Annotated in this window: 20 protein-coding genes and 2 pseudogenes (1 of these 22 running past the window's edge); 4 read left to right on the forward strand and 18 right to left on the reverse strand. The window is 72.3% G+C overall.

The window, feature by feature from the left end:
- Nucleotides 1–213: 213 nt before the first annotated feature.
- Together AC069T_RS26110 and AC069T_RS26115 are read left to right on the forward strand one after the other, a co-directional pair.
- Nucleotides 214–1,716: an FAD-dependent monooxygenase gene (locus tag AC069T_RS26110; protein ID WP_478785046.1), complete on the forward strand. Its 1,503-nt coding sequence runs from the start codon at nucleotides 214–216 to the stop codon at nucleotides 1,714–1,716.
- An 83-nt stretch (nucleotides 1,717–1,799) separates the two neighbouring features.
- The gene (locus AC069T_RS26115; protein ID WP_478785047.1) at nucleotides 1,800–2,561 is read left to right on the forward strand and encodes a thioesterase II family protein; all 762 of its coding nucleotides are present in this window, start codon (nucleotides 1,800–1,802) and stop codon (nucleotides 2,559–2,561) included.
- 182 nt (nucleotides 2,562–2,743) lie between these two features.
- Here the strand turns inward: AC069T_RS26115 and AC069T_RS26120 are convergent, their stop codons facing one another.
- The 11 genes and pseudogenes from AC069T_RS26120 to AC069T_RS26170 form a co-directional block, all read right to left on the reverse strand.
- Nucleotides 2,744–3,628 (reverse strand): 3-hydroxybutyryl-CoA dehydrogenase, encoded by an 885-nt coding sequence (locus tag AC069T_RS26120; protein WP_478785048.1) that lies wholly within the window; start codon nucleotides 3,626–3,628, stop codon nucleotides 2,744–2,746.
- Nucleotides 3,625–4,614 carry a 3-oxoacyl-ACP synthase III family protein gene (locus tag AC069T_RS26125; RefSeq protein ID WP_478785049.1) on the reverse strand — a complete coding sequence of 330 codons (990 nt, stop codon included), beginning with the start codon at nucleotides 4,612–4,614 and terminating at the stop codon, nucleotides 3,625–3,627. Before AC069T_RS26125 ends, AC069T_RS26120 begins: the two co-directional genes overlap by 4 nt.
- Before the next feature lies 1 nt (nucleotide 4,615).
- Nucleotides 4,616–5,974, reverse strand: a complete 1,359-nt coding sequence (ccrA, locus tag AC069T_RS26130) for a crotonyl-CoA carboxylase/reductase (RefSeq protein WP_478785050.1) — start codon at nucleotides 5,972–5,974, stop codon at nucleotides 4,616–4,618.
- A 40-nt stretch (nucleotides 5,975–6,014) separates the two neighbouring features.
- A complete protein-coding gene (locus AC069T_RS26135; RefSeq protein WP_478785051.1) occupies nucleotides 6,015–9,311 on the reverse strand; it encodes a non-ribosomal peptide synthetase in 3,297 nt (1,098 codons plus the stop codon).
- A gap of 136 nt (nucleotides 9,312–9,447) precedes the next feature.
- Nucleotides 9,448–12,567, reverse strand: a complete 3,120-nt coding sequence (locus tag AC069T_RS26140) for a type I polyketide synthase (protein WP_478785052.1) — start codon at nucleotides 12,565–12,567, stop codon at nucleotides 9,448–9,450.
- 5 nt (nucleotides 12,568–12,572) lie between these two features.
- Nucleotides 12,573–19,046: pseudogene (locus AC069T_RS26145) on the reverse strand (type I polyketide synthase); the annotation flags it as partial.
- Between the two features lie 108 nt (nucleotides 19,047–19,154).
- A pseudogene (locus AC069T_RS26150) lies at nucleotides 19,155–24,767 on the reverse strand (type I polyketide synthase); the annotation flags it as partial.
- 57 nt (nucleotides 24,768–24,824) lie between these two features.
- Nucleotides 24,825–27,908 (reverse strand): type I polyketide synthase, encoded by a 3,084-nt coding sequence (locus AC069T_RS26155; RefSeq protein WP_478785053.1) that lies wholly within the window; start codon nucleotides 27,906–27,908, stop codon nucleotides 24,825–24,827.
- Between the two features lie 52 nt (nucleotides 27,909–27,960).
- The gene (locus AC069T_RS26160) at nucleotides 27,961–28,698 is read right to left on the reverse strand and encodes a thioesterase II family protein (RefSeq protein ID WP_478785054.1); all 738 of its coding nucleotides are present in this window, start codon (nucleotides 28,696–28,698) and stop codon (nucleotides 27,961–27,963) included.
- Nucleotides 28,695–29,945: a cytochrome P450 gene (locus tag AC069T_RS26165; RefSeq protein ID WP_478785055.1), complete on the reverse strand. Its 1,251-nt coding sequence runs from the start codon at nucleotides 29,943–29,945 to the stop codon at nucleotides 28,695–28,697. Before AC069T_RS26165 ends, AC069T_RS26160 begins: the two co-directional genes overlap by 4 nt.
- Nucleotides 29,942–30,256 (reverse strand): acyl carrier protein, encoded by a 315-nt coding sequence (locus tag AC069T_RS26170; RefSeq protein WP_478785056.1) that lies wholly within the window; start codon nucleotides 30,254–30,256, stop codon nucleotides 29,942–29,944. The genes AC069T_RS26165 and AC069T_RS26170 overlap by 4 nt, the downstream gene beginning before the upstream one ends.
- 674 nt (nucleotides 30,257–30,930) lie before the next feature.
- Between AC069T_RS26170 and AC069T_RS26175 the strand changes: the two genes are divergently transcribed.
- Nucleotides 30,931–31,767, forward strand: a complete 837-nt coding sequence (locus AC069T_RS26175; protein ID WP_478785057.1) for a putative nonproteinogenic amino acid hydroxylase — start codon at nucleotides 30,931–30,933, stop codon at nucleotides 31,765–31,767.
- 618 nt (nucleotides 31,768–32,385) lie between these two features.
- Here the strand turns inward: AC069T_RS26175 and AC069T_RS26180 are convergent.
- Nucleotides 32,386–33,312 (reverse strand): phytanoyl-CoA dioxygenase family protein, encoded by a 927-nt coding sequence (locus AC069T_RS26180; RefSeq protein ID WP_478785058.1) that lies wholly within the window; start codon nucleotides 33,310–33,312, stop codon nucleotides 32,386–32,388.
- Nucleotides 33,313–34,152: 840 nt separating this feature from the next.
- On the opposite strand from AC069T_RS26180, the gene AC069T_RS26185 reads away from it, so the two are divergent.
- Nucleotides 34,153–35,502: an aminotransferase-like domain-containing protein gene (locus AC069T_RS26185; RefSeq protein ID WP_478785059.1), complete on the forward strand. Its 1,350-nt coding sequence runs from the start codon at nucleotides 34,153–34,155 to the stop codon at nucleotides 35,500–35,502.
- 151 nt (nucleotides 35,503–35,653) lie between these two features.
- Here AC069T_RS26185 and AC069T_RS26190 read toward each other — a convergent pair whose 3' ends face one another.
- The 6 genes from AC069T_RS26190 to AC069T_RS26215 form a co-directional block, all read right to left on the reverse strand.
- Complete coding sequence (locus tag AC069T_RS26190; protein WP_478785060.1) at nucleotides 35,654–36,415, reverse strand: ABC transporter permease; 762 nt, start codon at nucleotides 36,413–36,415, stop codon at nucleotides 35,654–35,656.
- The gene (locus AC069T_RS26195; RefSeq protein ID WP_478785061.1) at nucleotides 36,412–37,356 is read right to left on the reverse strand and encodes an ATP-binding cassette domain-containing protein; all 945 of its coding nucleotides are present in this window, start codon (nucleotides 37,354–37,356) and stop codon (nucleotides 36,412–36,414) included. Before AC069T_RS26195 ends, AC069T_RS26190 begins: the two co-directional genes overlap by 4 nt.
- A gap of 172 nt (nucleotides 37,357–37,528) precedes the next feature.
- Nucleotides 37,529–38,260 (reverse strand): thioesterase II family protein, encoded by a 732-nt coding sequence (locus tag AC069T_RS26200; protein ID WP_478785062.1) that lies wholly within the window; start codon nucleotides 38,258–38,260, stop codon nucleotides 37,529–37,531.
- A 55-nt stretch (nucleotides 38,261–38,315) separates the two neighbouring features.
- The gene (locus AC069T_RS26205; protein WP_478785063.1) at nucleotides 38,316–43,298 is read right to left on the reverse strand and encodes a non-ribosomal peptide synthetase; all 4,983 of its coding nucleotides are present in this window, start codon (nucleotides 43,296–43,298) and stop codon (nucleotides 38,316–38,318) included.
- Nucleotides 43,295–51,079 carry an amino acid adenylation domain-containing protein gene (locus AC069T_RS26210; protein WP_478785064.1) on the reverse strand — a complete coding sequence of 2,595 codons (7,785 nt, stop codon included), beginning with the start codon at nucleotides 51,077–51,079 and terminating at the stop codon, nucleotides 43,295–43,297. Before AC069T_RS26210 ends, AC069T_RS26205 begins: the two co-directional genes overlap by 4 nt.
- Nucleotides 51,080–51,089: 10 nt before the next feature.
- Nucleotides 51,090–57,671 carry the 3' portion of an amino acid adenylation domain-containing protein gene (locus AC069T_RS26215; RefSeq protein ID WP_478785065.1) on the reverse strand. 1,182 nt of this gene lie beyond the right edge of the window, so the window shows 6,582 of its 7,764 coding nt (coding positions 1,183–7,764); the start codon falls outside the window, past its right edge — the gene reads right to left on this strand; its stop codon occupies nucleotides 51,090–51,092.

Consider the following 57,671-nt stretch of genomic DNA (forward strand, 5'->3'; position numbering starts at 1 on the left):
CCCCCCCCCCCCCCCCCCCCCCCCCCCCCCCCCCCCCCCCCCCCCCCCCCCCCCTTCCCCCCCCCCCCCCACCCCCCCCCCCCCCCCCCCCCCCTCCGCGGGTCCTCCGGCATCGAGGTGTCTTGAACTGCCGGTCCACGTGCGTGAACGTGGAGGTGATCTGACGACGCGGCAGGCGCGGCAACCGAGGGGGACGACGTGGGACACGCCGGCATGGACACGGATGTGGTGATCGCGGGCGCCGGGCCCACGGGCCTGATGCTCGCCTGCGAACTGCGGCTCGCGGGCGTCGACGTGGTGGTGGTCGAGCGGCTCGCGCAGCGCTCGGGCGAGTCACGGGCCGGCGGGATCCACTCCCGCACCCTGGAGGTGCTGGACCAGCGCGGAATCCTGGACCGCTTCCTGGCGGAAGGCACCCTGCAGCCGGTGGGCCACTTCTCCGGCCTGTATCTCGACTTCGACGAGTCCGAGTCCCGGCACCCCTACCCGCTGATGATCCTTCAGTCCGCCATCGAGCGGCTCCTGGAGGAATGGGCCACCGGGCTCGGCGTGCGGGTGCGCCGCTCGTGCGAGGTGAGCGGGATCCACCAGGACGAGACCGGCGTGACGGTCGAGCTGACCGCACCGCAGGAGGCACCCGCGACGCTGCGCGGCCGCTACCTCGTGGGCTGCGACGGCGGGCGCAGCACGGTGCGCAAGCTGGCGGGCATCGACTTCCCCGGCACCGAGGCGACGATGACCGCGCTGATCGGCGACGTCGAACTGCCCGACCTGCCCGAGGACTACGTCTGGGTACGGCGTACCGCGGGCGGCGACTACTCGGCGATCGCCTTCGAACCGGGCTGGTACCGGGTGATCACCTCCGAGTTCGACCGCGTCGCGGGCCGCGACGAGCCGGTGACGTTCGAGCAGCTGCGGGAGTCGCTGGTCAGGGTCGCGGGCACCGACTTCGGGATGCGCAGCCCCCGGTGGGTCTCCCGGTTCAGCGACGCGGCGCGGCAGGCCGCCCGGTACCGGCAGGGACGGGTGCTGCTCGCGGGCGACGCGGCGCACATCCACTTCCCGGCCGGCGGGCAGGGGCTGAACATGGGGGTGCAGGACGCGGTCAACCTCGGCTGGAAGCTCGCCTCGGTGGTGCGCGGCCAGGCGCCGGAGGACCTGCTGGACACCTACCACGAGGAGCGCCACCCCGTCGGGGAGCGCGTGCTGCACAACACCCGGGCGCAGTCGGCGCTGGTGCGCCCCGGCCCCCAGACGGACGCGCTGCGTGAGGTGTTCAGCTCGCTGATGGTCTTCGACGACGTCAACCAGTACCTGCGCCACCTGCTGACGGCGCTGGACATCCGCTACCCGGCCGACGGCGACCACCCGCTGGTGGGCCGCCGGGTCCCGGACGCCGACCTGGAGGCGTCCGGCGGCGCGAGCCGGGTCTACGAGCTGCTGCACGCCGCCCGCCCCGTCCTGCTGGACCTGCGGGGCAGCGCCGAGGTGGCGGCGGCCGTCAAGGGCTGGGCCGACCGCGTCGACCTGGTCGAGGCGCGCAGCGGGGACGGGCACTGGCCCGTCCCGGCCGTCGGCGAGCTGCCCGCTCCCGACGCGCTGCTCATCCGGCCCGACGGCCATGTCGCCTGGGCGGCCGCCGGCGGCGGCGCGCCCGACACCTCCGCGCTGCGGACCGCTCTCGCCACCTGGTTCGGGCCGGCCCTGCGGGGGTGAGACACCGCACGAGACGAACGGGCCCACCGGTCCAGGCCGTGCGGCAGCCGGTGCTCCGACCCAGACGAAGGGACACATCGACAGTGAACAGCACGTGGTTCCGACGCTTCACCACGGCCGCGGGAGACGGGCCGCGGCTCGTGTGCTTCCCGCACGCCGGGGGTTCCGCGACGGCATTCAAGGATCTGGCGCACGCGCTGCCCGCGCACTTCGACGTGGTGTCCGTGCAGTATCCGGGACGCCAGGACCGCTACCGCGAGGAGCCGTTCACGGCGCTGGCGCCGCTCGTCGAGGCGGTGGCGCGGGAGCTGGCGCGCGAGCTGGCCGCGGACCGCGGACGGCCCTACGCCCTGTTCGGCCACAGCATGGGCTCGCTCGTCGCGTTCGAGACGGCCCGTCTCCTCGCCCGGCAGCAACTGCCGGGCCCGCAAAGGCTGTTCGTCTCGGGCCGGGGTGCGCCGGACGCCCACGGCCACATCCCCTACCACCTCTACGACGACGCCGATGTGCTGGCCGACGTGCGCAGGCTGGGCGGCACCGACCAGTCCATGCTGGAGGACCCCGACGTCCTGGAGCTGGTGCTGCCGGCGCTGCGGGCCGACTACGGGGCCCTTGGCACGTACAGCTGGCGGCCGGGTGAGCCGCTCGCCGCTCCGGTGACCGCGCTGATCGGGGACAGCGACCCGATGGTGACGGCTCAGGAGGCCAGGACCTGGGAGAGGCACACCACCGGCGACTTCAGCCTGAAGGTGTTTCCCGGGGGCCACTTCTACCTCTTCGACCAGCTCGACCGGGTCGCCGCGGCCCTCACCGAGGGGCTGCTCACCGAGGCCGCCGCCGCCTGACCGGCCGACAGCCTGCCGCGGCAGGTGGGTGCCGGGCGGTGAGCGGGACGAAGACCTCCGGTGCGGGGAAGGACCGACGCCTTCACCGCACCGGAGGTCTTCTTGTCCCCGGCCCCGGGGGGCGGGGTGGCCGCTGGGTCCGGGCGGCGGCGGCCGGTGGTGCTCCGCGGCGCCGCCCGGGGTCAGGTGTAGGGGTAGAAGCCGCGGCCGGACTTCTTGCCCAGCAGGCCGCTCTCGACCATGCGCAGCAGCAGCGGCGGCGGGGCGTACAGCGGTTCCTTGAACTCCTCGTACATGGCCCGGGCGATGGCCACGGTGGTGTCCAGGCCGATGAGGTCGGCCAGGCGCAGCGGGCCCATCGGATGCGCGCAGCCTGCGGTCATGCCCTGGTCGAGGGTCTCGGCGCTCGCCAGGCCCGACTCGACCATGCGGATGGCGGACAGCAGGTAGGGGAACAGCAGCGCGTTGACGAGGAAGCCGGCCCGGTCGGGTGAGGCGATCGGTTTCTTGCCCAGGACGTCGCGGGTGAAGGTCAGCGCCCGGGTGGCGACCGTCTCGTCCGTCAGCACCGAGGCGACGATCTCGACGAGCGGCAGCACCGGGACCGGGTTGAAGAAGTGCATGCCGAGGACGTGGCCCGGGCGCCGCGTCGCGGCGGCGAGGCGGGCGACCGGGATCGAGGAGGTGTTGGTCGCCAGGATCGCGTCCGGGTCCTCGACGATCTTGTCGAGGGTGGCGAACAGGTCCAGCTTGAGCTGCTCGTCCTCCTTGACCGCCTCGATCACCAGGTGGCGGTCCGCGAGGTCGGCGAGGTCGCGGGTGAACGTCACCCGCTCCCGTGCCGCGTCGCGCTCGGGCGCGGTGAGTCTGCCCTTGGTCACGGCCCGGTCGAGGGAGGCGGTCAGCCGCTGCGGTGCCGTCACCAGTGATGCCTCGGAGAACACCGCGACCTTCACGTTCAGTCCGGCTCTGGCGCACAGTTCGGCGATGCCGGTGCCCATGATGCCGCTGCCGGCGACACCCACCCGGTCGATGCCGGTACCGGCGCTGTGTGTGGACGTGGTCATGTGTGGGCCCCCCAGGTCAGAAGTGATGCTCCGATGGACATGCCGCCGCCGAACCCGGCGAGCAGCACCAGTTCCCCCGGCGCCAGCGCGCCGGTGCGGTGGGCCTCGTCGAGTGCGACCGGCACCGAGGCGCTGCCGACGTTCCCGTACCTGATCAGGGTGCGGTGGGTGTGTGCGGCCTGCAGTCCCGCGCGTTCGACGACCTCGCCGAGCATCACGCCGTTGGCCTGGTGCGGGACGAAGTGGTCGACCGCGCCGATGTCCACGCCGGCCCGGCGGGCCAGGGCGAGGAGCGCGGGCGGCACGTGTTCGGCGACGAAGTCGCGTACCCCGCGGCCGTCCATCCTGAAGTAGTGGCCGCCTTCGGCGACGGTCGCCGCCGACGCGGGCGTGCGGCTGCCGCCGGCCTCGACCCGGATCAGGTGGTGGGCGTCGCCGCGGCTGGACAGGTCGCTGGCGATGATCCCGTAGGGCTGCGGCACCGCGCCGACGACGGCTGCCCCGGCTCCGTCGGCGAACAGGATCGCCGTCCTGCGGTCGGTGAAGTCCAGGATCCGCGAGTACACGTCCGCGCCGATCACCAGGACCCGGGCGTCCGGTCGCACGGTCACCAGGCTGTGGGCCAGTGACAGGGCGTAGACGAAGCCGCTGCACACGACGTTGACGTCGAAGCAGGCCGCGCCGTAGGCGCCCAGGCCGTGCTGCACCAGGTAGGAGGTGGGGGGCTGGGGGAAGTCGCCGGTGGAGGTCGAGACGATGATGTAGTCGATCTGCTGCGCGGTCAGTCCGGCCTGGTCCAGCGCCCGTTCGGCGGCCTTGACCGCCAGGTCGGACGTCGCCTCGTGCGGGGCGGCGTAGCGGCGTGAGCGGATCTGGGTCTTGCGTTCGATCCATTCCGCGGTGACGCCGACGCGTTCGGCGACCTCCTCGTTGCCCACCTCGTGCTTGGGCAGGTAGGAGCCGGTGGACAGTATGCCGATCCCCATGTCAGGACACCTCTGCGACGGCGGGCGCGGCGGGTGCGCGCAGCGGGTTCAGGCGTGCCGGGCCGATCTTGTCCCGCAGTGCGGGGTCGGTGACGCCGAGTCCTTCCTCGGGGGCGAGGCAGAGCACGCCGACCTTTCCGGTGTGCCGGTTCAGCTGGACCAGCCGTGCGGCCTCGCCGACGTCCTTGAGTGCGAACACCTCGGAGAGGACGGGGGAAAGGTGCCCGAGGCGGACCAGGCGGTTGCACTCCGCCTGCTCCTGGAGGTTGGCCGCGTGGCTGCCGATGATGCGCTTGAGGTTCATCCAGAGGTAGCGGTTGTCGAAGTGGTGGTCGTAGCCGGTGCTCGATCCGCAGGTGACGACCGTTCCGCCCTTGCGCACGACGAACACCGAGATCCCGAACGTGGCCCGCCCGACGTAGTCGAACACGACGTGCGGGTCCTCGCCGACGTGGCGCCGGATCTCCCGGCCGAGCCGTTTGCCGAGTTCGATGGTCCGCTCCGGGGTGGGCGCGCTGTCCCCGCCCATGCCGATGTCGTTGCGGTTGATCACCACGTCGCAGCCGAGGCGGCGCAGCGCCTTCGCCTTGCGTTCGGAGCTGACCACGCCGACGGCGATCCCGCCGGCGTTCTTCACCATCTGCACCGCGAACGCGCCCAGGCCGCCGGTGGCACCCCAGATGAGGACGATGTCGCCCTGTTTGATCCGTGCGCCGTTGGCGCCGACCAGCATCCGGTACGACGTCGTGGCGGTCAGCAGGACCCCCGCCGACTCCTCCCACGTGAGGTGGGCCGGTTTGGGCAGCAGCTGGCTGGCGCGCACCACCGCGTAGTGGGCGAGGCCGCCGAAGTTGGTCTCGTAGCCCCAGATCCGCTGGCCCGTGCCGAGCATCGCGTCGGCGTGGGTCGCCGGTTCCTGCTCGTCGACCTGGACGCAGCTGGCGACCACGTGGTCGCCGGTCTTCCAGTGCCGCACTCCCGCTCCGGTGCGTACGACGATGCCGGCCGCGTCCGAGCCCAGCACGTGATGCGGCTGGTCGTGGCGGGCCGCGTAGCCGCCCTGGCGGGCCTGGCGCTTGAGGAACTCGAAGGTGGGCACCGGCTCGAACGTCGCCGACCACACGGTGTTGTAGTTGATGGAACTCGCCATGACGGCGACGACCACCTCGTCCGGCGCGATCTGCGGCATGGGGACCTGACCGACGTGCAGCGACTTGCGGACGTCCTTGTCCTGCACGCCGTCGAACATGCCGACGTCGCGGGCCAGCAGGTGGGCGGCCTCGTAGGAGGGGGGGAGTTCGTGTCGCCCGAGCTCCTGCGGGCCGGCCCCGGACAGCAGGGCTTCTGTCAAAGAATCCATGATTCCCTTTCTCCGTCGCCAGCGAGCGGCCGGGCGGTGCTCACAGGACGGCGCCTTCCTTCGTGCGCCGGCGCAGGCTCGGCCTGCTGGACTGGCCGAGGTCCTTCCACATGTCCGACAGGCCGATGACGGTGCGTGCGGCGAACAGCCTGCGGATGGACACCTCCTGCTTGAGCTCCGCCCGGATCAGGCCGACCAGCCGGATCGCCCGCAGCGAGTTGCCGCCGAGGTCGAAGAAGTCCTCGTCGATGCCCACCCGGTCCAGTTCCAGCACGTCGGCGAACGCCGCGGCCAGCACCCGCTCGGTGTCGTTGCGCGGTGCGCGGTAGGTGCCCTCCTCGGACGCGGGCTCGGGAAGTGCCGCCCGGTCCACCCTTCCGTCGGCCGTCACCGGCAGGCGGTCCAGCACCGTGAACACCGACGGCACCAGCGACTCCGGCAGCCAGCCCGCGGCGAAGCGGCGCAGCTCGTCGACGGAGACGCTGCGCCCGCCCGCCGGGACGACGTAGGCGGCCAGGCGCTGCTGCCCGGTGCCGTCCTTGCGGACGGCGACGACGGCGTGCGCGAGGGCGGTGTGCTCGCACAGCACCTCTTCGACCTCGGGCAGCTCGACGCGGACGCCGCGGACGTCGGCCTGTTCACCGGCCCGGGCCACGTACTCCAGGCGGCCGCCGGTGCCCCAGCGCACCAGGTCCCCGGTCCGGTGCATGAGCCCTCCGGGCGGGCCGAACGGGCAGGGCACGAAGCGCTCCGCGGTCGGTGCGGGCCGCCCGGGGTATCCGCGGGCCACGCCGGGGCCGGCCACGTACAGCTCTCCGGTCACGCCGACGGGGACCGGGGCAAGGCCCGGTCCGAGGACGTACAGGGCGGTGTGGTCCATGGGCCGGCCGGCCGTGCCGGCGTGGCGTACCGGTTCGCCGGCGGCCAGGCGGTGGCAGGCGGCGAACACGGTCGATTCCGTCAGGCCGTGGCCGTGGACGATCGTCAGTTCGGGGCAGGCCTTTTGGACGCGGCGCAGCGCGGCCGCGGAGACGCGGTCGCCGCCGGTCCACACCTCGCGCAGGCCGGCCAGCAGTTCGGGGCGCTGGGCGGCGATCGCGGAGAACTGGGCGGCGGGCAGCCACAGCGTGGTGATGTCGTGGGCGGCGCGTGCCTCGATCAGGGTGTCGGTGTCGAGGGTGCCGGGGGGAGCCAGGACCACCCGGCCGCCGTTGAGCAGGGGCACCCACAGTTCGAGGGCGAGTGCGTCGCAGGTGTGCGGTGTGTGCCACAGCACGGTGGCCTGGCGGGCTGCGTGCCAGTGGTGGTCCAGGACGAACCGTTCCATGTTGCGGTGCGTCACCGCGACGGCGTCGTCGCCGGCGCCGGTCCGGGAGCCGGGCAGGACCGCCAGCAGGCTGTCCTGGTGTGCCGGGCGCGGGGCGGGCGGCGTGCTGGTGTCGTCGCCGGTGCTGCCCCGGGCGAGGTCGTCGGCCGTGAGCACCGGGATGTCCAGGCCGGAGAGGTGTTCGGCGTTCGCGGTGTCGGTGAGCAGTGCGCGCGCCGAGGTCCGGTTGATGTGTGCCCTGAGGTGCTGCGCGGGGGCCGCCGGGTCGAGCGGCAGGTAGGCGCCGCCCGCCTTGACCACGCCCAGCAGGGCGACGGCCAGGTCCGCCGAGCGGGGCATCGCCACCGCCACGACCGTCTCGGGTCCCACGTGCCCGTGCAGCGCCCGGGCCAGGCGGCTGGAGCGTTCGTCCAGTTCCCGGTAGGTGAGGGTGGTGTCGCCCGACACCAGTGCGGGGGCGTCGGGGTGCTGTGCGGCCTGCCGGGCGAACAGCTCGGGCACCGTCGCTCCCGGGGCGGGGGTGTCCGTGCCGCGGGGTGCGCTGAGCACCTGCTCGCGTTCGGTGCCGCTCAGCACGTCCAGCGCGCCGACCGGCTGCTCGCCGGCGGCCACCGCGGCACGGATGAAGGCGATCAGTTCCTCGCCGATGTGGCGCAGTTCCGCGCGGTGGTACAGGCGTGCCGGGGCGTCGAGGCGGATGAAGAGGTCGCTGTCGGGGCTGCCGTCGGTGTAGACGCCGATCGACAGTTCCTCGAAGGTCCCGGTCGTCGCGCCGCAGTAGCGGGCCGGGCTGTCGCCGAAGCGCAGCTGCTCGACGAACTCGACGACGTTCACGACGGCGCCGTAGCTGCCGCGGCCGCTCAGGACGGTTCCGCTCGCGCGCTGGATGTCGGAGTAGTGGCAGGCGGTGTGGCCGGAGATCTCGTAGGTCTCCTCGACGAGGGCGTCGGCGATCTCGGCGAAGGTCGCGTGCAGGTCGATGGCCACCCGTACGGGCACCACGTTGACGGCCAGGCCGGGCGTGCGGCTCGCCACGCCGACCCGGTTGCCCACGGCCAGTGAGATGAGGAACTCCGGGCGGTCGCAGCGGTGGCGCAGGAACACGCCGGCGGCCGCGGTCAGCATCTGCGACGTCCACAGGCCCATGGACTGGGCGGCCTTGGCCCACGCGTCGGCCTCGGCGCGGGGTACGGACAGGGTCCGGCTGACCATGCCGATGGTCTCGGCGACCTCCGACCAGCGGTCGGCGCTGCTCAGCGGTTCGGACAGGGCCGAGCGCTGCGCGTCGGACAGGGCGACGCGCGGAACCTGTGCGGGCGGGGGCGCGTTCGTCAGGTACTCGCGCCAGAACTGCGTGTCCTCGGTGAACTTCGGGGAGTCGAGGTACTCCGTCGCCTCGGTCGCGAACGAGGCGGTGTCCCACGGGTGCGGCAGCTGCGGTACCGCCTCGCCGCGCGCCAGCGCCGTGTACACCTCGGCGAGGCGCTTGGAGAGCAGGCCGCCCGCGCCGAACCCGTCGGAGATGAGGTGGTGGTAGGCGATCACCAGGAGCGAGCGGGTTTGTGCGAGTTTGACCACGCCGAGCCGGAACAGCAGATCCCGTTCCAGGTCGAAGGGTTGGCGCACCAGGTCGGCCATGGCCTCGCGCGCCGCCTGTTCGGGGTCGGCCTCGGCGCTCAGGTCCAGGGAGAAGGGCCGCCAGTCCCCCAGGTCCCGGGGGACCAGGCGCAGTCCGCCGCCGTCGTCGGTGAAGTTGACGCGCAGCACCTCCGCCTCGCCCATCACGTGCAGGAACGCGGCCTCGATGACCGCCGCGTCCAGTTCACCGTCCACATCCCACATGGTCAGCGCATGGTTCGGCGTGTCGGGAGCCATTTCCTGCGCTCGCCACATGCCTTTATGCGCAGACGACGCACCGAACGAACGCACACAGATCAACCCCTCGGCAAAACTCGGTAGAACTCGACAAGAAAGGTCCGGACTCCGGAGGAATTCACAGCTCGCCCCCATCGTCAGGGGGGTGACTCAGCCGTTCAAGACAACTCGGTTCCCGGCGGGACACGCCGCCGTCGCGCTTGCGGTGTCCCGCCGGCGGGACACTTCGTGCGGGGCGAACCGCGTGCCGGGCACGGTGGGTTCACACCGTTCAGCGGGCATCGCCGGTGGCCATCAGGGACACGATGTGCCCGGCGATCAGGCGTGGTGAGGGGTGCCGCAGCACCACGTTCGGCTTCAGTCTGCGTCCGGTGGACGCGGTGAGGCGTTTGCTCAGCTCCGACGACAGCATCGAGTCGAATCCGAGTTTCATGAACTCGTCGTCCGGGCCTACGGTCTCGCTCGAGGAATGCCCGAGGACGACGGCGACCCTCTCCAGGACGTGGTCCAGGACCAGTGCCTGCGCGTCGTCCGGGGCAAGGGCGCAGATCTGCTCCGACAGCGAAAGGCGGCTCTCCTCGCCGGGGGCCGGCTGGGCCGGGGACACCTGTGCCGGGCCGGCCGCGGTGGGCGAGGAGTTGAGCCAGTACCGCTGCCGGGCGAACGCGTAGGTCGGCAGATCCACCCGGCGGCGTGTTTCGAAGAGGGTGTCCCAGTCCACGGGCCCGCCGCGGGTGTGGAGTGCGGCCAGCGAACCGAGTACGGCCTCCACCTCGCCCCGGCCGCGCCGCGAGGACGACAGGACCAGCGCGTCGTCCACGTCCTCGACGATCTCCTGCACCGGGACGGTCAGCACGGGGTGCGGGCTCATCTCGACGAACACCCCGAAGCCGTCCTCGGCCAGCCGGCGCACGGACGACTCGAAGCGGACCTTCTCGCGCAGGTTGTTGTACCAGTAGTCGGCGTTCAGTTCCGCGGTGTCGATGATCTCGCCGTACAGGGTCGAGTAGAAGGGCAGCTTCGACGAGGTGGGGCTCACGCCGGACAGTGAGGCGAGCACGTCGTCGCGGACCCGGGTCACGTGGTGGGAGTGGGAGGCGTAGTCGACGGATATCCGCCGGGCCTGGGCGCCGTCGGCCTTCATCTTCTCGACGAACTCGTCGAGGGCGTCCGGTTCCCCGGACACCACCACCGAGCGGGGTCCGTTGACGACGGCGACGCTCACCCGGCCGTTCCACGGAGCCAGCCGTTCCTGCACCACCTGCTCGGACTCCGCGACCGACGCCATCCCGCCGTGCCCGATCAGGCCCACCAGAGCCTTGCTGCGCAGTGCCACGACCCGGGTGGCGTCCCGCAGGGACAGCGCACCGCACACGTGGGCGGCGGCTATCTCGCCCTGGCTGTGGCCCACCACCGCGGCCGGCTCCACACCGAAGGACCGCCACAGGGCGGCCATGGACACCATCACCGAGAACAGTGCCGGCTGCACCACGTCCACCCGGTCCAGGGTGGGTGCGCCCGGCACGCCGCGCACCACGTCGAGCAGCGACCAGTCGACCCACTCGGCCAGGGCGGCCGAGCACTCCTTGAGGCTCCGCGCGAAGACGGGGAAGGCGTCGTACAGTTCCCGGCCCATGCCGACCCACTGGGAGCCCTGGCCCGGGAACACGAAGGCGACGCCCTTGAGGTCTCGGGCAGTGCCGCGGACCACCGCGGCCGATTCGCGGCCCTCGCTCAACGACGCCAGTGCGGCTGCCAGTTCGTCCCGGTCGCGGCCCAGGACCACCGCGCGGTGCTCGAACCGGCTGCGGCTGGAGAGCAGCGACCAGCCGGCGTCGGCGAGGTCCAGGTCCGCGCCGGCGGCCACGAGATCCCGCAGCCTGCCCGCCTGCTGTTCCAGGGCTCTGGCGCTCTTGGCCGACACCACCCACGGCACCAGCCCGCCGACGACACCCGCGCCCGCGGTGTCCTGCCGCTGTTCCTGCGGCGGGGCCTCTTCCAGGATCACGTGCGCGTTGGTGCCGCTGACCCCGAAGGAGGACACGCCGGCCCGTCGCGGGCCGGCGCCCCGCTTCCACTCCCGTCCCTGCGACAGGACCTCTACCGCGCCCGAGGACCAGTCCACGTGATGCGAGGGCTTGCCCACGTGCAGGGTCTTGGGCAGGTGTCCGTGGCGCATGGCCATCACGGTCTTGATGACGCCGCCGACTCCGGCGGCGGCCTGGGCGTGGCCCATGTTCGACTTCAGCGATCCCAGCCACAGCGGGCTGCCGCTGTCCCGGTCCTGCCCGTAGGTGGCCAGCAGCGCGGCCGCCTCGATGGGGTCGCCCAGTACCGTTCCGGTGCCGTGGGCCTCGACCAGGTCCACCTCGCGGGCCGTGACGCCCGCGTTCGCCAGCGCCTTGCGGATCACCTTCTCCTGGGCGCGGCCGTTGGGGGCGGTCAGCCCGTTGGAGGCGCCGTCCTGGTTGACCGCGGACCCGCGGACGACGGCCAGTACCGGGTGGCCGTTGCGCCGGGCGTCGGACAGCCGCTCCAGGAGCAGCACTCCCGCCCCCTCGGCCCAGCCGGTCCCGTCGGCTCCGTCCGCGAAGGCCTTGCACCGGCCGTCGGCCGACAGCGCGCCCTGGCGGGAGAACTCCACGAACATCGCGGGCGTCGCCATCACCAGTGCCCCGCCCGCCAGGGCGAGCGAGCACTCCCCCGAGCGCAGCGACTGCACCGCCATGTGCAGGGCCACCAGCGACGACGAGCAGGCGGTGTCCACCGACACCGCCGGTCCGGTCAGGCCCAGTTCGTACGCCACCCGCCCGGAGGCGACGCTCAGCGCGCTGCCGTACAGCAGGTAGCCCTCCAGGTCCTGCCGGCCGCCTTCGAGGAAGCGCCATCCGTACTCGGAGGAGCTCACCCCGGAGAAGACGCCGACCTCTTCGCCGCGTACGTCGGCGGGGACGATGCCGGCCCGCTCGAAGACCTCCCACGACGTCTCCAGCAGCAGGCGGTGGTGCGGGTCGACCGCCAGCGCCTCACGCGGGCTGATGCCGAAGAACTCCGCGTCGAAGCCGGCCACGTCGGCCAGAAACCCTCCCTGGCGCGTGTAGGCGCTGCCGGCGGCGTCGGGATCGGGGTCGTACACGTCCCGCCATCCGCGGTCCTGCGGGAAGTCGCCGACGACGTCGCGGCCCTCGCGGACCACGTCCCACAGTTCCTCGGGGGTCGAGACGCCTCCCGGGTAGCGGCATGCCATGGCCACCACGGCGACCGGCTCGCCGCGGCCGGCTTTCAGGGCGTCGTTCTCCTGGCGGAGGCGGTCGCGTTCCTCCAGCAGGGTGCGCAGCGCCCGCTGGACCCGGTCCGCGCCGTCCGCCGCATGTTCCGCGGAGTTGGTCATGTCCGTTACCTCTTCTCATCCAGAGCCAGGTCGACCAGTGCTTCCAGATCCAGGTCCGACAGTTCGTCCGCCGCGGCCTGCGCCGGTGCGTCGCCGCCCGGTGCGGGTGCTTGGGCGCACGCCAGGACCAGCTCCAGGACGCCCGCGTCGCGCAGGCGCTCGATCGAAACGCTCCGCAGCACTTCGCGGATCGCGATGTCCTCGGCGCTCTCGGTGGTGGCCGGGTCGTCGTCGGCGGCCGGGCGCAGCAGGCCGCAGATGTGTTCGCTCAGCTCGCGCGGGGTGGGGTAGCTGAAGACGAGGGTGGAGGGCAGGCGCAGTCCGGTCGCGGCGGCCAGCCGGTTGCACAGTTCGACCGCGGTCAGCGAGTCGATGCCCAGCGGGGTGAACGCCTGGTCGACGTCGACCCCCGCGCCGGAGGAGTGTCCAAGGACGACGGCGACCTGCTCGCGGACCCAGTCCAGGGCGGCTGCCCGGGCCTCGTCGGCGGGCAGCGTGGCCAGCTTCGCGGACAGTGCGGGCGAGGTGCCGCCGGCCGCGTCGGCCGCGCCGGTCCGGGTGCGGCGGGGCCGGCCGGCGTCGACGAGGTCGCGCAGGAGCGGGGGCAGCTCGTCGGTGCTCCTGTCGCGCAGCGCGGCGAGGTCGAGGCGGGCCGGGACGAGGACCGGCTTGCCGCTCGCGCACGCCGCGTCGAACAGGGCCAGTGCCTCGCCGGTCGCCATCGCGGCGATGCCGGTGCGCCGCAGGCGGGCCAGGTCGGCCTCGTCCAGGTCGCCGGTCATGCCGCTGCTCTGTTCCCACCAGCCCCAGCACAGCGAGGTGCCGGGCAGGCCGGCGGCGCTGCGCTGGGCCGCCAGGCCGTCCAGGAAGGCGTTCGCGGCGGCGTAGTTGGCCTGTCCCGCGTTGCCGAGGGTGCCCGCCAGGGCGGAGAACTGGATGAACGCCGACAGGGTGTGCTCTTGGGTCAGTTCGTGCAGGTGGAGCGCGCCGCCGGCCTTGGCGCGCAGCACGTGGTCGATGCTGTCGGCGGTCAGCGATTCGACGGTGCCGTCCGCGAGGACACCCGCGGCGTGCACGACGGCGGTCAGCGGGTACCGGCCGGGCAGGTCGGTGGCGAGCAGGCGGGCCACGGCGGTGCGGTCCGCGATGTCGCAGGCGACGACCCGTACCGCGGCTCCCGCGTTTTCGAGGTCCGCGACCAGCTCGGGCACTCCGTCGGCGGCCGTTGCGCTGCGGCTGGCCAGCAGCAGGCTGCGTACGCCGTGCCGGGTGACGAGGTGGCGGGCCACGAGTGAGCCCACTCCCCCGGTCCCGCCGGTGACCAGCACGGTGCCGCCGCCGAAGCCGGTGCCCATGTCCAGGACCAGCTTTCCGGTGTGGCGGCCCTGGCTCATCTCGCGGAACGTGTGGCGCGCGTCGCGGATGTCGCGCAGGGAGACCGGGTTCAGCCGCACCCGGCCGTCGGCGAACAGTTCCATGACGGCCTGGAACATGTCGTGGATCGCGTCCGGTCCCGCCTCGTAGAGGTCGAAGGCCCGGTAGTGGACCTGGGGGTGGTCGGCTGCCACCTGGCGGGGGTCGCGGATGTCCGTCTTGCCCATCTCCAGGAAGTGGCCGCCCTCGGGGAGCAGCCTCAGCGAGGCGTCGACGAAGGTGTGGGCGAGCGAGTTCAGGACGACATCCACCCCGCGGCCGCCGGAGGTGCGGTGGAACTTGTCGACGAAGTCCAGGTCGCGTGAGGAGGCCAGGTGGTCGTCGTCCAGTCCCAGGGCGCGCAGGGCGGGCCACTTGGCGGGGCTGGCGGTGGCGTAGATCTCGGCGCCGAGGTGCTGGGCCAGCTGGACGGCGGCCATCCCGACGCCGCCTGCCGCGGCGTGGATGAGGATGCGCTGCCCGCGGCGGAGCCTCGTGGCGTGGAAGAGCGCGTAATAGGCGGTGAGGAAGGTGCACGGCACGGACGCCGCCTGGGCGTAGTTCCAGCCGTCGGGGACGGGCACGAGGGTGCGGTGGTCCGCCACGGCGGTGGGGCCGAAGGCGCCGGTGAAGATGCCGGTGACCCGGTCGCCGGGTGCCAGGCGGGTCACGTCGTCCGCCACGTCGAGGACGACTCCGGCGCCCTCGCTGCCGACTCCGGCGTCGATGGCCGTGCGGTCCACCAGCCCCAGCGCGATGGTGACGTCGCGGAAGTTGAGGCCCGCGGCCTGGACGGCGATGCGGACCTGACCGGCGGTCAGGGGCGCGTCCACCTCGGGGCACGGGACCCAGGTCAGGTTCTCCAGCGTTCCCTTGGTGGGGATGCCCAGGCGGTGTCCGGCCGGCGGCGCGTCGAGGCGGCGGTCCGAGGGCGCGGTCGCGGCGAGGCGGGGGACGAGCAGGGCGCCGGCGCGCAGCGCCAGCTGGTCCTCCGCCAGGGCGAACGTGTCCGCGAGCCGGGCCCAGGACGTCTTCTCGTCGTCGATGTCCACCAGCTTGAACCTGCCGGGGTGCTCGGTCTGCGCGGAGCGGACCAGGCCCCACACGGACGCGCCGGGAAGGTTCTGGACGCTGTCGTGCGTGCCGGTGCCAAGGGCCCGGCGGGTGAGCACCACCAGCGTGGTGTGGGCCAGGGGTTTCTCGGTGAGCATGCGCTGGAGCGTGTCCAGGACGTGCTTGTCGGTGTCGGCGACCGTGCCGAGCACATCGGGGCCGGCGGTGGTGGTGTCGTCCAGGTACAGGACGAGGTGTGCGGGCGCCTGCCCGGGCGGGATGTCGTCCAGGCAGGTGTGGAGCGCGGTGTCGGCGCCGGCCGCGTCGAGGAGCCGGGAGGCCGGGCCGCCGGGCGTGCCGAGGACGGCCCAGGGGCCGCGGCGGGTCTTGTGCGTGCCGGGGGCGGGCGGGCGCCACTGCAGTTCGTACAGCGACTGCTGGGCGCCGTGTGCGGCGCGGACCTGTTCGGCGTTCGCCGGGCGGAACGTCAGCGCCTGGATGCGGGCGAGTTCGTGGCCGTGCTCGTCGGCGACCGTCACGGACACGACGCCTTCGCCGGCCGGGGTGAGGCGCACCCGTACGCTCGCGCCGCACGGCCGGTGCAGTTCCACGCCGGACCAGGAGAAGGGCATCCAGCCCTGCTCGCCCGTCACCTCGATGACGCCGCCGGCGACCACCGCGTGCAGGACGGTGTCCAGCAGTGCGGGATGCAGGGCGAAGGCGCCGCCTGCCGGGCTCCCGGCGGTGTCGGGCAGGGTGGCGAGGGCGAAGAGGTCCTCGCCCTGCTGCCAGACCTCGCGCAGCCCGCGGAAGGCCGGGCCGTAGTCGAAGCCCGCGTCGGCGAAGGTGTCGTAGAGTCCGTCGGCGTCCAGCCGGCGGGCTCCGGCCGGCGGCCACACGGCGAGCGGGTGCGCCTGGTGGCCGGGGCCGTCCGGGCGCGGTGTGCCCGGGGCCAGGTTCCCCCGCGCGTGCCGTGTCCAGCCGCCCGCGGGTCCGTCGTCGCCGGGCCTGGCGTACACGTCAAGGGCGCGGCGTCCGGTGTCGTCCGCCGGGCCGGCGACGATGCGTATCTGCATGTCGCCGGCAGGGGGAAGGATCAGGGGGACTTCCAGGGTGAGTTCCTCCACGGCGGCGCATCCGACGTGGTCGCCGACCGACAGCGCCAGGTCCAGGTAGGCCGTCGCCGGTACGACGACCGCGCCGAACACGGTGTGATCGGCCAGCCAGCCGTGGGTCCGCAGGGACCACAGGTCGGTGAAGACGACCTCGTCGGTGCCGGGGTGGTCCATGACGGCGCCGAGCAGCGGGTGCTGCGGGGCGGACAGGCCGGCGGAGGTGACGTCCGCCGGCTTGCTGCCGGCCTGGAAGTCCAGCCAGTAGCGCTGCCGCTGGAACGGGTACGTGGGCAGGTCGGCCCTGCGGCGGGTGCCGAACAGCGCGTCCCAGTTCACCCTCGCGCCGGTGACGTGCAGGCCGGCCAGTGCGGCGAGCAGGGCCCGCGGTCCCTGGCGGTCGCGCCGTGACGCCGACAGGACCAGCGTGTCGTCGACGCCCGCGCCGGCGAAGGCCTCCTGGGTGATGCCGGTGAGTGTCGCTCCCGGCCCCACCTCGAGGAAGACGCTCGCGCCTGCGGTGCGGGCGCACTGCACCGCGTCGTGGAAGCGGACGGGTTCGCGGACGTGGCCGACCCAGTACTCGACGGATGTCAGCTCCTGGAGCGTGGCCTTGCGTCCGAGCCGGGTCGAGACGAGGGGAATGCTCATCTCGCCGGCGGGCAGCGCGCCGAGCGCCGCCGCGAACTCCGCGAGGATCGGGTCCATGAGCGGGGAGTGGAACGCGTGGTCGACGGGGAGGAGTTTCGCGGACCTGCCGTCGGCCAGGAGCCGGTCCCGCAGGGCGTGGACCTGGTCGCGCAGGCCCGAGACCACCACCGAGTCCGGGCCGTTGACGGCGGCGATGCCGACCCGCTCGTAGGCCGGGAGCAGGGCGCTCACCTCGGCGTCGGAGGCGCGTACGGCCAGCATGGCGCCGTGCTCGGTGACCGTGCGCATGATGCGTCCGCGCGCGGCCACCAGCCGGGTCGCGGTGTCCAGGGAGAGGGCTCCGCAGACGTGGGCGGCGGCGATCTCGCCGACCGAGTGGCCGATCAGGTGATCCGGCCGCGGGCAGTACTGCTCCAGGAGCCGGTAGAGGCTGACCTGGAGGGTGAACAGGGCCGGCTGGGCGATGTCCGTGCGCTCGCGTTCGGCGGGGTCGTCGGCGAGGAGCACCGGCTTGAGGGCGAAGGGCAGGTGCGTGTCGAAGCGTGCGCAGATCTCGTCCAGGCTCTGGGCGAAGACGGGGGAGGTGTCGTACAGCTGGCGTGCCGTGCCGGCCCAGGGTGAGCCCTGGCCCGGGAACATGAAGACGGTGCCGCCCTGCTGCGCGGTGACGCCGCGGATGACGTCGGTGGACTCCGCGCCGTCGCGCAGCGCTTCGAGGGCGTTCAGCAGCTCGTCCCGGTCGTGTCCCAGGACCACCGCGCGGTGCTCGAAGGGGGTGCGGCTGGAGACCAGGGACCAGCCGGTGTCGGCGAGGTCCAGGTCCGCGTCGGCGGCGAGGAGGTCGTGCAGGGCGCCCGCCTGCTGTTGCAGGGCTTTGGTGTTCTTGGCCGACACCACCCACGGCACCGGGCCGGCGGTGACGCCCGGGTGCGGGGCGTCGTGCTGTGGCTGTTCCTGCGGCGGGGCCTCTTCCAGGATGACGTGTGCGTTGGTGCCGCTGACTCCGAAGGCGGACACGCCGGCGCGGCGGGGGCGGCCCGGTGTGCTCGGCCACTGCCGGGCCTCGGTGAGCAGCTCCACCGCTCCGGCCGACCAGTCGACGTGGGTGGAGGGGCGGTCCACGTGCAGGGTCCGGGGCAGCATGCCGTGCTGCATCGCCATGACCATCTTGATGATGCCGCCGACGCCGGCGGCGGCCTGGGTGTGGCCGATGTTCGACTTCAGCGATCCCAGCCACAGCGGGCCGGCCTGGTCCCGGTCCTGCCCGTAGGTGGCCAGCAGGGCGCCGGCCTCGATGGGGTCGCCCAGCGTCGTGCCGGTGCCGTGTGCCTCCACCACGTCCACCTCGCTCGCCTGCACCCGGGCGTTGGCCAGCGCCGACTTGATGACGCGCTGCTGGGCGGGGCCGCTGGGCGCGGTCAGTCCGTTGGAGGCGCCGTCCTGGTTGATCGCCGAGCCGCGGATGACGGCCCAGATCCTGCGGCCGTTGCGCTGTGCGTCGGAGAGCCGCTCCAGGACCAGTACGCCGACGCCCTCGGCGAAGCCGGTGCCGTCGGCGGCGTCCGCGAACGCCTTGCACCGGCCGTCCTGTGCCAGGCCCCGCTGGCGTGACATCTCCCGGAACACCTGCGGCATCCCCACGACGGTGACACCGCCGGCCAGGGCCAGGCCGCATTCGCCCTGCCGCAGTGACTGCACCGCCTGGTGCACCGCCACCAGCGACGAGGAGCAGGCGGTCTCGGTCGACACCGCGGGGCCCTCCAGGCCCAGTGTGTACGCCACCCGGCCCGAGGCCACGCTCAGCAGGGAGCCGACCTGTCCGTAGCCCGCGATGGCCTCGGGGGTTTCGAAGTGGTTGCCGTATCCGAAGTAGGCGAGGCCGGCGAACACGCCGGTGTCGCTGCCGCGCAGGGTCTCGGGGTCGATGCCGGCCCGTTCCACCGACTCCCACGAGGTTTCCAGGAGCAGCCGCTGCTGCGGGTCGGCGGACAGCGCCTCGCGGGGGCTGATCCCGAAGAAGTCGGCGTCGAAGTCACCGGCGTCGTAGAGGAATCCGCCCGAGCGGGTGTAGCAGGTGCCGGGGTGGTCGGGGTCCGGGTGGTACAGGTTCTCCAGGTCCCAGTGGCGGTCGTCGGGGAAGTCGGAGACGACGTCCGCGCCGGTGCGCACCAGCTCCCACAGTTCCTCCGGGGAGGCCGCCCCGCCGGGGTAGCGGCAGGCGACACCGACGATCGCGACGGGTTCGGCGGCGGCGTCGGTGACCTCCTTCAGGCGCTTGCGTGTCTCGAGCAGTTCGATCGAGGTCCGCCTGAGGTAGTCGAGGACCTCGGCGTTGTTGTCGTTGGTCATCGCTCTCCCCTAGCCGAGTTCTTTGTCGAGCAGCGAGAGAAGTTCTCCCGCCGAGGCCGAACTGATCTGGTCGACGATGCCGACCGGTGATCCGGCGCCCGCCATCGAACGGACTCGGCCCTGCAGTTCGCCGAGCAGAGTGGAAATGGTGGTCCGGTCCTCCTGTGCGAGGGCGAGGAACGCGTCCTCGAGCCGGGCGCCCAGGCCTTCGATCTCCTGGACCAGGTGGCGGGCCGGGGACTGCGGCCCGGCGGCGGAGCCGGGGGTGGCGCTCTGCTGGAGGAACCGGGCGAGGGCGGCCGGGTTGGGGTGGTCGAAGACGAGGGTGGCGGGCAGTTTCAGGCCGGTCACCGCCGCCAGTTTGTTCCGCAGTTCCAGTGCCGTCAGCGAGTCGATCCCGAGTTTCTTGAACGTCTCGGCGGGGCCGACCCGCCCGGTGTCGGAGTGACCGAGGACGAGCGCGGTCTGGGTGCGTACGGCATCGAGCAGCGCGGTCTCGGCCTCCTTTGGCGGCAGCGACTTCAGCTGCTCGGCGAGGGCGGGGCCGGCCGGCTCCCCGCCCGCCGGGCCGCCGGGTGAGGCGGGTGTCCCGGCCAGGGTGCGCAGGAGCGGGGAGGCCGGCCGGCCGGGGTCGGGTGTGCGCAGTGCGGTGAGGTTCAGCCGTACGGGCACCAGTACCGGCTCGTCGGCGGCGAGCGCCGCGTCGAAGAGCGCGAGTCCTTCTGGCGTCGACAGGGGCTGTACGCCCTGGCGTTGCATGCGTACGACGTCCGCGTCGCTGAGGCCGGCGCTCATCTCGCTGCGCTCCGCCCAGAAGCCGAAGCACAGCGCGCCGGCCGGCAGTCCCTGGGAGCGGCGGGTGTGCGCCAGGTCGTCGAGGAAGGCGTTGGCGGCCGCGTAGTTGGCCTGGCCCGCCGTGCCCAGGACGCCGGCGATCGAGGAGAACAGCACGAACGCGGACAGGTCCAGGTGGGCGGTCAGCTCGTGCAGGTGCCAGGCGCCGCGCACCTTGGGGGCGAGGACCGCGTTCACGCGTTCCTCGGTCAGGGCCTGGACGATGCCGTCGTCCAGGGTGCCGGCGCAGTGGATCACCGCGGTCAGCGGGTGTTCGGCGGGCACCGCGGCGATCAGTGCGGCGAGCGCGTCGCGGTCGGTGACGTCGCAGGCGACGATGTCGACGTGGGCGCCGGCGCCGGTCAGTTCCTCGCGCAGGGCGGCCGCGGCCGGGGCGGCGTCTCCGCGCCTGCTGGTCAGCACCAGCCGGCGTACCGCGTGCCGCTGGACGAGGTGGCGGGCCAGGAGGGCGCCCAGGCCGCTGGTGCCGCCGGTGATCAGTACCGAGCCGGTCCCCAGTGCGGGGGTTCCCGGTGTCCGGCCGGGCCTGCCCCGGGCGGGCAGGTGGGCCAGGCGGGGGGTGCTCACCATGCCGGAGCGGATCTTGAGCTGGGCTTCGCCGGTTCCGGCCGCCGCCGGCACAAGGGCCCACGAGTCGGGCCGGCCGTCGGTGTCGACGAGGGTGAAGCGGCCCGGGTTCTCGCTCTGTGCGGCGCGCACGAATCCCCAGAGGGCGGCCGCCGCGGGATCGGTGCGCGTCACCTGCTCGTCGTGGAACGCGTCCCGGGTCACCAGGACCAGGCGGGCGGCGGAGAACCGCGCGTCGCCGAGGAAGTCCTGCGTCCAGCGCAGCACACGGTGGAGGGTGTGCTCGACGGCGGCGGGGGTGTCGGCGTCGTCCGCGGGTTCGACGCACGCGATGACGACAGAGGGTATGTCGTCACCGCAGGCGGCGAGTTCCTCGAGGTCGGCGTAGGACGCCTGTCCCGGTGCCGGGGGCACGGCGTGCGCGCCGGGTGCGATCAGTGCGTAGCGGCCCGTGGCCCGGCCGGGTGGCAGCGGGAGGGGTTCCCAGTCCACCTGGAACAGCGAGTCCTGGTGGTCGAAGCTCAGCTCGGTCAGCCGGGCGACGTCCACGGGCTCCAGGGTCAGTGAGGCGATGGCGGCGACGGGGTGTCCGTTCTGGTCCGCGAGGGTCAGCGACAGCGTGTTCTCGCCCGCCGGGGCCAGCCGCACGCGCAGCGCGGTCGCCTGGGCGGGGCCGATGCGCAGGCCCGTGCAGCGGGACGGCAGCCAGCCCTCGGGCCGGGAGGTGTCGACGAAGTGTCCCAGGCCGACCGGGAGCAGCGCGGCCTGGAGCAGCGCCGGGTGGAGGGTGAAGCGGCTCTGGTGGGCGGTGTCGGTTGCGGGCAGTTCGACCTCGGCGAACAGGGTCTCGCCCTTGCGCCACACCTGCCGCAGGGCGTGCGGCAGGGTTCCGTGGCCGAGCATGGGGGCGGCGGGCCAGGTGTGCTCGTCCTCGAAGGGCACGCTCACCGCGCCCGGGGGCGGCCACGCGGTGAGGCTGTCGGGTTGGTGGTCCTGCGCGGGCCCGCTGTGGGCGGTTCCGGTGGCGTTGCGGGTCCACCGGTCCTCGCCTTTTGCCCGTGAGTGCACGCTGAGTTCGCGTTTGCCGTCGACGACGACGCGGATCTCGCGCTCGGCCGTGCGGGACAGCACCAGGGGTGCTTCCAGGGTGAGTTCGTCGACGACGTCGCAGCCCGCCTTGTGCGCGGCCCACACCGCCAGCTCCGCCAGCACCGTGGCGGGCACCAGGGCGGCGCCGTGGACGGTGTGGTCGGCGAGCCAGGGGTGGCGCTCCAGCGACAGCCGGCCGCTGCCCACGACTCCGCGGTGCCCGCCGTCGTCGGGCAGTTCGATGACGGCGTCGAGCAGCGGGTGGTCCGACGTGCTCGCGGTGGTGGTCTCGGCGGGGGTGTTCAGCCAGTAGCGCTGCCGCTGGAAGGCGTAGGTGGGCAGCTCGGCCCACCGGCCGTCCCCGCTCTCGAACGCCGCCTGCCACGACACCGCGGCGCCCGCCACGAAGGCCTCGGCGGCCGACCGGTGGAGCCGGGCGAAGCCGCCCTCGTCGCGGCGCAGCGACCCCACCGCGAAGCCGGTGGCGCCGGGGGTGGTGTCGAACATCTCCTGGATGGTCATCACCAGCAGCGGGTGCGGGCTGAGTTCGATGACGGCGCTGTCGGGTTCCTGGGCGACCAGGCCGCCCATGGCGGCCGCGAACTGGACCGGTTCGCGCAGGTTGCGGTACCAGTAGGCCGCGTCGAGGTCCAGGGGGTCGATCAGTTCGCCGGTCACCGTCGAGTGGATCGCCACCGGTGAGGGGCGGGGGGTGATGCGGCCGAGTTCCGCCTGGAGGCGGCCGTCGAAGCGGTCCATCAGCGGGGAGTGGCCGGGCACGCTGGACTTGATCAGGCGGGCGCGGGCGCCCTGGGCCTGGCAGGTGGCGACCAGTTCCTCGACCGCGCCGCTCTCACCCGAGACGGTCGTGGAGTTCGGTCCGTTGACCGCGGCGATCCCGATCCGGGACTCGTGTCCCTTCAGCAGGTCCTTGACGTGCTGGGCGGGCAGCAGGATCCCGGCCATGCTGCCCTGCCCGGTGACCGTGGCCAGCAGCCGGGACCGCAGGGCGACGATCTTCGCCGCGTCCTGCAGGGTCAGGGCGCCCGCGACGTAGGCGGCGGCGATCTCGCCCTGGGAGTGGCCGATCACCGCATCCGGGGTCACCCCCAGCGAACGCCACACCCGTGCCAGGGACACCATCACCGCGAACAGCACCGGCTGGACGACGTCGATGTCCTCCAGGTCCGCCGCGCGCGGTCCTCCGCAGACGGTGTCGATCAGCGGCCAGGACACCCACGGCTGGAGTGCCTGCGCGCAGGCGCGCAGTTCCTCGGCGAAGACCGGGGAGGTCTCCCACAGTTCCCGGCCCATGGCGGCCCACTGCGCCCCCTGGCCGGGGAAGACGAACACGGTCTTGCCCACCGGTTTCGCCACTGCGGACACCGGGCCGGCGGGGCCGGGCTCCTCGCCCGCGGCGGCGGCGGCCAGGGCGGTGAGCAGGGCGTCCCGGTCGGCGCCGATCACCACCTGGCGGTGCTCGAACAGTGAGCGTGTCGTCACCAGCGCGCGTCCCACGTCGGCGGGTGTCAGGCTCTCGTCGGCGGCCACGAACTCCCGCAGCCGGGAGGCCTGTTCGCGCAGGGCCTGCTCCGAGCGCGCCGACAGCACCCACGGCACCGACCCGCCGGCCCGGGCCCCGGGGGCTGCGGGAGTCCCGGAAATCCCGGCGCCCTCACCGGCTCCGGAGGTCCCGGAGGTCCCGGCGGTCTCGGGGGTTTGGGGGGTTTGGGGGGTTTGGGGGGCCTGTTCCAGGATCAGGTGCGCGTTGGTGCCGCTGATCCCGAAGGACGACACGCCCGCCCGGCGGGGCCGGCCCTGCGCCGTGGTCCACGCGCGGGCCTCGGTGAGCAGCTCCACCGCTCCGGCCGACCAGTCGACGTGGGCCGAGGGGCGGTCCACGTGCAGGGTCCTGGGCAGCACGCCGTGCCGCATCGCCATGACCATCTTGATGATGCCGCCGACGCCGGCGGCGGCCTGGGTGTGGCCGATGTTCGACTTCAGCGATCCCAGCCACAGCGGGCTGCCGGGCTCGCGGTCCTGCCCGTAGGTGGCCAGCAGAGCCTCGGCCTCCATGGGGTCGCCCAGCCGGGTGCCGGTCCCGTGCGCCTCCACCGCGTCCACGTCGGTGACGCGGAGCCCGGCGTCGGCCAGGGCGGCGCGTACGACCCGCTGCTGCGCCAGGGGGTTGGGGGCGGTCAGTCCGTTGGAGGCGCCGTCCTGGTTGATCGCCGAGCCGCGGATGACGGCCCAGATCCTGCGGCCGTTGCGCTGTGCGTCGGAGAGCCGCTCCAGGACCAGCACGCCCGCGCCCTCGGAGAAGCCGGTGCCGTCGGCGGCGTCCGCGAACGCCTTGCACCGGCCGTCGGCCGACAGGCCCCGCTGCCGGGCGAGTTCCACGAACATCCCCGGCGTCGGCAGTGTCGACACGCCGCCGGCCAGTGCCAGCGTGCACTCCCCCGACCGCAGGGAGCGCACGGCCTGGTGGACGGCCACCAGCGAGGCCGAGCACGCGGTGTCGGTCGACACCGCCGGGCCCTCCAGGCCCAGCACGTACGCCACCCGGCCCGAGGCCACGCTGAGGTAGGTGCCGGTGAGGGAGAAGCCCTCCACCTCGCCGCCCGCGCCGCCGCCCATCCGCGGCCCGTAGTCGACGTTGTAGAGCCCGGTGAACACCCCGGTCGGGGAGCCCCGCAGGGCGGCCGGGTCGATCCCCGCCCGCTCCAGCGCCTCCCACGTGGTTTCCAGCATCAGCCGCTGCTGCGGGTCCATCGCCAGCGCCTCGCGCGGGCTGATGCCGAAGAACGGCGCGTCGAACTCCGCGAGGTCGGGCAGGAACCCGCCGGTGCGGGTGTACGTCTTTCCGTGCGCCTCGGGGTCCGGGTCGTACAGCGCCTCCACGTCCCACCCGCGGTCCAGCGGGAAGTCGCCCATCGCGTCCACCCCCTCGGACACGACGTGCCACAGCCCTTCGGGGGACGTCACCCCACCGGGGAAGCGACACCCCACACCCACGACGGCGATGGGCTCGCGCGCGGACTCCTCCAGCTCGCGCACCCGCTCGCGCAGTTCCTGCGCGTCACCGACGGCACGTCGCAAGTAGGAGCGGAGCTTGTCGACTTCCTCCACCGGGTCCTCCCTCAACTTCTGCTTGAAAAACGGCTGGGGCTACACGTATCCGCGGTCGATCAGGGCGTAGAGATCGTCGTCACTGCGGTCCTGCGGGCTCGGCTCCTCCACGGGTTGTGGGGTGTCGGGCACCTTCGGTTCGAGGAGGGAGAAGAGGCGCTGGGCGAGCCGGTGCGGAGTGGGGTAGGTGAACGCGACGGTGGCCGGCAGCCGGATCCCGGTCACCGCGTTGAGCCGGTTGCGCAGCTCCACCGCCATCGAGGAGTCGAAGCCCAGCGCCTTGAAGGTGTCGGCCGACCGCGTCTGGACGTCGGGCCCCGTCACCGCGGCGCCCCTGGCGCCCAGCAGCGCGGCCGTCTCGGTACTCACGAGCGTGAGGACCGCCGACGGCGAGTCCAGGTCCGCCGCCGCGCCGCTCACGTCCGCCTGCGCGCCGGGAGCGGTGGTGGCGGGTGCTGTCAGCCAGTACCGCTGCCGCTGGAAGGGGTAGGTCGGCAGGCCGACGCGGCGCGGCCGGCCGGCGGCGAACACCGGCCCGAAGTCCACCGGCACCCCGCGCACGTACAGCTCGGCCAGCGATGCCAGGACCTTGCCGAGGCTCCCGTCGTGCCTGCTCAAGGTGCCCACCACCGGGGGCGGTCCGGTCAGCGTGTCGGCGGTCTCCGCCATCGCCACCTGGAGCACCGGGTGCGGGCTGACCTCGACGAACACGCCGCCGCGGGTACGCATCAGGTTCTCCACGACCTCGCCGAAACGTACCGTGGAGCGCAGGTTGTCGTACCAGTACGAGGCGTCCAGGGCGCGGGTGTCGAGCAGTCCTGCGGTGACCGTGGAGTGGAACTCCACCGCTGTCTCCCCGGGTGTGACACCCGCGGCGGCCTCCAGCACCCGGTCGCGGATGCGTTCGACCTGGTGGGAGTGGGAGGCGTACTCGATCCTGACGCGGCGTACCCGCACCCCGTCCCCGTCCGCCATCGCGGCGAACTCCTCCAGTGCCGTCAGGTCCCCGGAGATCACCACGGAGGCCGGCCCGTTGACCGCGGCCACGGACAGCCGCCCGGACCACGGGCCGAGCCGCTCCTCGACCCAGGCCAACGGCGCGGCCACCGCGTTCATCCCGCCCTGGCCGGCCAGCGCGGTCAGGGCCCGGCTGCGCAGGGCGACGATGCGGGCCGCGTCCTCGAGGCCGAGCGCGCCGGACACGCACGCCGCGGCGATCTCGCCCTGCGAGTGCCCCACCACCGCGTCGGGGACCACGCCCAGCGACCGCCACAGGCGGGCCAGGGACACCATCATCGCGAACAGCGCGGGCTGGACCACGGCGTCCCCGCGTTCCAGCGGCGGCGCCGACGGCGCGCCGGTCACCAGGTCCACCAGCGACCAGTCCAGCCACGGCGCCAGGGCGCGCGCGCACTCGTCGATCGCCTGCGCGAAGACCTCGGACTGCTGGTACAGCTGCCGTCCCATGCCCAGCCACTGCGATCCCTGGCCGGGGAAGACGAAGACGAGCGGGCCCGCCGGCCCGGTGGCCGTCCCGCGTACCGCGCGTGCCGTGCTGTCGCCGGCGGCCAGCAGGCCGAGGCCGGCCAGCGCCTCCTGACGGCCGGCTGCCAGGACCACTGCACGGTGCGCGAACGAGGTGCGGGTGCGGACCAGGGAATGCCCCACGTCGGCCGCCGTCAGCGAGGCGTCGGCGCTCACCAGGTCCCGCAGCCGGGCCGCCTGTTCGCGCAGGGCCTGCTCCGTACGCGCCGACAGCACCCACGGCACCGGCGCGCAGGTGTCCTGGGCGCCCAGGTCCTCGTCGGACGCCGGGAGTTCGGGGTGGGCCCGGGGGGCCTGTTCGAGGAGCACGTGGGCGTTGGTGCCGCCCATCCCGATCGATGACACGCCGGCGCGCCGGGGCCGGTCCGGTGTGCCCGGCCAGGGGCGGGCGGCCGACAGCACTTCGAAGTCCTGCTCGAAGCCGGGGATGGCGGGGTTCGCCGAGCGGAAGTCGGGATGGGCGACCAGCAGGCCGCGGTCCACGCACAGCGCCGCCTTCACGAAGCCGACGATTCCCGCGGCGGGCTCCAGGTGTCCGACGTTCGCCTTCACCGCACCGAGCACCAGGGGGCGGCCGCGGCCGCTCTCCCGGAACACCTCGCGCAGTCCGGACGCCTCGGCGGGATCGCCGAGGCGGGTGCCGGTGCCGTGCGCCTCGACGTAGTCGACGCTGTCGAACTCGACGTCCGCGCGCTGCAGAGCGGACCGTACGGCTGCCGCCTGCCCGGCGGGGCTCGGGTCCGGCATGCGGGAGGTGGCGCCGGCGCTGTTGACGCCCCAGCCGCGCACCACGGCGTAGATGTGGTCGCCGTCGGCGACGGCCTCGTCGAGGCGCTTCAGCACGACGAACGCGCCGCCCTCGCCGCGGACGAAGCCGTTGGCCCGCGCGTCGAAGGGGAAGCAGTTGCCGTCGGGTGACAGGGCGCCCAGGTTGGCCAGGCCGGCGCCCGCTTCGGGGTCGGTGATCAGGTGCACGCCGCCCGCGATCGCCATGTCGACCGCGCCGGCGCGTATCCGCTCGCACGTCAGCGCCAGCGACACGAGGGAGGAGGACTGGCCCGAGTCCGCGCACAGGCTCATGCCGCGCACGTCGAACAGGTTCGAGATCCGGTTGGCGATCAGCGCTCCGCTGGAGCCGAGCGCGGCGTAGTGGTCGTCCCGGTCGCTGCCCGACAGTTTGCGCAGCAGGTCGTAGCCGGAGGGCGCGGCGCCGACCACGACGTCGATCTCGCGGCCCGCGAGGACGCTCGCCGGGATGCGGGCGTCCTCGACGGCCTCCCAGGCCAGTTCCAGACCCAGCCGCTGCACGGGGTCCATGGCGGTGGCCTCCGCCGGCGGCGTGTGGAAGAAGTCGGCGTCGAACCCGTCGACGGAGTCGAAGAACGAGCCCGCGTTCAGGGTGTCGGCGTCGGGGTGCTGGGTGTGGCGGGAGTGCGCGTCGGCGGCCCGCTGCTCGGGGAACGTCTTGACGGTGGACTTCCCCTGGAGCAGCAGGCGCCAGAACTCGGCCGGGCCGTGCACACCGGGAAAGCGGCACGACATCCCGATGACGGCAATACCGGTGGCTGCGCCACTCATACGTATTCCTTCCGGTTCCCTCGGTGTACGGCCCTGGCCGGGCCGGCCGCGCTCACAGCCAACGGGTCAGCAGTTTCCGCAGCTCGTCCGGTGCGTCCATGAAGTCGTAGTGGCCGCCGTCGACCACGCGGAACTCGACCGAGTCCGCGTACCGGCGCCACCCCTGCAGGGTGCCCAGGCTCACGTCCGCGTCGTCCCGCCAGTGCACGACGACGACGGGGCAGGGCACCGGGACGGGCTCCTGGCGCCGGTAGGCGCCCGCGGCGGCGTGGTCGCGCAGCAGCACCATGAGGCCGAGTGCGACCATGTCCGGCCGCGGTTCGATGCCCCGGCCGCGGATGAACGACTCGACCTCGGCGCGCAGTTCGGCCTCCGACATGGCGAGCATCGGGTCGCCGGCCGCGTCGTGCGGGGCCGGCTGGCCCGACACGAACAGGCAGTCGGGGGTGGGCAGGCCGAGTTCGGCGAGCCTGAGCACGCTCTCGTAGGCGGGCAGGGCGCCGGCGCAGTGCGCGAAGAACGCGAACGGCCGGTCGAGCAGCGGCGCCAGGTGGTCCACCAGGTCGGCGGCGAGGTGCTCGTAGGTGCCGTAGTGGGGGTGGCCGAGCCGGTTCTCGCGGCCGGGGAACTGCACCGGGCAGACCTCGATGTCGTCGAGTGCGGCCGGCCAGGCGCTGAAGGCCGACGCCCCGGATCCGGAGAAGGGGAAGCAGAAGATCCGGGCCAGGTGATCGGCGGACGGCGGCCTGACGAGATACGGCGACAGGGTGGGGGCGGAGCCGGTTGTCATGGCGTCTGTCGTTTCTGCGCGGTGATGGGGAGGTGGGTCATCCCGGCGATGAAGTACGACCGCAGGTGCTGCGGTTCGCCGGCGAGTTCGATGGAGTCGAACCGCTCGAGGAGTTCCTCGAAGAAGATGCGCAGCGTCAGCCGGGCCAGTGGGGCGCCGATGCAGAAGTGCGGCCCGAACCCGAACGCGACGTGCCGTTTGGCGTTGCTGCGGGTGATGTCGAACTGGTGCGGGTCGGGGAACTGGGCGGCGTCCCGGTTGGCCGATCCGATCCACGCGACGACCGCCCCGCGGGCGGGGATCGTGCCCCCGCCGATGTGGATGTCGTCGACGGCGTACCGCATGAAGTTGCACGCGCCCGACGTCCAGCGCAGCCCTTCCTCGACCAGGTTCGGGATGAGCGAGGGGTCGGCCTGCGCCTTGTCGAACTGCTCGGGCCGCTCGATGAGCGCCTGCACCGTGCCCGAGACGGTGTGCGGGGTGGTCACGTTGGCGCCCAGGAGGATGCTGTAGCCGTCGAGGGCGATCTCCTCGTCGCTCAGCGGTGCGCCGCCGGGGCGCACGCTCATGAGGTGGCTGAGCAGGCTCTCGTCCTCCTGGCCCGTGGCCCGCCGCTCCTTGACCCAGTCCTTGACGTAGGTGACGAGCTCGTGGTGGGAGATGGCCAGCGTGGCGGCTTCGCTGCCCTGCTGGAAGTGCGGGTCCGAGGGGGCGGTCACCATCGCGGTCAGCTGGACGAGCTCCGCCCAGTCCTTCTCCGGGATCCCCAGGAGCGGGCCGGTGACGATCGCCGGCAGGAGCAGCGCCTGTTCGGCCAGGTCGAAGACGTCGCCGTCGAGGGCCGGCTCGAGGAAGCGCACGACCGAGCGGCGGATCGAGTCCTCCCACGACCTGACCGCCCGGGCGGTGAGCTTGGAGCCGAGCGGCCTGCGGACCTCGGTGTGCCGGGGCGGGTCGGTGGAGGTCAGCAGCACGCCGGCCGCGACGTCGTCCTGCCCGAGATGGGTGGGCACGGTGCCGCGTTCCGAGGTGAACTCCCGGTGGTCGCCGAGCACCCGGCAGACGTCCTCGTGACGGGTCACCGACCAGAACTCGCGCCCGTCGGCCAGGACCTGGTGGTGCAGCGGCGCCCTCTCGCGCATCACGTCCCAGATGGGGTGCGGATCGCCCGAGCTGTACAGGTCCAGGTCGAACAGGTCGACGGCGTCGAGGTCGATGTCGCGTGCGGGGCCCGGCGTCAGCCTCACGCCGCCGCCCTCCCCTGTTCGATCAGCTCGGTGACCCGGGCGGGGGTCTGCGCCAGGTAGAAGTCGCGCACGGACAGCTGGACGCCGTAGTCCTGCGCCACCCGGTCGATGATTTTGATTCCGGTCAGCGAGTTCCCGCCGAGCGCGAAGAAGTCGTCGTCCGGCCCGACTTCACGGTCGCCGAGGTATTCCCCCCACAGCGCCGAGATCTCCTGTACGAGCGGTGCGGGCGCACCCGGGGGCGCGGCCTGTCGTTGTGATGTCTCGTCCTGTCCACCTCGCTGGTGGATCACCTGCGGCGACGATTCCATTGCCAGCCTTTCCCTTGCTCTGTCGAACGGGAATGCCCGCCCACGCCATTGCCGGTCGGTCCCGGCCCCGGGCCGTCACCGCCCGCACGGCCACCGGGGTTCTTTCCGCTGTCGCGTCGATGGGAATCCTTGAAATGGCTGACGCGCACCCCTTTTGTGCGGGGCGGTGTCTGCCGTGCGGCGGCCGGCTCGTGTCGCGGTGCTCCCGGTCCCGGGGTGAAAGCCGTCTCGGAAAGGAACACCCGGTGGAATTTGATCACGTATTTCGATACGTCACCGGAAGGCCATCGCGACGCCAACGTAGATGGCTGGGGAAACCCATGCAAGCAATGACGGCGCGGACGTCCTGCCGGGCGCCGGTTGTCCCGCCGACAGGACAGTCACGAGCCGGTGCGGCGCTGTCCGGGCAGGGGTGACGGGCGGTGCGCGGCGGCCGGAGCGGGGGCCGCGGGGCGGTTCGGGGCGGTGCGGGACGGCTTCGCCGGCACCGGCGGACACCTCCCGGCCGAGCACGGACCGGAAATACGCAAGGCGGGTGGAGGGTTTCCGGCCGCACGAGCGCGCGAGCCCTCATGTCATTGCCATGGTCTCGCCCGGAGAAATATGGTGACGGCCGGGAGGAACCCCCAGTAGTTTCCGGGTTCATCAAACAATCGCGTGTGGAGGGGATTTCCTTGCTGAAGTCGCAACGGCTTGCGGTGCTACCCATCGACTCGTACGACCTGGATTCCGAACTGTCCGTCGTGGACGGCCACGAGTACGGGGGCGAATACGACACCTTCACCTTCGGGTCCTGGTCGTCCCATGTGCTGGCCAACGGCACCGGCGCCGATTCCGACACCGCGTTCCGCCCGCACGAGGGCAGCCTGTCCCTCACCGAGCTGGGAAAGCAGCTGCCGGGCATCATGTCCATGGTGAGTTCGCATTTCCCCCTGGACCGGTTGCAGTGGGTGCGCATCTTCAGTCTGCGGGACGGGATCATCGCCCCGCACGTGGACTTCCTCGAATGGGCCAAGCCGGGTACGCGGGTGCAGATCCCGTTGCGCACCAGCGAGGAATCCCTCCATTCCGAGAACGACACCGTCTACCACATCCGCCGCGGTGAGGTGTGGAAGATCCACTCCACCGACCCCCACTCCGCGCGCAGCACCTCCACGGCCGCCCGGCTCTCGGTCTGTCTCGACTTCGCGGACGCCGAGGAGCCCATCGAGATCCGCGGTGCCGTCCCCGCGACCGAGCCGGTCCGCATCATCGAGCGGCCCGAGCCGACCGAAGCCGAGATCGAGGAACTCCTCGGCTCCGGGCGGAACCTGACCCCGCAGACCATGCGGGCGGGTTTCCGCCGGTTCGCCGAGCTCCACTTCGAGCGGCAGGCGCACGCCACCGCGGCGTTCGACTGGTACGTGGAGGCCGCCCGGCGTACCGGGGACGAGGACATGGTTGCGAAGGCCGAGGCCTTCCGCACGTACTGCGTCGAGAAGCGCGGTGACGGCGAGGCGTTCGTCTGGTGAAAGGCCTCGGCCGGCGGCCGGGCCGGAGGCCCGGACAGGGCCCTGTGTTCCGGGCGGGTGCGGCGGCAGTCCTGCAGCCTCTCTTGCCCGGCGGGCCGGTCGGGTGTTCCGGCAGCCGGGGTCGCGGGGCCGCTCTCGCCCCCGGGGTCGAAAGGGCCCGCCCGTGGTCCGCCGGGAGGTCCGGAGCGCCGGCCCGCCCGGTGCGGACAGCGCGCGCGGCCGGCGCCCGCCACTGCCCGCCGCCGCCCCGCAGGCACTCGCCACGGGCCGTGCCCGCGAAGCCCCGAGCCGCGGCTTCGCCCGCCCCTCCCCCACGCCCCCGCACGACGGCCCGCCCAGCACCCCTCCCCCGCACGACAGCCCCCGCCCGGTGACAACACCCGGGCGGGGGCTCGCAGTTGTGCCCGGGCCGGGTCTTCCCGGTGGCCGGGGGTGTGCGGTTGTGTCCGGGCCTGGCACCGCTTCGTAGACGGGCGGCCGGTTCTGGTGAGCGGACACGCGGCTGCGCCGGCAACCGCACCGAGCGCCGTGTGCGCCGGGGGGGGGCCGGCAAAGCCGCGAACGCCGGCCAGGGGCCCGCCGCGGGCAGGCGGCGGGCCTTGGCCGGGGCGGTCGCGGTCAGCCCTTGGTGGTGCCTTCGCGCAGCCGCTCGATCATGTGCCGAGTCGTCTCGATGGGGCTCTCGTCGGGAAGCTGTCGCGAGCTCGGCGGCAGCGCCGCGTTGAGCGTGGCGATCTTGTCGCTCCAGCCGTCCTGCCCGGCGAAGGGGATCGTCTCGCCCTCCTGGACGTCGGGGAAGGGGCGGTAGCTGTTGAGGCCGGTGGTGTCGGTGCCGCGGACGAGCAGCGGGTCGAGGTAGATGCCGTTGCTGTGGATCCGGGTGGCCGTCGAGATGTAGCCCATGTCGAGGCCGCAGCGCCGCTTGGCGGAGGTGTTCGCCTCCGAGTAGTGCAGCAGGTGGGGGTGGTGGATCGAGACGTCGCCCGGCTGGAGTTCGATGTCCACGACCCCGCGCTTTTCCACCCACTCCTGGACCAGGTCCTCGTCGGAGGCGGAGAAGAGCATGTTGTCCGTGTCCGTGCGGGACGAGGGCTTGTGCAGCGGCAGTTCGTGACTGCCGGGGATCATCCGCAGGCAGCCGTTCTCCGTGGTGCTCTCGTCGACGGCCAGCCACACCGTCAGCGCCTCCATGGGACTGAGCGTCCAGTACGCGCCGTCCTGGTGCCAGAGCACGGGCTGCCCGTCGTAGGGGGGCTTGCAGATGTAGTGGGCGGTGAAGCATGCCAGGTCCGGGCCGAGGAAGAACTCCGCTATGTCCACCAGCCGGGGGTCGGAGACCAGACGTGCCCAGAAGGCGTCGTTGCGGATCAGCGGGTGGTGGAAGTGCTCGGGCCGCAGATCCGGATACTTGCGGGTGAGCCAGTCAACGTGGGCGTGGACCTCCTCCAGGAGGTCCTGTGGCACGACGTTGCGGATGATGGAGAAGCCCTGCTCGGCGTATTCCGCCGCAGCCTTCTCCAGAACGCCCTCGCTGAGTGTGGTCATGTGTCAACTCCTTGTCAGGTGTCGGGTACCGCTTGCCGCGCGGAGCGAGGTCGTGGCGCCGCCACGGCGTACCGTCCGCCGGCTCCTGGAGTTCAGCCGCGGACAGGGTGGGGTGGAGGTGGTCGGGACAAGGTGCCGGCGCGGCACCGTCCTGATACGCGCATGCTGGTGGCCGGGCACGGAGCCCATGAGCCGGTCTCGTGCCCGGCGGACGTGGTGTGCGGTGGCTCGTGTGCGCCCTGTGGACCGGCGCTCGCGTCCCGCGGTGGTGCGCCTGGCCGGATCACGCCGGCCGGTCGCCGCAGCCGGCTCGGGGGCTTCTCGCCGTTTTCCGGCGGTCCCGTGTCCCGTCCGCCGACAGTCCCATACTCTGTCCGCCGGGCATGAGGGTGTCAACGTCCCGAAGGGCTTCGGGCTCTTCGCCGGGGTGTCCGCTTCCTTTTGGCGCTTTCCGGCCTGAACGCGGCGCCCCGTGCGGCCCGTTCACCCTTTCGGATGTCCTGGCGACGGGACAGCCGCCCGGTGCAGGCGGGCCGGTCCGTCGCACCGGTTTCCCAACTCCCGCGAGCGGCTGCGCTCTTCACGCTGCGGGGACAAGGCCATATATTATTGAGGGCCCCGACTAGGCAGCAGTCAAGCGCCAGTTCCGGGCACTGTTCGACGCGGCCATCAATGCCGTCTGACTCCGATCTGCTTCTGCACGGGCCGTGGCATCACGGTATCCCGTACAGAGCACTGCCCTACATGGCCGAATTCAGTTCAGAATTGAGCTGTCCGGCGGATGAGGATGACGTGACTATGTCCATGCACCCTGGGCCGAATCGGCTGAGCATCTCCGACTTGCACGAGTCAGTCGACGACCCCGCACTCACTTCCATGACGCTGCTCAACGAGCTCGCGGGAAGGTATCCGGAAGCAGTCTCGTTCTCCGCGGGCCGCCCGTTCGAAGGCTTTTACGACGTCGAGAACCTATCACGTCACCTCGCGACGTTCAGGAATTACCTCGAGGACGAGATATGCCTTCCCGCGGAGCAGGTGCGGCGCACGTTCTTCCAGTACGGCCGCACGAAAGGGTTCATCCACGGGCTGATAGCACGCCAGCTGGAGGCCGACGAGGGTCTGACGGTGAACCCGGAGAGCATCGTGGTGACCACCGGCTGCCAGGAGGCGATGGTGCTCGTGCTGCGGGCCCTGGTCCGCGACACCCGCGACGTCATCCTGGCCGCGACGCCCAACTACGTCGGCTTCATCGGCGCGGCCCGGGTGGCCGGCGCGCCCCTGCGTCCGGTCCGGGAGGGCGAGGGCGGCATCGATCTGGAGGACCTGGAGCGGCAGATCGGGGCGGCGAGGCGTGAGGGGCTTCGCCCGCGTGCCTGTTACGTCGTCCCGGACTTCGCCAATCCCAGTGGTGCGAGCATGTCGCTGGCGGACCGGCGGGCGCTGCTGGAGCTGGCGCGGCGGGAGGGAATTCTCGTCATCGAGGACAATCCCTACTCCCTTTTCTCTTCCGGGAATTCACCGCTGCCGATGCTCAAGTCCCTGGACGAGCACCATCAGGTGATTCATCTCGGGTCGTTCGCGAAGTCCGCGTTCGCCGGGGCCCGCGTGGGGTACATCATCGCGGACCAGCCCGTGACGTCGTCCGGTGTCTGTGCCGCGGACCCGGTGCTTCTCGCGGACCACCTCGCGAAGCTGAAGAGCATGGTGACGCTGAACACGTCGACCGTCGCCCAGGCGGTCATCGGCGGATATCTCCTCGAGAACGGGTGCAGTCTCAAGCGTGCCACCGCTCGTGAGGCGGAGGTCTACCGCCGGAATCTGGCGGCCGTGCTGGAGGGAATGGAGTCGGTCTTCGGGCCGCGGCACGAAATGGCGCAGGACGTCACGTGGAACACGCCGCAGGGCGGAATGTTCGTCGTCGTCACGCTGCCTTTCCTGGCGGACGACGACATGCTTGAGTACTCGGCCTCCAAGTTCGGTGTCCTGTGGACCCCCATGCATCACTTCTACGGGGGCACCGGCGGGTTCCACCAGGCCCGGCTCTCCTTCAGCGTGCTCACTCCCGAACAGATCACCCTGGGCGTCGAGCGGCTGGGCGAGCTCGTTGAGGACCAGCGCGGCAAGCGGCTCGTCGGCGTCGCTGCCGCCGCGGGCGGCCGCGGCCAGGTGCTGGCTCCCCAGATCGGGTGAGGCGGTACCGGCCCGCACACCTGTGAGGCGGCCCCCGAACGCGGCGCGTTCGGGGGCCGCTTCACGGGTCGGGCCGCGCGCATGACGCCGCCCCGGCGACACGTGGTCACCGGGGCGGCTGCGGGGATCGGCCGGCCGGAGCCGGCCCCGCTCACGCTCGCTTCTTGAACGTGGAGAGCGCCCACACGTATCCGACGACGGCGAAGGCGAGGCACCAGGCGACGGCCGCCATCGCGTCGCCGCTGGAGGGGTTGCCCGCCAGCAGCCCGCGCAGCGTCTCGATGATCGGGGTGAAGGGCTGGTACTCGGCGAACTGCTTCACGCCGGCGCCCATCGTGTCCGCGGGCACGAACGCGCTGCTCAGGAAGGGCAGCATGATCAGCGGCACGGTGGCAAGGCCCGCGGACTCCGTGGTCTTGGCGGCCAGGCCCATGGCGACGGTGAGCCAGCTGGCCCCGACGGCGAGCAGGACGAAGAGGGCCAGCACACCGAGCCAGTCCAGGGCGCTCGCGGCCGGGTCGAAGCCCATCGCGAAGGCCACGGCGACGATGGCCGCGCAGGCCACCAGGCAGCGCACGGTGGTGACGACGACGTGTCCGGTCAGCATGGCTCCGCGGGAGACGTCCATGGTCTTGAACCGGTTGATGATGCCCTTGGTCATGTCGTCGTTGACGGCCGTCGCGGTGGCGCCCAGGCCGTAGCTGACGGCCATCACGAGCAGGCCCGGCGTGGCGTAGTCGATGTAGTTCTCACCGACGCTGAAGGCGCCGCCGAACACCTTGACGAACATCAGCATGATGACGATCGGGAACAGGACCGCGTTGAAGACCGTGGTCGGGTTCCGCAGGGTGTGCTTGACGTTGCGGCGCAGCATGATGGCCGAGTCGGCAAACGCGGTCGAGGCGGTACTCATCGGACGATCGCCTCCTTGTCCTTGGTCGTGTGCTCGGTCAGGGCGAGGAAGACGTCGTCGAGGTCTGGTGTGTGCACGGAGAATTCCTGGGCGTTGAGGGCGTGTTCGTCGAGCCGGTCCAGCAGGGCCCGCAGCGACCTCGACTCGCCGTCGCTGGGTACCCGCAGGGTCAGCTCCTCGTCGTTGCGCGTGGAGTCGGGGAAGACCCGTGCCGCCCCGTCGAGGTCGAAGGCGTGGGCGAAGCGGAGTTTGACGTGGGTGCCGGGGATCTGGCGCTTGAGCTCCTCGGCGGTGCCCTGGGCGACCAGGTGGCCCTGGTTGAGCACGGCGATCCGGTCGGCGAGCTGGTCGGCTTCCTCGAGGTACTGGGTGGTGAGGAAGATGGTGGTGCCTTCGGCGACGAGCTCGCGGACGATCGCCCACATCGTGCGCCGGCTGCGCGGGTCGAGGCCCGTCGTCGGCTCGTCCAGGAAGATGATCTGCGGGCTGCCGACCAGCGTCATCGCCAGGTCCAGCTTGCGGCGCATGCCGCCGGAGTAGGCCGACGCCATCTTGTCCGCCGACTCGCCCAGATCGAAGCGCTCCAGCAGCCGTGTGACCACCTGGTCCCCGGAGCGCACGCGCTTCAGGTCCGCCATCAGCTGCAGGTTCTCCCGGCCCGAGAGCAGGTCGTCCACCGCGGCGAACTGGCCGGTCACGCCGATGGCCGCGCGCACCTCCTTGGTCGCGCTCGCCACGTCGTGCCCGGCGACGTGCACCGTGCCGGCGTCGGCCGTCAGCAGTGTCGTCAGGACGTTCACCGTGGTCGTCTTGCCGGCCCCGTTCGGGCCGAGCAGGGAGAAGACCGATCCCGCGGCGACTTCGAGGTCGATGCCGTCGAGCACGACCTTGTCGCCGTATGCCTTGCGTAGCCCGGAAACTGCAATCGCGGAACTCTTCATGTCCCCACTGTCCCCGGCGGTCCTGACACGGACCTGCCATGACCGTGACGCGGCGCTCGAGTTCCCCTCGACGACGCGCGGACGCGTTCGGCCCGCGCACGCAGCGCAAGGGCGCCCGCCGGGGCGGGCGCCCTTGCTCCGCCGGGCCGTTTCGGCCCGGCGCACGCACGCGTCAGCCGCGGGCGGACTGCGCCTCGATGACGTCCAGCACCTCACGGCCGAGGTCGACCAGGTACATGTGGTCGCCCGGGAACTCCACATAGCTGAAGCCGGCGGTGGTCGCCGCCTGCCACTGCTGCGCCTCCTTTGCAGTGACCAGGCCGTCGCTGTCGCCGCGCAGCGAGCAGATCGGCACCTGAAGCGGGACGTCGGTGCTCGGGACGTAGTCCTCGTGCATCTCGCAGTCGGCCTGCAGGACGGGCAGGATCAGCTCGCGCATCTCCGGGTGGTCGAGGGCTTCGTGCCGGAAGCCCGCGAACTCCTCGACCCTGGCGAGGAACTCCTCGTCCGGGAGTCCCGCGGCCCGCCGCTCGCGCTGGGTCCACGGCCCCGGCGAACCGCTCACGACCAGCCGCTCGACGTGCACGCCGCGCGCGCTCAGCAGGTGCGCCAGTTCGTAGGCGAGCACCGCGCCCAGGCTGTGCCCGAACAGCACGGTCCGTGCTCCGGCGCCCAGGTCCGCGACGATGTCGTCGACCTCGTTCTTCGCCGCCTCGACGACATTGCGGTACGGCGTCTGAAGGAGCCGGCGTTCGCGGCCGGGCAGTTCGACCGAGGTCACGCGCCAGCGGCCGGCGGCCAGCTGTCGCCACGGGTGGAAGAACGAAGGTCCTGCTCCGGCGAAGGGCACGCACAGCAGTGTGGTGCCCTCGCCGTGTTCCGCAAACGTGCCGGGTTCTGTCACCCCGACCAACCCCAATCATCCATGCGACGGTTCGCGAATCGGTTACGGACGTCTTTCACGAGGCCAGCTTGCGGGCGATGACCTTCATGATCTGGCCGGCCGGCTTGGGCATGTGCAGGTCGTGGTGCGTGGCCTCCACGTCGTACTCCTCGTAGGAGCCGAGGACATAGGGCCGCCATTCGGGCCCGTACGAGGAGAGCCCGTCGACCTTGTCCAGCGTCGCGTTGAAGTACAGCACGTCGCCGCCGTAGACCGGTGAGACGAAGTCGCCCATCTTCTGCAGGTTGTTGGCGCCGACCTTGGACATGGTGTCCAGGAAGTTGTCCATGTTGCCGGTGTTCATGAACTGGCCGAAGACTTCCTCGATGTCGGCCCGGTAGAGGTCCTGGCCCCGGTCGGACACCTGCTGGAACCCGTTGTCGGCGGCGCCGGTCGCGGGCTGGGTGTCCAGGACGGCCACGAGGTCGACCTGGTGGCCGAGCCGGTCCAGTGCCACCGCGAGGGCGTGGGCGATCGGCCCGCCGTAGGACCAGCCGACCAGGTTGTAGGGCCCTTCCGGCTGGATCTTGAGGATCTGGGCGAGGTAGTCGTCGACCATCTCCTGCACCGAGTCCGCCATCGGGTCGATGCCGTTGGAGCCGCGGGACTGCAGGGCGTAGGACGGGCGGTCGGGCACGTGCGGCGCGAAGGTGAAGAACGCCCAGCCGAGGCCGCCGCCTCCGTGGACGAACCACACCGGCGGCTTGCCCGTGCCGGGGTCGCGGTTCAGCGGCAGCACCACCCCGAAGGAGTCGGCGTGGTCGCCGGGGATGCTGCCGATGAGCAGCAGCGCGGCCAGCTCGGCGACCGTGGGGTACTGGATGATGGTCCGCAGGGGCATGTCGGCGCCGAACTGCTTGCGGATGCGGGCGCTGAGGCGGGTGGCCAGCAGGGAGTGCCCGCCCAGGGCGAAGAAGTCGTCGTTGATGCCGACCCGCTCCAGGCCGAGCAGGTCGCTGAAGAAGGAGCACAGCTTCTCTTCGTGGGAGTTGCGGGGTTCTCCGCTGCTCACGGTGGTGGTGTGCTCGGCCGGCAGCGCTGACCGGTCGATCTTGCCGGCCGGGTTCAGCGGAAGCTCCGACAGCGGCACCACCGCGGCCGGGACCATGTAGTCGGGAAGACGCCCGCGCAGGTACTCGGGCAGTTCGGCCACCAGCGGGCCGATCGCCTTGGCCAGGGCGGGGGCGTTCGCCCGGATCCGTCCGGCGACGGGGCTGGGCACGAAGGCGCCGCAGACGGTGCGCCGCTCGGGCACAAGGACGGCGTCGAAGCTGTGGACCGTCTCGCCCGACCAGGTCAGGACCGCCTCCAGGCCCTGGCGCCGCGCCCATGCGGCGACGTCCTCGGGGGCGACGGGCCTGCCGGAGGGGGCGTCCGTCTTCAGCACGCCGGCGAACAGCGCCGCGGCGCTCTCCTGCGCCAGCCGTGCGTTGGGTATCCCGCTCACCCGCACGGGGCCGCCCGCGTGTGTCACCCGCCCGTTCAGGGCGGCCAGGTCGGACACCTCCTCACCCCACGCCAGCGACGGCACGCCGGTCAGGTCGAGGAGGCCGGCCGGCTCCTTGTGCAGGACGACCTCGTAGCGGTGGCGGGTCAGCGCGTTGTGCGCCTGCCCGGCCTTGAGCCGGATGTCGGCCCCGGCCCGGTGTTCCGCCGCCCACTGGGCGAACCACTCCGGGGCGACCACCAGTTCCCGCTCGGCGAGCAGCGCCTGCTCCACCGCCGCCCGGATCTCCTCGTGGGAGGCGTAGGGCTGGGCCGCCTGGGCCTGCGCGGTCGCCAGGATCCGCAGGGTCGCGGCGTTGCGGACGTCGCCGAGGATCAGCCGGCCGCCGGGGGCGAGAAGGTCCAGGGCCTGCCGCAGTACCTGGTCCAGGTACTCCACGCTGGGGAAGTACTGCACCACCGAGTTGAGTACGACGGTGTCGAAGGCGCCCTGCGGCAGTCCTGACAGGTCGTGGGCGGCCTGGGTGCTGAGCCGGACCCGGTCCCCGTGTCCGGCCTGCTCGGCCTGGTCCCGGAGCCGGTCCACGGCGGTGGCGGACAGGTCGGTGCCCCAGTACTCCTCGACCTGGTCGACGACCTTGGCCAGGAGCAGGCCGGAGCCCGTGCCGATCTCCAGCACGCGGCGCGGCGCGAACCGCAGGACCTGTGCCGCTGCCGCGTCCTGCCACTGCCGCAGCTGGTCCAGGGGGACCGGTTCGCCGTCGTACACGGACGTCCACTGCTGGAAGTCCTCGCCCCATGCCTCGTCGGCGGCCTCGGCGTAGCTGTCGTCGTGGACGTGGCGCCATTCCTCGATCTGGGCGGTGACGTCGGCCACGGCGGCGTCGGGGTCGGGCTCGACGTAGGCCACCAGGCGCTGGTCGCCCTTCTGGTCCTCGCGGACCACGACGGCGGCCTGGGACACCGAGGGGTGGCCGGTCAGCGCGTGCTCGATCTCGCCGAGTTCGATGCGGAACCCGCGGACCTTGACCTGGGAGTCGGTGCGGCCGATGTACTCGACCTGGCCGTCCTTGTTCCAGCGCACCAGGTCCCCGGTGCGGTACATGCGCGCGCCCGCCGGGCCGAAGGGGCAGGCCACGAACCGCTGCGACGTCAGCCCCGTCTGCCCCAGGTAGCCGCGGGCCAGGCAGGCGCCGGCCAGGTACAGCTCGCCGGCGACGCCGGGGGCGACCGGGCGCAGGGCCGCGTCCAGGACGTAGACCTGGTTGTTCCAGATCGGCGCGCCGATCGGTACCCGGTCCGCGCCGGGGATGTGCTGCCATCCGGTGACCTCGACGGTCGCCTCGGTGGGCCCGTACAGGTTGTTGGCGGAGCAGCCGGGCAGCAGGTCGGTGAACCGGTTGGCCAGTGCGGCGGGGAACGCCTCGGCCGCCACCTCGATCCAGCGCAGGCTGGTGCAGCCGGCGGCGGCGGGCTCGGTGACGAACGCGGACAGCAGCGAGGGCACGAAGAACGCGCCGGTCACCTGCTCGCGCTGGATCAGCTCGGCCAGGTATGCCGGGTCCCGGCGCCCTTCCGCGCTGGCCACCACGACGCTGGCACCCATCTGCAGGTTGGAGAACATCTCCGGCACCGAGGCGTCGAAGCTGGCGGACGTGCTCACCAGCATCCGGTCCTCGAGCGTGACGTCGAAGTGCTCCAGCCCCCACAGGATCCGGTTCATGATCGACCGGTGCGCCACCGGCACGCCCTTGGGGCCGCCGGTGGAGCCGGAGGTGAAGATGACGTAGGCGGCGTTGTCCGGTGACAGGTCCCGCTCGGGGTCGCTCTGCGGGTAGCCGGACACGTCGGGGAGCACCTCGTCGAGGAGCAGCAGCGGTTTCGCCCCCGCCAGTACGTGCCGTACCCGGTCCTTGGGCAGTTCGGTGTCCAGCGGGACGTAGGCCGCGCCGGCCTTGACGACGGCGTACACGGCCACCAGCAGGTCCACCGAGCGGGGGATCTTGACCGCGACGAGCTGTTCGGGGCCTGCGCCCTGCTCGATCAGCCAGTGCGCCAGCCGGTTCGCCCGCCGGTTGAACTCCCCGTAGGTGAGCGTCTCGTTCTCGGCGATCACCGCGACCCGCTCCGGGTCCCGGGCCACCTGGGCCTCGAAGGCGTCCGGCAGGGTGCCGCCGGCCACCGGGTGCGCGGTGTCGTTGACGCGGCGCACCAGCCAGTCCCGCTCGTCCTGTCCCAGTACCTCGATCGTGCTGAGGGGGGCGTGCGGGGCGGCGGCCACCTGCTGGAGGACGCGGGTGAACCGGGCGGCGATCTCCTCGGCGGTGTCCCGGTCGAAGAGCTGGGTGGCGTACATGAGGTCGCCGCGCAGTGTTCCGGAGTCGGTCACGGCGAGGCTGAAGAACAGGTCGGCCAGCGAGGTCTGCGTGAGGTACTGCTCGAACTGCACGTTCAGGCCGGGCAGTTCGAAGTCGGCCTTCTCGAAGCTCTGCCAGGCGAACATCACCTGGAACAGCGGCTGGTACGAGGTGGAGCGGTCGGGGTTGATCAGTTCGACGAGGGTCTCGAACGGCACGTCCTGGTGCTCGTAGGCGGCCAGTGCCTTGTCCCGTACCTGCGGGAGCAGGTCGACGAAGGAGGGGTTGCCGGTGAGGTCGATGCGCAGGACCTGGGTGTTGACGAAGAGGCCGACCAGGTCGGCCAGTGCCTCGTCGGTGCGTCCGGCGATCGGGTTGCCGATCGTGACGTCCTGGCCGCCGCCCAGTTTGCTCAGCAGTACGCCCAGCGCGGCCTGCACGACCATCGACATGGTCATCCCGCGCTCGTCGGCGAGTTTCTGCAGGCCGGCCGCCACCTCGGCGTCGACCTCGATGCCGAGTGAGTCGCCCTGGGAGTTGCGGGTCGCGGGCCGCGGGCGGTCCAGCGGCAGGCTCAGCGGCTGCGGCACCCCGGCCAGTTCCTTGCGCCAGTACTCGGCCTGGGCCGCGGCGAGGCTGCCCGGGTCCGTCACGTCGCCGAGCAGTTCGCGCTGCCACAGCGCGTAGTCCTTGTACGTCACGGGCAGCGGTTCGAACTGCGGGGCCCGGCCGTCCAGGCGCGCGGTGTAGGCGGTGGTCAGGTCGCGGGCCAGCGGGCCGCCCGAGACGCCGTCCGAGGCGATGTGGTGGATGAGCAGGACCAGGACGTGTTCCTGGGGTGCGCAGCGGAACAGGCGTACCCGGAAGGGGATGTCGGCCATCAGGTCGAAGCGGTGGGCGATGAACTCCTCGACCGCCGCGTCCAGGGCGTCGGGTGCCACCTCGACGACCGGGACCTGCACCGGTGCCTGGGCCGCCGGCAGGATCCGCTGGTGGGGTTCGTCGTTGTCGTCCGTCACGTAGGTGGTGCGCAGAGGTTCGTGCCGGGCGACCACGTCGCGGACCGCGGCGATGAGGGCGGCTTCGTCCAGGGGGCCCGTCAGCCGGAACGCCGGGGAGATGTTGTAGGTCTCTGCGCCGCCCTCCAGTTGCTGTGTGAGCCACATACGGCGCTGGGCGAACGAAAGCGGAATCACTGGTTTTGCTCCTCTACGATCATCCTGCGGAGAGCGGGGCGAAGCGGAACGGCCGACTCCTGTGACCATGCGGCGAGTGCGGCCACCGTCGGCAGGTCGAAGATCTTGCGGATGGGTATCTCCATCCCGATCTCGGCACGGGCGCGGGTGATCAGGCGGGTGGCGAGCAGGGAGTGCCCGCCGAGTTCGAAGAAGCCGTCGTCGATGCCGACCTTCTCCAGGCCCAGTACGTCCGCGAACAGCTTGGCCAGGTCCTTCTCGCGGGCGGTGCCAGGAGCCCGGAAGGGTGTGGCGGAGGTGAGGTCGGGCGCGGGCAGGGCCTTGAGGTCGAGCTTGCCGTTGGGTGACAGCGGCAGCCTCTCCAGTGGCACGTAGACGGCCGGGACCATGTACTCGGGCAGCCGGCCGGCCAGGTGGTCCTGCAGTTCGGCCGGGTCCGGGACGCCGGCACCGTCGGCGGGAACCAGGTAGGCGGCGAGGTAGGGGGTGGTGTCGCCGGGTTTCTGGGTCACGACGGCGACCTGGGCGATGTGCGGATGGGCCGTCAGGGCGGCCTCGACCTCGGCGGGTTCGACGCGGTAGCCGCGGATCTTGACCTGGGTGTCGATGCGGCCCAGGTGCTGCAGTTCGCCGTCGGGGGTGACGCTGGCGAGGTCGCCGGTGCGGTACATGCGCGAGCCGGGGGGCCCGAAGGGGTCGGGGACGAAGCGGTCGGCGGTCAGGGCGCTCTGGCGGTGGTAGCCGCGTCCGGCGCCGGCCAGGTAGAGCTCGCCGGGTGTGTCCGGGGGCAGCAGGCCGAGGCCGGGGCTCAGTACGTAGGCCCGCACGCCGGGGAAGGGGCGGCCGATGGGCACACCTGCGGTGTACGGCTCGCCGGGGTCCAGGGTGTGGCCGGTGGCGTAGAAGGTCTCGCTGGGTCCGTAGCTGTTGATGATGCGGGCCTTGGGCCAGCGGGTCCCCACCCGCTCGGCCAGGACCGGGGTCAGTACCTCCCCGGAGATGTTCAGGGCCGTGGGGTCGATGCGGCCGGCGAGCTGGTCGACGAGTTCGGCGAAGGCGGAGGGCACCGAGCAGATGACGTCGGCGTCCCAGCTGTCGCGTTCGGCCAGTTCCAGCACGTCGCGCACGATCTCGGCGGTGCCGCCGGTGGTGAGCGCGGCGAACGTCTCGAAGGTGGCGACGTCGAAGCCGAAGGAGGCGGCGACCAGGACGCGCCGGCCGGCCTGGGCTCCGGCGTGGGCGACCAGGGCGTCCACGGCGTTGACGACGGTGCTCTGGGTGACGCCGACGCCCTTGGGCACGCCGGTGGAGCCGGAGGTGTAGATGACGTAGGCGAGGTTGTCGGGGCCGGCCTTGGGCCGTGCTGCCGGCCCGGCGGCCGGGGCAAGGAGGTCGACGTCGTCCAGGACCAGGACGGGGATGTCGGTGGCGGGGACGAGTTCCCGGGTGCCGGTGTCCGTGAGGATCAGGTGCGGGCGGGCGGTGGGCAGGACGTGCGGGAGGCGGGCGGCGGCGTAGGCGGGGTCGACGGGCAGATAGGCGCCGCCGGCCTTGAGCACGGCCAGGAGGGCCACGACCACGTCGGCCGTGCGCGGCAGGACCACACTCACCACGCTCTCCGGGCCCACTCCGCGGCCGGCCAGCTCGGTGGCGAGCCGTTCGGCGCGGGCATCCAGTTCGGCGTAGGTGAGCGACTGGCCGCCGGCGATGACGGCGACCGTGTCCGGGGTCCGGGCCACCTGTGCCTCGACCCGCTCGGTGAGCGTGACGTGCGAGGCGGGGACGGGCCAGTCGTTGAGCCGGGCCAGCATCCGCTCGCGTTCGGCGGGCTCCAGGGACTGGATCTGCGCGATCTTCAGCCCGGGGTCGGAGGCCAGCTGCCGCAGGAAGCGCACCAGCCGGTCCGCGTACATGCGCACCGTGTCCCGGTCGAAGACGCCCGGCGCGTACTGGATGACGAGCTGGAGGTGGGAGTCGGCGGCCGCCGTCAGGCACAGCGCGTAGTGGTTGCCGGCGAAGGGGCGCAGGCCGGTGAAGGTGATGCCGTCCGCGGCGTCGCTGGCGGCGCCGAGGCCTTCCCGGTCGACCGGGTACGACTCGAAGACGACCAGGGTGTCGAACAGGGACCGTACGCCGGCGGCCTTCTGGATCTCGGGGAGCCCGTAGTAGTGGTGCTCCACCAGGTCGGCCTGCCGGCGCTGGAGCCCGCCCAGGACCTCGCCGACGGTGTCTGCGGGCGTGTGGGCGACCCGTACGGGGACGGTGTTGATGAACATCCCGACCATGGACTCGACGTCCGCGACCGCGGGCGGACGCCCGGAGACGGTCGCGCCGAACACCACGTCCTGGCGGCCGGTGAGCTGGCCGAGCAGCAGCGCCCAGGCGCCCTGGACCAGGGTGTTGACGGTGATGCCCAGTGCGGCGGCCCGCTGGACCAGTTCGCGTGCCTCCTCCGGCTCCAGGTCGACGTCGAGCTGGCCGCGGTCGCCGTCGTCCGCGCTCGCGGAGTCGGGAACGAGCAGGGTCGGCTCCTCGAATCCTTCGAGTTCGGCCGCCCACGCGCGGGCGGCCTCGTCCTGGTCCTGGCGGGTGAGCCAGGACAGGAAGTCGCCGTAGTCGCGGGGGGCGGGCAGGTGGGTGGGGTCGCCGCCGGAGGCGTAGAGCAGCAGCAGGTCCTGCATGAGCAGGGGGGTGGACCAGCCGTCGTAGAGGGCGTGGTGGGCGGTGAGGACGAGTTCGGGCCGGTCGGGGTCAAGGACGGCCAGGGCCAGCCGGATCAGGGGCGGGTGGTCCGCGTCGAAGTAGGCGGTCCGGTCCTCCTGGAGGAACCGTTCGAAGGTCTCGGTGGCTTCCTCCTGGCCGGCCGCGCTCAGGTCGAGGTGCTGCCAGGGCAGGGTCACCGACTCCGGGATCACCTGGACGAGTTCGCCGTCGGCGCGGTCGACGAACGCGGCGCGCAGGGCGGGGTAGCGGTCCAGGAGTGCCTGTCCTGCCCGGTGCATGCGCTCGGGGTCGACGCGGCCGGAGAGGTGGAACACGAGCTGGATGTGGTACGGGTCGAAGTGGGCGCCGGCCAGCTTGGCCTGGAAGAGGATCCCGGACTGTGCCGGGGTGGCGGGCCAGATTTTGGCGAGCTTGCCGAAGCGCTGCTCCCAGGTGTCGATCTCCCGCTGGCCGACGGCGACCAGGGGGGCGTCGCTGGGGGTGAGGCCGCCGGCGTCCGGGGTGGTGGCGTGGTGGGCCAGGGCGGTCAGCGCCTGGATCCACAACTCGGCCAGTTCTTGGACGTCGTGGCGGGAGAGGACACCGGTGGGAAAGCCGAAGTAGGCACTCAGTTCGTCACCGTTGCCGGTGTCGGTGGCCACCGCGTTGATCTCCAGTGCGGACAGCACCGGCATGTCCGCGTCCGGCGCCGCGATCAGGCCGGTGTGGGTGGTGTCCGGCGCCCAGCCCAGGCCGCGCAGTTCCTCGGGCAGGTCGGCGCTGGAGGCCTTGCCGAGGTAGTTGAAGCCGATCTGCGGCCGGCGCAGCCCCGCCAGCACGGGCGCGGTCGTGGGGTTGAGGTGGCGCAGCGGGCCGTAGCCCATCCCGTTGTCCGGCACTGCGCGCAGTTGTTCCTTGACGGCCTTGAGTGCCTGCCCGGCTGCCGTGCCGCCGGCGAAGGCGTCCGCGAGGTCGATGCCGGCTGTGTCCAGGCGTACCGGGTACATGGCGGTGAACCAGCCGAGGGTGCTGGACAGGTCCGCGCCGGGCACCAGGTGCTCCTCCCGGCCGTGGCCTTCCAGGCGTACCAGGGTGGAGGTGGCGCTCTGGCCGCGGGTGTGGCGCCAGCGGGTCAGTGCGAGGGCCAGCGCGGCCAGCAGGCCGTCGTCGACGCCGCCGCGGAAGAGGGCGGGCACCGTGTCCAGCAGGGTGCGGGTGACGTCGGCGGGGACCTGGACGCGGACGGTGTCCGCGGTGGCGGTGAGGTCGCGGGCCGGATCCAGTTCGCGTGCGCCCAGGACCGGTTCGTCCGCGTGGAGGATGTCCTGCCACACGGAAAGCTCCGCCATCCGCTCGGGGCGGGCCGCGTCTTCGGCCAGGGCGTGGGTCCAGCGGCGCAGTGAGGTGCCGGTGGCGGGCGGGCGGCCGGTGTCGGCGCCGCGTACCCGCCGCCAGGCGGCGACCAGGTCGGGGAGCAGGATCCGCCAGGACACCCCGTCGACGACCAGGTGGTGCAGCACGACCAGCAGCCGGTCCGCCTCCGTGCCGGAGGTCAGCCACACGAACTGCGCCATCACTCCCGCGTCCGGGTCCAGCCGGTCCGCGGCGGCGTCGAGTTCCCCCTGCACGGCGGCATCCGCGTACGCCACCTCGCGCAGCAGCGCACCGGCCTGCACGCTGCCCGCCGGTTCCATCCGCAGGCCCGGCTCGGTCCGGTCCAGACGTGAGCGCAGTACGTCGTGGCGGTCCAGCACCTCTTGCAGGGTGGCCACCAGTGTCGTCCGGTCGATGCCCTCGGGCAGGGTGAGCAGCGCCGACATGCAGAACCGGCCGATCCCCCCGCCCAGTTCCAGGACATGTGCCGCCGTGGGGGGCAGCGGAGCCCAGCCGGTACCGCCGCCCGGCAGTTCGGCCAGCGTCACCCGCTCCTCACCGGCCCGGCTCTCGACCAGTTCGGCGAGCCGGGCCACCGTGCGGTGTTCGAACACTTCCCGTGTGCTGACCGCCACGCCGCGTGCCTTGGCGCGGGCCACCACCTGGATGGAGCGGATGCTGTCCCCGCCGCTGGTGAAGAAGTCGTCGTCGACGCCGACCCGCCCGCTGCCGAGCACATCGGCGTACACCTCGGCCAGCACCCGTTCCGCGGCGCTGCCCGGTGCCCGGTACCGGGTGCCGGTGAACTGCGGTGCGGGCAGTGCGGCCCGGTCCAGTTTTCCGTTCGCGGTCAGCGGCAGCCGGTCCAGCACCACCAGGTGGGCGGGCACCATGTAGTCCGGCAGCCGCCGGGAAGCGAACCTGCGCAGGTCCGCCACCGATACGGCGGCGTTCATGTCGACGTCGCCGTGCGGGGTGGCGGTGCCGGCCTGCGCCACGTAGCCGACGAGCCGTGGGGTGCCGGTGTGGTCCTCGCGGACGGTGACCACGGCCCGGCTGACGGCGGGGTGCTGGGCCAGGACCGTCTCGATCTCGGTGGGTTCGACGCGGATGCCGTTGACCTTGACCTGGCTGTCGGCGCGTCCCGCGTAGCGCAGCTGGCCGTCCTCGTCCCATCGGGCCAGGTCGCCGGTGCGGTACATCCGCGCACCGGCCGGGCCGAACGGGCAGGGCACGAACCGTTCGGCGGTGGCGGCGCTGTTGCGGTGGTAGCCGCGGGCGACGGGGCCGGCGACGTACAGCTCTCCGACCACGCCCTGCGGGAGCGGGGTCAGTTCGGGTCCAAGGACGTGGGCGCGCATGTTGGCCAGCGGCTCGCCGATCGGTACGGCGCCGGTTGCGTCCGGCTGCTGTGCGACGGTGAACGTGGAGGTGTAGAAGCTCTCGGTCTGTCCGTAGGCGTTGATGACGCGGGTGCCGGGCAGCGCGTCGTGGACCTTGCGGACGAGGTCGAAGGAGAGTGCTTCGCCGGCGAGGACGACGGTGTCCACGTCCAGGCGCAGGCCGGGGGTGGTGTCGGTGGCGAGCTGGTCCAGCAGGGCGGAGAACACCGCGGGTACGGCGCTTATGGTGGTGCCCGACCAGCTGTCGCGTTCGCCGAGTTCGAGGACGTCCCGGACGATCTCGACGCTCGCTCCGGCGGTCAGCGCGGTGAAGATCTCGAAGACGGAGACGTCGAAGTTCACCGAGGTCGCGGCGAGCATCCGGGAGCCCGCCTCGACGTGGGTGCGCCGGCGCAGGTCCTGTATGCCGTTGACGACGCCGGCGTGGGTGAGGGCGACGCCCTTGGGGGTGCCGGTGGAGCCGGAGGTGAACATCACGTAGGCCAGGTTCTGCGGCCCGGTCCCCAGTTCGCCGGGTTCGACGACGGGGCCGTCCAGGTCCAGGTCCAGGTCCAGGCCGTCGAGGTGCAGTACCGGCGGGGCGCACTCCCCCAGTGTCTGTGCCGTGGCCCGGTCGGTCAGGACCAGGGCGGGGCCGGCCGCGTCGAGGAGGAGGCCGACGCGGGCGGAGGGGTAGTCGGGGTCGATGGGCAGGTAGGCGCCGCCGGCCTTGAGCACGGCGAGGAGGGCGACCACCAGGTCGGTGGAGCGTGGCAGGGCCACGGCGACCAGGGCGTCCGGGCCGACTCCGCGTTCGCGCAGGGCGGCGGCCAGCCGGCCCGCGCGGACCTCCAGCTCCCCGTACAGCAGTGAGGTCTGCCCGCACACCACGGCTGTCGCGCCGGGTGTTTGCGCCGCCTGGGCGGTGACCAGTTCCGGTACGGTCGCGGCCGGCACCGGTGCGGCCGTCTCGTTCAGTCCGGTCAGCCAGGTGTGTTCGGCGCCGGTGAGCACGTCCACGGCGCCCAGCCGCGTCGCGGGGTCGGCGACGACCTGGCGCAGCACCCGCACGTAGCGCTCGACCAGGCTCTGGGCGGTGGTGTGGTCGAAGAGTTCCGTCGCGTATTCCAGGCGTCCGTAGCCGCGTCCTGAGGGGCTGGGGACGATGTTGAAGAACAGGTCGAACTTCGCGGTGTCGGTGCCCGCCGGGACGGGGGTGACCCGCAGGCCCGGTACCTCGATCTGCGACCAGGCGAACTGCCAGGCGAGCATCACCTGGAACAGCGGCTGGTAGGCGGTGGTGCGGTCCGGGTTGAGCAGTTCCACCAGGTGCTCGAAGGGCACGTCCTGGTTGTCGTAGGCGGCAAGCGCGCGGTCTCGTACCTGTTCCAGCAGGTCGCCGAAGGAGGGGTTGTGCGACAGGTCGACGCGCAGCACCCAGGTGTTGGCGAAGAACCCGATGAGGTCTTCGAGCTGTTCGTCGGGGCGGCCCTCGATGGGGCTGCCGATGGTCAGGTCGTTGCCGGCGCCGAGGTGGTGCAGGAGCACCGCGAGGACGGCCTGGGCGACCATGGGTGCCGTGGCGCCGTGGCCGGCGGCCAGTTTCCCGATGCCGGCGACGAGGTCGGCGTCCAGGTCGAAGTCGACGTGGCCGCCGCGGTGGCCGGCCGAGGTCGGCCGCGGCCGGTCCAGCGGCAGCTGCACCGGCTGCGGCACCCCGGCCAGCTCCTTGCGCCAGTACTCCAGTTGCTCGGCGGCGACGCTGTCCGGGTCGTCGTCCTCGCCGAGCATCCGCCGCTGCCACACCGTGTAGTCCTTGTACTGCACCGGCAGCGGGGTCCAGTCGGGTGCCTGGCCCTGCCGGCGCGCGGTGTACGCCGACAGCAGGTCCCGCATGAACGGCGCCATGGACGCCCCGTCCGCGGCGACGTGGTGGAAGACGAACACCAGTACGTGCTCCTGCGGCGAGACACGCAGGACGGTGGTGCGCAGGGGCAGGTCGCTGTCCAGCTCGAACCCGGCGCACGCCACCTCGCGCAGTGTGTCGTCGACCGCGTCGGCGGTGACGTCGACGACGCGGAACGGCAGGTCGGCCTCCTGCGGGGACAGCACCCGCTGCTCGGGGGTGCCGTCCGCGTTCTCGACGAGCAGGGTGCGCAGGCTCTCGTGCCGGGTGACGACGTCGGTCACCGCCGCGGCCAGGGCCGCGGTGTCCAGCGGGCCGTCCAGACGCAGCACGAAGGGGATGTTGTAGGTCGCGGACGGCCCTTCCAGACGGTGGAGGAACCACAGCCGGCGCTGAGCGAAGGACAACGGGATCATCGTGCAACTCCTAAACGTTCATCTGGCGCAGCTGGAGGCGGTTCGACTTGGCGGACTTCTCGAGCCGGCCCGCCAGTTCGGCGACGGTCGGACTGCGGAACACGGTGGTGACCTTCACGTCGACCTTGAGCTCGTTGCGGATGCGGCCGATCAGCCGGGTGGCCAGCAGCGAATGCCCGCCGTTGTCGAAGAAGTCGGCGTCGATGCCGATCTCCTCCACCCCGAGCAGCTCGGCGAACAGCCGGCACAGGACTTCTTCGCTGTGGTTGCGCGGGCCGCGTCCGGTCGCTGCCCGGGCGCGGTCGGGGGCGGGCAGTGCGCCGCGGTCGAGCTTCCCGCTGGGTGTCTGGGGGAACCGGTCCAGCGGCACGATGGCCGAGGGGACCATGTACTCGGGCAGGTGTTCCCGGGCCAGGTCGGTGAGGGCGGTGAGGTCCAGCCCGGCGGGGTCCGTGGCGCCGCAGGGCACCACGTAGGCGACCAGCCGCTGGTCGTCGGCGTGGTCCTCGCGCACCACGGCGACCGCGCTCTCGACGTCCGGGTGGGTGCTCAGGACGTTTTCGATCTCGCCGAGTTCGATGCGGAATCCGCGGATCTTGACCTGGAAGTCGGAGCGGCCGATGTACTCGACCTGGCCGTCCCTGTTCCAGCGCACGACGTCGCCGGTGCGGTACATCCGGCTTCCCGGCTCGCCGAAGGGGCAGGCGACGAACCGGTTCGCGGTCAGCGCGGTCTGTCCGAGGTAGCCGCGGGCCAGCTGGACGCCGGCCAGGTACAGCTCGCCGGTGACGCCGGGGGCGACGGGGCGCAGGGCGGCGTCCAGGACGTAGACCTGGGTGTTCCAGATGGGGGTGCCGATCGGTACCCGGCCGGCGCCGGGGATGTGCTGCCACGCGGTGACCTCCACCGATGCCTCGGTGGGCCCGTAGACGTTGTTGGCTGTGCAGCCGGGCAGCAGGTCGGTGAACTTGTTGGCCAGCGCGGCGGGGAACGCCTCGCCGGCGACCTCGATCCAGCGCAGGCTCGTGCACTGGCGGGCGGAGGGTTCGGCGACGAACGCCTCCAGCAGGGAGGGCACGAAGTCCGCGCCGGTCACCTGCTCGCGGCGGATCAGCTCCGTCAGGTAGGCGGGGTCCCGGCGTCCGTCGGGGCGGGCGATGACCACGGCCGCGCCCACCTGCAGCGGTGCGAACAGTTCCGGTACCGACACGTCGAAGCTCGCCGTCGTGCTCAGCAGCATCCGGTCCTCGCCCGTGACGTCGAAGTGGGCCAGGCCCCACTTCAGCCGGTTCATGATCGACCGGTGCGCCACCGGCACGCCCTTGGGGCCGCCGGTGGAGCCGGAGGTGAAGATGACGTAGGCGGCGTTGTCCGGGGACAGGTCCCGCTCGGGGTCGCTCTGCGGATGGCCGGACACGTCGGGCAGTGCGCCGTCCAGGACCAGCAGCGGGTTCGCCCGCTGCAGTACGTGCCGCACCCGGTCCTCGGGCAGTTCGGTGTCGACCGGCACGTAGGCCGCGCCGGCCTTGACGACGGCGTAGATCGCCACCATCAGGTCCACCGAGCGGGGGATCTTGACCGCGACGAGCTGTTCGGGGCCTGCGCCCTGCTCGATCAGCCAGTGCGCCAGCCGGTTCGCCCGCCGGTTGAACTCCCCGTAGGTGAGTGTCTCGTTCTCGGCGATCAGCGCGATGCGCTCGGGGTCCCGGGCCACCTGGGCCTCGAAGGCGCCGGGCAGGGTGTCCGGGGTGAGGGGGTGCGCGGTGTCGTTGACGCGGCGCACCAGCTGGTCCCGCTCGTCCTCTCCCAGCACGTCCACGGCGCCGACGGGCACCGACGGGTCGGCGAGCACCTGGTCCAGCACCCGCACCAGGCGGGCGGCGACGGTCTCGGCGGCGTCGCGGTCGAAGAGGTCGGTCTGGTAGTCGAGGGAGAGCCGCAGGTAGGGGTCGGAGGAGTTGAGGGTGAGGGGGTAGTGCGAGCCGGCGAAGGGGCGGATGGCGTCGATGGTGAAGCCCGCCGAGGTGTTCGCCTCGACGATGCCCTCACGGTCGACGGGGTAGTTCTCGAACACGACGATCGTGTCGAAGAGGGAGGGCAGTCCGACGCCGCGCTGGATGTCGGCCAGTCCGTAGTAGTGGTGGTCCAGGAGGGTGATCTGCCGGTTCTGCAGGTCGGTGATGACCTCGCCCAGGCTGTGGCCGGGCGGGCACAGGGCCCTGGTCGGCAGGGTGTTGATGAACAGGCCGACCATCTCGTCCGAGCCGGTCACATCCGCCGGGCGGCCGTTGACGGCGGCGCCGAAGACCACGTCGTGGCGGCCGGTCAGCTTCGTGAGCAGGATCGCCCACGCTCCTTGCAGGAGCGTGTTCAGGGTGACGCCGAGTTCGGCGGCGCGGCGGGCGAGTTCGCGTCCCTTGTCGATGGACAGCGGTACCTCGACGCGGCCCAGGGAGGACGCCTCCCCCGTGGACACCAGGTCCGCGGCCACCAGGGTCGGCTCGTCGAACCCGTCGAGTTCGGCCTTCCAGCGGGCGGCCGAGGCGTCCCGGTCCTGGCGGGACAGCCAGGCCAGGTAGTCGCCGTAGCTGCGCACCGGAGCCAGGTCGCGGGTGCCGGCGTACAGGCGGACCAGGTCGGTGATGACCAGGGGTGAGGACCAGCCGTCGAACAGGGTGTGGTGTGCGGTGAGGATGAGCTTGGCCTGCCGGGGTCCGCAGGTGAGCAGGGCCAGGCGCAGCAGCGGGGGCCGGGTGGGGTCGAGTTGGTCGGCGCGGTCGTCGGCCAGGGCCCGGTCGAGTGCCGCGTCCTGTTCGGCCGGGCTGTGTCCGCTCAGGTCGATGTGCCGCCAGGGCAGGGTGACGTGTTCCGCGACGACCTGTACCGGGTCGCCGTCGGCGGTGGTCACGAACGCGGAGCGCAGGTTGGGGTACCGCTCCAGCAGTGCCTGTCCGGCGGCTTCGACGCGTGCGGGGTCCACGGGTCCGGACAGGTGCAGGACGAACTGCATGTGGTAGACGTCGAAGGTGCCGTCGGCGAGGGCTGCCTGGAACTGGATGCCGGACTGTCCCGGGGCCTGCGGCCACACCTCGGCCAGCCGGCCGTAGCGTTGTTCCCAGGTCTCGATGTCGTCCTGGCGGACGGTGACCAGCGGGGCGTCGGAGGGGGTGAGTCCGCCGGCGCGGGGGTGTGCGGCGTGCGCGGCCATGGCGTGCAGCACCTCGACCCACAGTTCGGCCAGTTCCGTGGTCTGTTCGCGGGTCAGTACGCCGGTGGGGAACATGAACGCGGCCTGCAGCCGGGTGCCGTCGGCGGTGTCGGTGGCGACGGAGTTGACCTCAAGGGCGGACAGGGCGGGCAGGTCCGGGTCGGGTTCGGCGATCAGTTCCGCGGACCAGGACGCCGGTCCCCATCCGCCGGTGCGCAGGTGCTCGGGCACGTCGGCGTCGGAGATCCGGCCGAGGTAGTTGAAGCCGATCTGGGGTACCGCGAGGCCGGTGAGCTGTTCGGCGGTGTCCGGGTTCAGGTGGCGCAGCAGTCCGTATCCCAGGCCCTTGTCCGGGACCTGGCGCAGCTGCTCCTTGACCAGTTTGACCGCGGTGCCGGCGGCGGGGCCGCCGCTGAGCACGTCGGCCATGTCGACCGCGCCGACGTCGACGCGGGCCGGGTACATGGTGGTGAACCATCCCACGGTGCGGGAGAGGTCGGCGCCGGGGACGGCGTCCTCCTCGCGGCCGTGTCCTTCGAGGCGGACCAGGGCCGGGGAGTTCGTGCCGCGCCACCGGTTGACCGCCAGGGCGAGTGCGGCGAGCAGTACGTCGGTGCCGGTGCCCCGCAGCGCGGCGGGCAGGGTGGTCAGGACCGCTTCGGTGACGTCGGCGGGCAGCTGCACGCGGACGGTGTCGACGGTGGACCACAGGTCGACCGCGGGGTCGAAGGCGCGGGTGCCCAGCGGGGGGTTGGGTGCTTCGAGCAGGTCCCGCCAGTACGCCAGTTCCGCTTCCCGCCGGGGGGAGAGTGCCTCGTCCTGCAGGGCTGCCGCCCAGCGGCGGGCGGAGGTGCCGACGGGGGGCAGTTCGGGCGCCCGGCCCGAGCGGATCTGCTGCCAGGCCTCGGCGAGGTCGGACATGAGGATGCGCCAGGACACTCCGTCCACGACCAGGTGGTGCAGCACCACGAGCAGGCGGCCCGGGCCCGTGGGCGGGGCGAACCAGACGAAGTCCGCGATGGTCCCGGTGTGCGGGTCGAGCCGGCCGACCGCGTCGTACAGGTGTGTCTTCGCCGCGGCCAGCGAGGACGGCTCGTCCCAGTGGCCGTCGCAGTCGACGCGGTGGATCAGGTCGGCCGCGCGGACGGTGCCCCGCTCGCGTGCCAGGAGTGTCGGCTCCTGGCCGGGCAGCAGCTGGGCGCGCAGGAGGTCGTGCCGGTCAAGGACGGCGTCCAGGGTCGCGGTGAGGCCGTCCGCGTCGATGTCCGCGGGCAGTTGAAGGACCATCGACATGGCGAACCGGCCGGTGCCGCCGCCGTGTTCGAAGACCTGCCGGGCCACCGGCTGCAGCGGCATGGGGCCGACGCCGCCGCTCGCGTCCTCGGCGAGGACGGGTGCCTGGCCCTGGCGGGCGGAGGCCACGTCGGCGAGGCGGGCGGCCGTGCGGCATTCGAAGATCTCGCGGGTGGACAGCTCCAGGCCGCGGGCCCGGGCGCGGGCCACCACCTGGATGGAGCGCAGGCTGTCGCCGCCGGCGGCGAAGAAGTCGTCGTCGACGCCTACCCGGTCCACGCCGAGTACGTCCGCGTACGCCGCGGTGATGATCATCTCGGCTTCGGTGCGGGGCTCCCGGTAGGCCTCGCCGCCGAACTCCGGTTCGGGCAGGGCCGAGCGGTCCAGTTTGCCGGTGGGGCCCAGCGGCAGCCGGCCCAGTGCCACGAAGGCGGAGGGCACCATGTAGTCGGGCAGCCGGGCGGCGGTGAACTTGCGCAGTTCGGCGGCGGAGGCTCCGGCCAGCACGTCCACGTCGCCGATGCCGCCGGCGCCGTCGTCACCGACGGAGCCTTCGCCGGTGTGCACCACGTAGGCGACGAGCCGGCGGCCGCCCGCGGGCACCTCGCGGCTGATCACCAGTGCTTCGCTGATCCCGGGGTGCTGGGTGATCGCCGCTTCGACCTCGGCCGTCTCGATGCGGAAGCCGCGTACCTTGACCTGGCCGTCGCCGCGTCCCACGCATTCCAGCTGTCCCTGCGCGTTCCAGCGGGCCAGGTCGCCCGTGCGGTACATCCGCTCGCCGGCGGCGCCGAAGGGGTTCGCGACGAAGCGTTCGGCGGTCAGCGAGGGGCGGTGGTGGTAGCCGCGGCCCAGGCAGGTGCCGGCGACGTACAGCTCGCCGATGACGCCCTGCGGTACGGGGGCCAGGGCCGGGCCCAGTACGTAGGCGCGCATGTTGCCCAGCGGGGTGCCGATGGGGGCGACGTCGGCGTCCGCCCACTCCGCCGAGGCGTCGAGGGCGAAGGCGGTGGCGTAGAAACTCTCGCTCTGTCCGTAGCAGTTGACGATGCGCACGCCGGGCAGGGCCTCGCGTACCTGGCGCACGAGCCGGCCCGGGAGCACGTCGCCGGCGAAGACGACCGTGCGGACGTGGGGTGTCCTGTCCAGGTGGCCGGCCAGTTCGCCCAGGACCGAGGGGACCCCGCTGATGACGTGGCCGTCCCAGCCGTCGCGCTCGCCCAGGGCCAGCGCGTTGGCGACCAGTTCGGCGGTGCCGCCGGTGGTCAGGGTGGTCAGCAGCTCGAAGACCGAGACGTCGAAGTTGACCGAGGTGGCGGCCAGCATCCGCAGTGCGGGGGGTGCGTCCAGGACGCGGATCAGCTCCCGTACGCCGTTGACGACGCTGCGGTGGGTGATCGCCGCGCCCTTGGGGGTGCCCGTGGAGCCGGAGGTGTACATCACGTAGGCGAGGTTGTCCGGGCCGAGCGGTGCGTTGCGGTCGGTGTCGCCCGGCGCTTTTCGGGGGGTGTCCCACTGTGTGCTGCGGTCGAGGTCGATGCACACGAGGTCGCCGTGCGGCAGGTCCTGCCAGGTCCTGGTGTCGGTGACGGCGAACCGCGGGGTGGCCTCGGACAGCACGCTCCGGGCCCGGCCGCTGAGGTATTGCGGGTCCAGCGGCACATAGCCGGCGCCGGACTTGAGGATGCCCAGCAGGGCGGCCACCAGGTCCGGGGTGCGTGGCAGTGCGAGGAGCACCAGGTCCTCCGGGCCGGCGCCGTGGCGCAGCAGTTCCCAGGCGACGGCGTTGGCCCGGTCGTCGAGTTCCCGGTAGGTCAGGGTGTGGCCGTCGTGGACGAGTGCGGGGGCGTTAGGGGTGCGGGCCACCTGGTTTTCGAACAGCTCGGGAATGGTCTGCTCGGGGACGGCCGCGGCGTGCTCGTCGAAGCGGGTGAGCAGCAGTTCCCGCTCGGTGTCGTCCAGGACGTCGACGAGGCCGATCGGGCGCTGCGGGTCGGCGGTGAGGCGGGCCAGTACGCGCACGAAGCGTTCGGCGATGGTCTCGGCGCTGTGCCGGTCGAACAGGCTGGTGGCGTACTCCAGGCGGCATCG

Source organism: Streptomyces sp. NPDC043867 (assembly GCF_056435845.1).

Excerpts from the sequence above, each read along its gene's own strand:
- AC069T_RS26110 (WP_478785046.1), top strand. The coding sequence starts at position 214 with ATGGACACGGATGTGGTGATCGCGGGCGCCGGGCCCACGGGCCTGATG.
- AC069T_RS26120 (WP_478785048.1), bottom strand. The coding sequence starts at position 3,628 with ATGACCACGTCCACACACAGCGCCGGTACCGGCATCGACCGGGTGGGT.
- AC069T_RS26125 (WP_478785049.1), bottom strand. The coding sequence starts at position 4,614 with ATGGGGATCGGCATACTGTCCACCGGCTCCTACCTGCCCAAGCACGAG.
- ccrA (WP_478785050.1), bottom strand. The coding sequence starts at position 5,974 with ATGGATTCTTTGACAGAAGCCCTGCTGTCCGGGGCCGGCCCGCAGGAG.
- AC069T_RS26135 (WP_478785051.1), bottom strand. The coding sequence starts at position 9,311 with ATGGGGGCGAGCTGTGAATTCCTCCGGAGTCCGGACCTTTCTTGTCGA.
- AC069T_RS26140 (WP_478785052.1), bottom strand. The coding sequence starts at position 12,567 with ATGACCAACTCCGCGGAACATGCGGCGGACGGCGCGGACCGGGTCCAG.
- AC069T_RS26155 (WP_478785053.1), bottom strand. The coding sequence starts at position 27,908 with ATGAGTGGCGCAGCCACCGGTATTGCCGTCATCGGGATGTCGTGCCGC.
- AC069T_RS26160 (WP_478785054.1), bottom strand. The coding sequence starts at position 28,698 with ATGACAACCGGCTCCGCCCCCACCCTGTCGCCGTATCTCGTCAGGCCG.
- AC069T_RS26170 (WP_478785056.1), bottom strand. The coding sequence starts at position 30,256 with ATGGAATCGTCGCCGCAGGTGATCCACCAGCGAGGTGGACAGGACGAG.
- AC069T_RS26180 (WP_478785058.1), bottom strand. The coding sequence starts at position 33,312 with ATGACCACACTCAGCGAGGGCGTTCTGGAGAAGGCTGCGGCGGAATAC.
- AC069T_RS26190 (WP_478785060.1), bottom strand. The coding sequence starts at position 36,415 with ATGAGTACCGCCTCGACCGCGTTTGCCGACTCGGCCATCATGCTGCGC.
- AC069T_RS26195 (WP_478785061.1), bottom strand. The coding sequence starts at position 37,356 with ATGAAGAGTTCCGCGATTGCAGTTTCCGGGCTACGCAAGGCATACGGC.
- AC069T_RS26210 (WP_478785064.1), bottom strand. The coding sequence starts at position 51,079 with ATGATCCCGTTGTCCTTCGCTCAGCGCCGGCTGTGGTTCCTCCACCGT.